Below are 55,894 nucleotides of genomic sequence, written 5' to 3'. Positions count from 1 at the left end.
CGGTCAGCGTCGCGGCGGACGGATGCGGTACGGGGACCAGCGCCAACTCCCCCGCGGGGTGGGCGCGCAGCGGCACCCCCAGACGCGCGGCGGCCGCCACGATCCCGGTCTCGCCCGCCTTGGAGTCGACGGTCGCCAGCGCCACGACCGCCTCCCGCGCCAGCCCGGCGTCCCGGAGCGTGTCCCCGATCAGCCCGAGGACGTCGGCGGCGGACACGCCCCGCCCGGCCCCCACCCCGACGACCAGGGCCGCCCGTTCCGTCATGGCGCGCAGGACTCCACGAACCGCCGGGCCGTCTGCGGCACCGCCGCCCAGTGCGTGTGCACATAGCTCGCGTGCACCCCGCCCTGGACGTAACCCTCGACGCGCCGCCGGGGCTGCCGCAGACCCCACGCGGGCGTGGCGCCCGCTCCCGGCTCCAGCACCGTGCGGTGGAACTCGTGTCCCCGCATCCGCGTCCCGGCCGCCGCCAGCGCGCTGTCGCTCAGCGCGACCGCGTCCCGGTAGCCCAGCGTCAGCCGCTCCGACATCCGTGCCTCGGCGTCCAGCACCCCGCACATCGGCCGCCCGTCCAGGGACCGCGCGAGATACAGCAGGCCCGCGCACTCGGCCGCCACCGGGGCGCCGCCCGCGGCCAGTTCCGCGACCGCCCCGCGCAGCGCCTCGTTGGCGGAGAGCTCCGGCCCGTACATCTCCGGGAACCCGCCGCCGATCACCAACCCCCTGGTTCCCTCGGGCAGTTCCTCGTCCCGCAGCGGGTCGAACGGCACCACATCGGCGCCCGCCGCCGTCAGCAGCTCGGCGTGTTCCGCGTACGAGAACGTGAACGCCGCCCCGCCCGCGACGGCGATCACCGGGCGCGGCCCTGGCACCGGTTCCAGCGCCGGCTCCCACGCCTGGGCCGTCAGCGGGGGAGCGGACCTGGCCAGCGCCAGCAGCGCGTCCAGGTCGCACCCGGCCCGGACCTGTCCGGCCTGCGCCCGCACCGCGTCGACCGCCTCGGCGTGCCGCTCGGCCACCGGTACCAGGCCCAGATGCCTGGACGGCGTGGCCACGGCGGGCGCCCGCCGCAGCACGCCCATCACCGGCACGCCCGAGGCGCCCAGCGCCTCGCGCAGCAGGTGCTCGTGCCGGTCGGTGGCGACCTTGTTGAGGATCACCCCGCCGATCCGCACCTCGGGGTCCCAGGACGCGAAGCCGTGGACCAGCGCGGCGACCGACCGCGACTGCGACGACGCGTCCACCACGAGCACCACCGGCGCCCTCAGCAACTTGGCGACCTGGGCCGTGGAGGCCAGCTCGCCCTGGTCGGCGGCGCCGTCGTACAGCCCCATCACACCCTCGATGACGGCCAGTTCGCAGCCGCGCGCGCCATGGGCGAAGAGCGGCGCGATCAGATCCGTCCCGCACATGTACGCGTCGAGGTTGCGGCCGGGGCGGGCCTTGGAGGAGGAGGACACCGCGAGCGCGTGATAGCCCGGGTCGATGTAGTCGGGACCGACCTTGTGCGGCGACACCGCGAGGCCACGCTCCGCGAACGCTGCCATCAGGCCGGTCGCGACGGTGGTCTTGCCGGCGCCGGAGGACGGCGCCGCGATGACGAGACGTGCTACCACTCGATGCCCCGCTGGCCCTTCTGACCCGCGTCCATCGGGTGCTTGACCTTGGACATGTCGGTGACGAGGTCGGCGAAGCCGACCAGCTCGGCCGGCGCGTTGCGGCCGGTGATCACCACGTGCTGGTGCCCCGGACGGTCCCGCAGCACCTGGACGACCTCGGCGGTGTCGATCCACCCCCAGTGGAGCAGATAGGCGAACTCGTCCAGCACGTAGAAGCGGTACTTCTCCGCCGCCAGGTCGCGCTTGACCTGCTCCCAGCCCTCCCGGGCCTTGTCCTCGTGGGACTGTTCGCCCTCGGCGGGGGCACGCTGGATCCACGACCAGCCCTCGCCCATCTTGTGCCAGTCGACGCTCCCGCCCTCACCGGACGCCCCGAGCACCTTCAGCGCGTTCTCCTCGCCGACCTTCCACTTCGCCGACTTGACGAACTGGAACACCCCGACCGGCCAGCCCTGGTTCCAGGCGCGCAGCGCCATCCCGAAGGCGGCCGTCGACTTCCCCTTGCCGACGCCGGTGTGGACCATCACCAGCGGCCGGTTGCGGCGCTGGCGGGTGGTGAGTCCGTCGTCCGGTACGACGTTCGGCTGTCCCTGTGGCATTAAGCGGCCCTCCTGATTGCTTGGACGTCCTTGACCAGCCCCGCGATGGAATCGGCGCGCAGCTCGTCGAGCGTGACGGCGGTGCCGCCGAGGTTCCGGGCCAACTCCCCGGCCAGCCCGAGCCGTACGGGCCCGGTCTCGCAGTCGATCACCACGGACGCGGTGCCCTCGGCCGCGTGCAGCCCGGCCGCGCGGGCGGCGAGCGCCAGCGGCTCGGGCCCGCCGGTCGCCCGGCCGTCCGTGACGACCACCAGCAGCGGCCGGCGCGAGGGGTCGCGCAGCCGCTCCACGCGCAGCACGTCGTGGGCCTTGAGGAGTCCGGCCGCCAGGGGGGTGCGCCCCCCGGTCGGCAGCAGCTCCAGGCGGGCGGCGGCCGCGTCGACCGACGACGTCGGCGGCAGCGCCACGTCGGCGGCGGAGCCCCGGAAGGTCACCAGACCCACCTTGTCGCGCCGCTGGTAGGCGTCCAGCAGCAGGGAGAGCACCGCGCCCTTGACGGCGCCCATCCGCTGCCGGGCGGCCATCGACCCGGAGGCGTCGACCGCGAACAGCACCAGGTTGCCCTCGCGCCCCTCGCGCGTCGCCTGCCGCAGGTCGTCCCGCCGCACCACCAGGCCGGGGCCGGAGCGGCCGCGCGCCCGCTGGTGCGGCGCGGCCGCCCGCACGGTCGCCGCCAGATGCAGCTTGGTCAGCGCTCCCCGGGGCCGGACCGCGCCGGTGGTCCTGCCGTGCTCGGTACGCGCCCGGGAGCGGCGCCCGGAGGCCCCCTCGCCGAGACCCGGCACGCTGAGCACCTTGGTACGGAACGGTTCGGCGGCCTTCACGGGAGCCCGCTCGCCGCGGCCGGCCCCGGGCGCGGGAGCCGGCTCGGGTTCACCGGAAGCCTCGGCGGGCGCCTGTTCGGGCGTCTCCCGCCCGGCCGGCCCCTCCGGTTCCCCGCCCTGCGGGGGCACACCGCCACCGCCACCGCCGCCACCGCCGCCGTCGGGGCCGTCGGGGCCGTCGGGGCCGTCGGGGCCGTCCGGCTCCGGCTCGGGGTCGTCGCCGGATCCGCCGCCGAACTCCTCCAGCGTCTCGTCCAGCTTGTCCTCGTCCAGGCCCGGGGCGTCGAACGGATTGCGCCGGCGCCGGTGCGGCAGCGCCAGCAGCGCCGCCTGCCGAACGTCGTCGGAGGTGACATCGGTCCGCCCCGCCCACGCGGCCAGCGCGGTCGCCGTCCGGGCCATCACGATGTCGGCGCGCATGCCGTCCACCTCGAACGCCGCGCAGATCGCCGCGATCTGCCGCAGCGCCGCGTCCCCCAGTGTCACGGCCGGCAGCAGCGTCCGCGCGGCCACGATCCGCTCCCGCAGCGCGGCCTCCTCGCCGGCCCAGCGGGCCGCGAAGGCGGCCGGGTCGTCGTCGTACGCCAGACGCCGCCGCACCACCTCCACCCGCTGTTCCGGCTCCCGGGAGGCGGCCACCTCCACGGTCAGTCCGAACCGGTCCAGCAGCTGCGGCCGCAGCTCGCCCTCCTCCGGGTTCATCGTCCCGACCAGCAGGAAGCGGGCGGCGTGCCGTACGGAGACGCCCTCGCGCTCCACGTACGAGGACCCCATGGCGGCCGCGTCCAGCAGGAGGTCGATCAAGTGGTCGTGCAGCAGGTTGACCTCGTCGACGTACAGGATCCCGCGATGGGCGGACGCGAGCAGTCCCGGCTCGAACGCCTTGACGCCCTCGGCGAGTGCCCGCTCGATGTCGAGGGCGCCGACGAGCCTGTCCTCCGACGCCCCCACCGGGAGTTCCACCATGCGCGCGGGCCGCGACGAAGCCGTCCCGGCCTCGTGCGGGCCGTCCGGGCACTGCGGGTCCGGCGCGGCCGGGTCGCAGCTGAAGCGGCAGCCGGCGACGACGGACACCTCGGGCAGCAGGGCCGCGAGCGCCCGTACCGCCGTGCTCTTGGCCGTGCCCTTCTCGCCACGGACGAGGACGCCGCCCACGGCCGGGCTGACGGCGTTGAGCAGCAGCGCCAGCCGCAGGTCGTCCATGCCGACGACGGCCGTGAACGGGTACCGGGTGCTCATGCAGTGATCACTCCTTCGCGTGGGTTCCATCCGGCCTGGGGGAATGTGTCCGTGACGTGCGGGACGCGGTGGACCGGGGCCCCGCCGAGGCGGGGACGGTCCGCTCCTCCACGAGCACCTCGCCGAGCTGCTCCTGCGCTCCCCGCCCGTGCGGAGAGGACGCGGTTCCCGGTCACGGTGCCCCCGGCGGAACGAACGGCAGCCCTGCCGGGGCGCCCTGCTCGATGAGTCTCCAGAGGGCGTCCGTGTCCGCGTGTTCCTCGATCAGGTCGCCCAGCCTGTCCAGCTGTTCCTCGCGCAGCGCGCCGAACGACGTGTCGGGCGCGGGGACGAACCGCCGGCCGGCCGCCCGCGCCACCTCCGTGAGGAACGCCCGCCGGAAACCGTCGCTCTCCAGGGAGCCGTGCCAGTGGGTGCCCCACACCGCCCCGACGCGGCAGCCGTCGAGGGCGCGTCCTGCGCCGTCGGACATGAACTGCTCGCCGCCGCGCACGTCGGCGACGCCATGGTGGATCTCGTATCCCTCGACCGGCTCGCCGAGGGCCTCGCCGGACGGCCGCGCGAGGGTCTTCTCCGGGGCGAACCGCACCCGTACCGGCAGCAGCCCGAGGCCCGCCACCGCACCGGCCCGGGACTCGACCTCGTCGTCGATGTGCTCGCCGAGGATCTGGTAGCCGCCGCAGACGCCCAGTACCGGGCGCCCCTCGGCGGCGCGCCGCACCAGGGCGTCCGCGAGGCCCCGCTCGCGCAGCCACGCCAGCGCCTTCACCGTCCCGCGCGTGCCCGGCACCACCACGAGGTCGGCGTCGGCCAGCTCCTCCGCCCGGTCGACGAACCGCACCACGACACCCGGCTCGGCGGCCAGCGCGTCGACGTCGGTGAAGTTGGACATCAGCGGCACGGCGCAGACGGCGACCCGAAGGACGTCCTCGCCCACCGGCGGCGCGACGACCGACTCGCGCACCGCGCCGCGCAGCGAGACCCGCAGTCCGTCCTCCTCGTCGATGCCGAGCCCGTGCGCGTACGGCAGGACACCGAACGTCCGGCGGCCGGTCAGGCCCAGCAGCATGTCGAGGCCCGGCTCCAGCAGCGTCACATCGCCCCGGAACTTGTTGACCAGGTAGCCGGCGATCAGTTCCTGGTCCTCGGGGGCGAGCAGAGCCGTCGTGCCGAAGAACTGCGCGAAGACCCCGCCCCGGTCGATGTCGCCGACCACGAGCACGGGGAAGCGGGCGGAGCGCGCGATGCCCATGTTGACGATGTCGTTGCGCCGCAGGTTGATCTCGGCGGGGCTGCCCGCGCCCTCGCAGATCACGGCGTCGTAGGTGTCGCGCAGCTCCTTCAGGCAGTCCGTGACCGTGCCGAGGAGCGCCTGCTGCCTGCCGCCGTGGTAGCCGCGCGCGCTCAGCTCGCCGACCGGCCTGCCCATCAGCACGACCTGGCTGGAGCGGTCACTGCCCGGCTTGAGCAGCACCGGGTTCATCAGCGCCGTCGGCTCCACGCGTGCCGCCTGCGCCTGCATGGCCTGCGCGCGCCCGATCTCGGCGCCCTCCCGGGTCACGAACGAGTTCAGGGACATGTTCTGCCCCTTGAACGGCGCGACCTTCACACCCTGCCGCACCAGCCAGCGGCAGATGCCTGCTGTGACGACGCTCTTGCCCGCGTCGGACGTGGTGCCCGCGACGAGCAGCCCTCCGCCTCTCATGTACGCCTCCGCTTGATCGCCCCGTACGCCAGCCGTCCGCCGGCGCACACCGCCAGCGCCAGCCCGCTCACCCGGCGCGACAGCCGCACCGCCCGTTCGATGTCCGCCACCTCGACGGCCCGGCCCTCCCCGTTGAGCACCGGCCGGTGCTCGACGCGTCCCCCGTACGAGAGGGTCCCCCCGAGTCGTACCCCCAGCGCTCCGGCGAACGACGCCTCCACCGGGCCCGCGTTGGGGCTCGGGTGCTTGGCGGCGTCCGCGCGCCAGGCGCGCACCGCCCCGCGCGCGTCGCCGCCCGCCACGGCCGCCAGCGCCGCCGTCAGCCGGGCCCCCGGCCAGCCCGCCACGTCGTCGAGCCGGGCCGAGGCCCAGCCGAAGCGGCGCAGGCGCGGCGACTTGTGCCCGACCATCGCGTCCAGGGTGTTGACCGCCCGGAACCCCACCAGGCCCGGCACGCCCCCCAGGGCGCCCCACACCAGGGCGCCGACCACCGCGTCCGAGGTGTTCTCGGCGACCGACTCCACGACCGCCCGCGCCATTCCCGGGCCGTCCAGCGCCTGGGGGTCCCGGCCGCACAGATGGGGCAGCCGCTCCCGGGCCACGTCCAGGTCCCCGGCGGCCAGGGCCCCGCCGATGGCCCGTGCCTCGCGGCCCAGGGACGTACCGCCGACGACGGCCCATACGGAGGCGGCCGTCAGCGCGACGGACGCGGCGTCCCGGCCCCGTACCGCGCGGGTGAGGAGCAGGGCGGCGCCGGCGGCGCCACCGGCGCACACCACGGTGTGCAGGGCGCCCCAGGCGCGGTGGTCCCGCCACAGCACGCCTTCCACGGCGGCCGCGACCCGGCCGAAGGCGGCGACGGGGTGCCCGCGCCGCGGGTCGGCGAGGAGCAGATCGGCGGCGAGGCCGGCGGCGGCGCCGTAGGCGAAGACTCGTTCGCTGCGCATCGGATCAGACCGCCGATACGCCTCGACGACTCCTGGTCCCGGGTGTGTCCGGCACGGCGGTGCCCGGCAGGCCGGTCATCGGCGGGCGCGCACGCAGGTGGTGGATCGGCCCGGACGCTCCCGGCGCGAAGGCGCTCGGTGCGACGGTTCTCGGTGCGACGGCGGAACGGCAGCCAGGCATGGGTGCGCTGTCCTCACTCAGGGTCCGCGCCCTGGCTCGACGTGACCGGCGGCGAGAGTTCCTGGCTCCCGGACCGCGCGGCACGCGAGCCGGTGACAGTGGCGGGACCGCGCCGGATTCTCACCGGCTTCCTCTCCATGCCGCCGCAAATGGCCCCGGCAGTCCACCACGGCCCGCGAAGGCCCGTCAACTCGCCCTTGACCTGCGACGAGGTGGTGTGCCGAGGCCCACATCGGGCGGGCGCCGCTCTTCCCCGCGGCAACCCGGCGTGGTTACCTGACCACCCGTCGGAACGGGAGGTGGCCGCATGCGGGACGCGGGGAGGGAACCGGGCCCGGGGCGCTCGGTCGCGCGGGCGTCGGCCGTGGGCGCCCTGGTGCTGTACGGGCTCGTCACCGGGACGGTCGCGGTCGGGGCGGGAGCCGCCTCGGCGCTGCTGGTGCCCGGGCCCGAGGCACGGCTGGTGGTGTGGCCCGCGGTGAGCGCGCTGGTCGCGGTGGCCGCCGGCCTGTGGTGGGGCCTCACCCCGGCCGGCCGCCGCTCCCGGGTCCTGGGCCGGCTTCTCGACCACGCCCCCGACGAGGAGCGGCGGTAGGCGCCGCGCCGGTTCCGCCGGTGGCGTCGGCCGTGCGGCGGCGTGCGCCGAGCGCCCGGCCGACGCCGGCCGCGACCACGCCGGCCAGCGACGACGCCACGATGCCCAGGACCACCGGCCACACCGGCCCGCCGCGCGGGCCATCGGCGCGGAGCGTCGAGGCCGTGTGGACGGCGATCGCCACGCAGAGGAAGAGCAGACTCCCGCACGCGGCCCCCAGCGACAGCCTCTCCCTGAGCATCGGCCCTCCCGTACCAGCGGCGCACGAACGGCGCTCGGCCACGCACTACGGCGTACGTCGGCGCGCGTACGGGCTCGCGATCAGGGTTTCCGGCTCCCGGCGTACGACAGCGCCCCCGGAACGGCGGATGCGTTCCGGGGGCGCCACTGTACGCGGGTGATCAGGCGACGATCAGATAGATCCCGTAGGTCACCGCGGCGGCGCAGAGCGCGAAGCAGGCGTACGCGCCGGTCGTCGCCAGGCCGGCGGAACCGCCCTGGGCGCCCGCCGACTCCTTCTTGGAGAGGCCGACGATGCCGAGGGTGAACAGGCCCACCAGTGCGACGGTGACCACGAGGCTCACGCCGAAGACGGTGCCGAGAGCTGCCCAGTCGATCTTCATGCTGTTCTGTCCTTACACCGTGGCGGTGGGCGCCGGGTCGGTCGTGGCGGAGGCCAGGGCCGGAGCCGGGATGGTGGTCTTGAGGTCCTGCGCGTCCGCGATGACGACACCGGCCGGCGGCGGGGTGACGGCCGCGATGGCGGTGGTCACGACGCCGGCGGGCTCCTCGGAGTCCTCGTCGGTGACGTTGGTGTGGTCGACCGGCTTGCGGCGCGAGAGCGCCCAGATGGTGCCGGAACCCGCGATCAGCAGGACGGCGACGGCGACGATGCCCCAGGTGCCCTGCTTGGTCAGGAACTCCGCGCCGGCGCCCACGAGCCCCGCGGCCGGCAGGGTCAGGCCCCAGGCGACGAACATGCGGGTCGCGGTCGACCAGCGCACCACACCGCCCTTGCGGCCCAGACCCGCGCCCATCACGGCGCCGGAGCAGGACTGGGTGGTGGAGAGCGAGAAGCCGAGGTGGGAGGAGGCCAGGATGACGGTGGCGGCGCTGGTCTGGGCGGCGAAGCCCTGCGGCGGCCGCAGGTCGGTCAGGCCCTTGCCCATGGTGCGGATGATGCGCCAGCCGCCCAGGTACGTACCGAGCGCGATCGCGACACCGGCGGAGACGATCACCCACAGGGGCGGGTTGGAGCCGGGAGCGAGGACGCCGCCGGTGACCAGGGCCAGGGTGATGACACCCATCGTCTTCTGGGCGTCGTTGGTGCCGTGGGCGAGCGAGACGAGACCGGCGGACGCGATCTGGCCCGCGCGGTAGCCCTTGGCGGTCGCCTTGTCGTCCGTACGGCTGCCGATCCGGTAGGTCAGCCGGGTGGCGAGCATCGCGGCCACACCGGCGACGAGGGGAGCGGCGACGGCCGGGAGGAGCACCTTGGTGACGATGGTGCCGCCGTTCACCGAGGACCAGCCGGCCGACATCACGGCGGCGCCGATCAGGCCGCCGAACAGTGCGTGGGAGGAGCTGGACGGCAGGCCGAGCAGCCAGGTCAGCAGGTTCCACAGGATGGCGCCGACGAGCGCCGCGAAGATGACCTCGGTTCTGAGGCCCTCTTCGTTGATGATCCCGCCGGAGATCGTCTTGGCGACCTCGACGGACAGGAAAGCGCCGACCAGGTTGAGCACGGCGGACATGGCCACCGCCGTCTTGGGCTTCAGGGCGCCGGTCGAGATGGTCGTCGCCATCGCGTTGGCGGTGTCATGGAAACCGTTCGTGAAATCGAACACGAGAGCTGTCACGACCACAATGGCGAGCAGCAGCGTGATGTGTTCCATTTACCCAGGCAATCGTTCGACGTCAGTGGCTCGGCGAACGTAGGCAACCTGAGTGAACGGAAGGTGAACTGGCAAGGGCGTCATGGTGTCCCCAACCGAGGGACTTGCCTTCCGCTTTGGTCGTCGAGGGGCGTCCGAGAGGGGGTCGACGGGCCGGAAAGGCCCGGGAAGGCCCGTAAACGGGCTCGCGGGGACGTTTTGCTCCTCTTCCTGCCTCGTCTCCGCGAAGATCCCCGAGCATGCCGCCGCTCTGCCGGAAGAGACATTCCTCACCTCCTCACCCCCTCGCCTGCCCACCTCCGCGCCTCCTTGCCTGCCGCACCCGTCTCGCCCGGCGCCCGGTACTCCCACGGCGCTCCCACGGCGCTCCCACGGCGCTCCGACGGCGCTGCGCGCCCGGCTCACGCTCCGCCCCGACTCCTCGCGCCCGTCGCCGTTCCGCGCACGGGCGGCCCGCGGGGGAGCGCCCGGGCCCGGCACGGGCGCTCCCCGGGGCCGACGGGATCGCGCACCGGCCGTCGGCGGCGGGAGCTGACAGGATCGGTACATGACACAGGATGCGATCGCACGGGCCTGGGACGCGCTGGTGGCCACCGCCCGCAGGACGGTCACGGACGGGCTGGTCGTCGGCACCTCGGGCAATGTCTCCGTCCGGGTCGGCGACCTGGTGCTGGTCACCCCCAGCGGCGTGCCCTACGACCGGCTCACGCCCGCCGACGCGGTCGTGGTGGACCTGGCGGGGCAGCGGGTCCTGGGCGAGCTCACCCCGACCAGCGAACTGCCCATGCATCTGGAGATCTACCGGCACACCCCGGCCGGCGCCGTCGTCCACACCCACGCCGTGCACGCCACCGCCGTCTCCACCCTCGTCGCCGAGCTCCCGCCGATCCACTACATGACCGCGGCCCTCGGCGGCCCTGTCCGGGTGGCCCCGTACGCCCTCTACGGAACCGCGGAATTGGCCGAAAACATGCTCGCTGCCCTCGATGGGCGGACCGGCTGTCTGCTGCGCAACCACGGAGCCGTCACGTACGGCGACTCGCTCGACCAGGCCTACGACCGCACCGCCCAGCTCGAATGGATGTGCCGGCTGTGGCTCACCGCCAGCACCGTGCCCGGCCTCGCCCCCACCCTGCTGTCGGCCGGTGAGCTGGACGAGGTGGCCGGAAAGCTTCGCGGCTACGGCCAGCGCCGCTGACCTGCCGGCCGCCGTCCACTGGCAGGACGGCGCGGCGGTACCGACACTGGAACGATGCGCCCCGCTACAGCGACGGCTGCGGCCGTCACCACTCTGATCGGCGTCGGCGCGGCCGCTGTCGCGGCCGGCCGGTACGCGAGCGACGCGGTGCTCAAGGCGCCGCCCGGCCGGTCCCTGCCCGGCGAGCCCCGGCTCACCGTCCACGCCACGGCCGCGGGCCAGGTCACGCTGACCCGCTGCCTGGCCTCCCTGCGCCCCGGCACCTACGGCCTGCAGGGGCCCGGCGTCCACGCGGTGGTGGGTCCCGTCCTCGCCGGCGTACAGCACTCCCCCGACACCGTCGTACGGCGCCTGGAACGGGTGGAGCGCGGCAGCCTGGAGGCCGGCGGCCGGGTCCGGCTCACCCCCCAGCTGCACGTCGGCACCCCGGCCGACGCGCTCGGCATCGAGTACCGGGACGTCGAGGTGTCCGGGGAGTTCGGGCCCCTGTCCGCCTGGTTCGTCCCGGCGGCCCGGCCCACCTGGATCATCACCGTGCACGGCTTCGGCACCACCCGGGAACACCCCATGAACGTGATGCCCTTCCTGCACAAGCAGAGGGTCCCGGTGCTCGACCCTGCCTACCGCGGTGACGAGGGGGCCCCGCCGCCCGTCGACGGCCTCGGCCACCTCGGCGACTCCGAGTGGCGCGACGTGGACGCCGCGATCCGGCACGCCGTGCGGCACGGCGCCGAACGCGTCATCCTGCACGGCTGGTCCACGGGCGCCGCGATGGCCCTGCACGCCGCCGCCACCAGCACCATGCGCGACCGCGTCAGCGGTCTCGTGCTCGACTCACCGGTCCTCGACTGGGAGGCCACCCTGCGCGCCGTGGCCGCCGCCCGCCGGATCCCCTCCCCGCTGCTGCCGCTCGCCGTACGCGCGGCCCAGGGCAGGACCGGGCTGCACGGCGACCGCCTGCGCGAAGCCGCCGACCCCCGTGGACTGCGTGTGCCGACCCTCCTCTTCCACGGCCCCGACGACCACCTCGCCCCCTGGGGGCCCTCCCGTGAACTCGCGGCGCGCCGCCCCGACCTGGTGACCCTTCACACCGTCCGGCACGCCCCGCACGCGGCCATGTGGAACGCCGACCCCCGGCGCTACGAGGAGACCCTGCGCCGCTTCCTCACCCCGCTCATGTGACACCCCGCCCGTACGGCACGGTGCTCGGGCACGGTGCTCCTTCGGCACCCCGGCGGCGCCGGAAGGGCCCGGCCCCCGAGGGCCGTGTTCAGGCCACCCGCGCGTCACCCGAACAGCTGTCGTCGACCGGTATCGGCCGGTATCGGACCGGTGCGTGGTCACGGCGTACCGCATTCCGTTTGGGCTTTCGGGCCGTCAGCGGGAAGACTGCCCTCGTGACGTCTCGAAAGCCTGATGAGCAACTGGCGCGCAACTCCAGACTCCGACTCGTCCGTCCGCGGCCCCTGACCACGGCCCGACGGGCTGTGACGACCCGGCGCACGCGGCCGGCGCCGCGGCCGCCGGAGGGTACGCCGCCCCCCGCGGAGCTGGCCCGCCAGGCGAGGTCCGTCCTGGCGGACGCCGTACGCATCGCCCGCTGGGCCGCCGTCGAGCGGGACCCCCGAGACCCCGCGGCCGCCCCCGCGCACGAACGGGCGGCGGCGGCGCTGGACCTGACGCCCGCCCAGGTGCGCGCGGGCTGGGACCGGGCGCGCCTCGCCGGTCTCGTCGAGCTGCACGGCGACACCGCCCGCCCCGGCTGGCGCCTGCGCGCCTGGGACCGGGACGACTCCGCCGTGCTGCGCGGCTGGGTGGCGCTGTTCGACGCCTGGTCGCTCGTCCACCCGGCGCCCGACGACGTCGCCCCCGCCTCGGTCGCCGAGGTCGTGGAAGCCGTCCCCCAGGTGCTCTCCCTCCTTCAGCTCTCCGCCGGCCCGGTGCTCGTGCCGGCCCTGCTCGACCTGCTCCAGCAGCGGGTCGCGGAGCTCCGCGAGGAGCGCTGCGAAGTGCCCGACGGCCCCCGGCCGGGACCCCTGCCGGGGCCCTACTCCCTCGCGCGGCTGCTCGACTGGGCCCTGGAGGGCCTGGCCGCCGTCGGCGCCCTCACCCTCGGCGAGGGCCAGGCCACGCTGACCCCCCTGGGCAACTGGGCGGTGTGGGTGAAGCTGGAGCAGATCTGTGTCGCCGCGCAGAGCCCCGCCGGACACATCGAGCAGTCCGCCGAGGACATGCTGCGCGGCTGCGCCCGGCTCACCCCCGGCCCGGCCCGCGCCGAGTACCGCGCCTGGCTCGCCGCCCGTCCCGTGCGCAGCGCCGTCACCGAGCTCCTCACCGTCGCCCGTGGCCAGGACGCCCTGCTGCGCGGGCTCGCCTTCGAGGCGCTGCGGGTGGTCGGCGCCCCCGCCGAGGCCGCCGTGCGCGCCGCCGCCGAAGAGGTCTTCCTGCGCCCCTACGCGCTGCTCTGGCTCGCCGAGCACGAGGGCGCGGACCCCGACGAGGCCACCGACGTGCTGACCCGCGAGGAGTCCACCTGGCTCTGGGTGGACACCGCCGCGGCCGTCGCCGACCACGGGGAGAGCACGCTGCTGGTCCGCCACCTCGAATCGGCCGTCCAGGGCACCGTGCCGGCGCTGCTCGACGAGGTACGGGCGGTCGGGCATCCCCGTACCGTCCAGGTCCTGGTCGCCCTGGCGGCGGCGCACCCCGACCCGGCCCTGGCCAAGGCGGTACGCCGCGCGGCCTTCCAGGTCCACACCGGCGGCGCCTGACCGCTACCCCGAGGCGCCGGGGGCGTACGTCCCGAAACTCCAGACGTTCCCCTCGGCGTCCCGCGCCATGTAGTCCCTGGAGCCGTAGTCCTGGTCCGTCGGCGGCATCAGGATCTCCACGCCGGCCTCCCGGGCCCTGGCGTGGTGGGCGTCCACGTCCGGCACCACCACGTACACCCCGGCCGGGCCCGCCCCCGCCATCGCCTCGGCGAAAATGCCGCTTCCGCGTCTGGAACCCAGCATCACCATGCCGTTCCCCAGGGCCAGCTCCGCGTGGAGAATGCCGCCGTCCTCGCCCTCGTACACGCTCACTTCGGTGAAACCGAATGCTTCCTTCAGCGTCCTGATGGCCGCCTTCGCGTCGTCGAACAGGATCGTCGGGTAAATGCTCGGTACGTCCGCCATGCCGATCGCCCCAATTCAATTCGGCTTGAATGTGACCTGGATCTCAATCGGCTCTCAGTCTGGCACCGGCCACTGACAACGGCCGCCCCGAAGCACCCGACGAGCACCGTGTTCGCCGCGTTCACCGCATCCGCCGCATCCGCCGCGTTCGCCGCGTTCGCCGCATCCGCGACACGCGCCCGATCGCCGCGCCGGGCTCGCACCCGTACCGGAGGGCCGGCGGCCGGCGCGGAACCTGCCGCCCACGGGAGCCGGCCGCGGCTCAGCGGAAGGTGTCGCACCGCGCCATGTCGCCCGTGCGGAAGCCGTGGGAGAACCACTGCCGGCGCTGGGCGGCCGAGCCGTGCGTCCAGGTCTCCGGCGTCACCCGCCCCTGGAACCGCTCCTGGATCCGGTCGTCGCCCACCGCGGCCGCCGCGTCCAGGCCGTCCCGGACGTCCTGGTCCGTCAGCCGCGTCAGCAGCGGGCGACCCGACTTCTCGTCCGGCGTCGTGGTGGCGTGCCGGGCCCACACCCCGGCGTAGCAGTCCGCCTGCAACTCCACCCGTACGGCGTTGCTCCCCGCCCCCTGACGCCCGTCCTGCGCCCGGCCCAGCGTCCCCATGAGGTCCTGCACATGGTGGCCGTACTCGTGCGCCACGACATACGCCCGCGCGAACGGCCCGCCGGTCGCGCCGAAGCGGGTGCGCAGGTCGTCGAAGAAGCCGAGGTCCAGGAAGACCTTCCCGTCGGCCGGGCAGTAGAAGGGCCCCACCGCCGAGGTCGCCGCCCCGCAGCCGGTCCCGACCTGCCCGGTGAACAGCACCGTCGGGGCGTCCGTGTACCGCCCGCCGCCCCGCCGGGCGTACTCCGCGCGCCAGTGGTCCTGGACGCTGTTGACCACCGCGACGATCCGGCAGTCCTCCCTGGTGTTCGCGTCGCCGCCCTTGCGGCAGGCCTGCTCCAGCCGCGCCGCCGACGAGGCGCCCACCGAGGGCCGCGGCTCGCCCTCCGACAGCCCGAGCTCCTCGGGGCCCACCCCGAAGAACAGGCCGAGGACCAGCGCGATGATCCCGACGACCCCGCCGCCGATGGTGGCCCTGCCGCCCGGGACGCGGCTGCCGCGCACGTCCTGGACCTCCGAGGTGTCCAGATCGGCGTCGTCGTCGAACTGCATGGGGCCACCACCCTCAGCGCCTCTGTCCGCGGCGGGCGGCGCACCGCTCCGCCGCTCTGCGCCGAGTATCGATCATTACGAGGTATTTCGCCCGGTGGGCCGTCACGGTCCGAAAAGCGATCGTGACCGGAAAAGCAGTTGCACACGCCCGTTAGAATGGCCCGTATGGCCATTCTCCCCGTGCAATAGACCGGCGTCGAAGCCACCGCACTCCTGCCGTCCTTCCGCCCGTCCATACCGCCCTGGAGTCTGTCCGTGATCACCGCTTCCGGCATCGAGCTGCGCGCCGGCGCCCGCGTCCTCATCGAATCCGCTTCCTTCCGCATCGCCAAGGGCGACCGCATCGGCCTGGTCGGCCGCAACGGAGCGGGCAAGACCACGCTCACCAAGTGCCTCGCGGGTGAGGGCATCCCCGCCGCCGGCACCATCGCCCGTTCCGGCGAGGTCGGCTACCTCCCGCAGGACCCCCGCACCGGCGACCTCGACGTCCTCGCCCGCGACCGCATCCTGTCGGCCCGCGGCCTCGACGCGCTGATCCGCAAGATGCGGATGAACGAGGAGCGCATCGCCACCGGCCAGGGCGCCACCCGCGAGAAGGCGATGCGGCAGTACGAGCGCCAGGAGACCGAGTTCCTCACCAAGGGCGGGTACGCCGCCGAGGCGGAGGCGGCCACCATCGCCGCCGCCCTCGGTCTGCCCGACCGTGTCCTCGGCCAGCCGCTCCACACGCTCTCCGGCGGTCAGCGCCGCCGCGTCGAACTGGCCCGCATCCTCTTCTCGGACGCGGACACCCTGCTCCTCGACGAGCCCACCAACCACCTCGACGCCGACTCGATCGTGTGGCTGCGCGACTACCTCAAGACCTACCGCGGCGGCTTCATCGTGATCTCCCACGACGTCGACCTGGTCGAGACGGTCGTCAACAAGGTGTTCTACCTGGACGCCAACCGTGCCCAGATCGACGTCTACAACATGGGCTGGAAGCTCTACCAGCAGCAGCGCGAAGCCGACGAGAAGCGCCGCAAGCGGGAGCGGCAGAACGCCGAGAAGAAGGCCGCCGCGCTCAACACGCAGGCCGACAAGATGCGCGCCAAGGCCACCAAGACCGTCGCCGCGCAGAACATGGCCAAGCGGGCCGAGCGGCTGCTGTCCGGTCTCGAAGAGGTCCGCGTCTCGGACAAGGTCGCCAAGCTGCGCTTCCCGGAGCCCGCGCCCTGCGGCAAGACCCCGCTGACCGCCGAGGGCCTGTCGAAGTCCTACGGCTCCCTGGAGATCTTCACCGACGTCGATCTCGCCATCGACAAGGGCTCGCGTGTCGTCATCCTCGGCCTCAACGGCGCGGGCAAGACGACGCTGCTGCGGCTGCTCGGCGGCGTCGAGAAGCCCGACACCGGTCAGGTCACCCCCGGTCACGGCCTCAAGCTCGGCTACTACGCCCAGGAGCACGAGACCCTCGACCCGGACCGCACCGTCCTGGAGAACATGCGGTCCTCCGCGCCCGACCTCGACCTCGTGGACGTGCGCAAGACCCTCGGCTCCTTCCTCTTCTCCGGCGACGACGTCGACAAGCCGGCGGGTGTGCTCTCCGGCGGTGAGAAGACCCGGCTGGCGCTCGCCACCCTGGTCGTCTCCTCGGCGAACGTCCTGCTCCTCGACGAACCGACCAACAACCTCGACCCGGCCAGCCGCGAGGAGATCCTCGGCGCGCTGCGCACGTACAAGGGCGCGGTCGTCCTCGTCACGCACGACGAGGGCGCGGTCGAGGCGCTCCAGCCGGAGCGGATCATCCTGCTGCCGGACGGTGTCGAGGACCTGTGGGGCGCCGACTACGCGGACCTGGTGGCGCTGGCCTGACCCCTCCGGTTCCGCTCCGCACCCCGCCCGAGCATCCGCGTATGGATCATTCGGCTTACGGGTGATCCATCATCTGAGTGAGTGCGTCTCATATCGCGGCGTGGCACCCGGCGGATTTCCGCGTTCCGGTGTCACGCCGCGTCGCCGTTCACGGCGCCGCGCTGACCTGCTGCTTCGTCGCCGCGGTCGGTCCGGGCCCGGGGGAACGCCCGGGACGACGGCCCCGCGGCGCCGAAACCTCGTGGCACGGACCTTGTCGAATGGGTGGCCAGGAAGCCCATGAGGGGTGATCATGAGAAGTCCAGAGCGCACTTCCCATGAGGAGGCACGGGTGGCCGAGACTCTGAAGAAGGGCAGCCGGGTGACCGGCGCCGCGCGCGACAAGCTCGCGGCAGACCTGAAGAAGAAGTACGACTCCGGTGCGAGCATCCGGGCGCTGGCCGAGGAGACCGGCCGGTCCTACGGATTCGTCCACCGGATGCTCAGCGAGTCCGGAGTCGTCCTGCGCGGACGTGGTGGAGCGACGCGAGGCAAGAAGGCAGTTTCGGACTGAAATCCGAGCGAGGCCCGTCCGGCCCGAAGGTTCCGGCAGGGGCCACCCGGTCGATCGTCAGGTCGACTGGGTGGTTACTGTGCAGTCACTTAAGTCATCCGACTAGCTGCACCGGACCCGGAGGAGCCCCATGACCTCGCTCGACTCTGTCCTCGAAGTGCTCGACAAGGACGGCGTACGGCTCACCGTCGAGGACGCCGTTGCCACGGTGACGCTGACCAACCCGGCAAAGCGCAACGCCCAGAATCCCGCGCTGTGGCGGGCGTTGGCGGAGGCCGGACGGTCGCTGCCGGGCAGCGTGCGGGTCGTGGTGCTGCGCGGTGAGGGCAAGTCCTTCTCCGCGGGGCTCGACCGGCAGGCGTTCACGCCCGAGGGCTTCGACGGGGAGCCGTCCTTCCTGGAGATGGCGCGCGGTTCCGACGCGGAACTCGACGCGATCATCGCCGGATACCAGGAGGCCTTCACCTGGTGGCGCCGGAACGACATCGTGTCGATCGCGGCCGTCCAGGGGCATGCCATCGGTGCCGGGTTCCAGTTGGCTCTCGCCTGTGACCTGCGGGTCGTCGCGCCGGACGTCCAGTTCGCCATGCGCGAGACCAGCCTGGGCCTCGTCCCCGACCTGACGGGCACCCATCCGCTCGTCGCGGCGGTCGGCTACGCCCGCGCGCTGGAGATCTGTGCCACCGGGCGGTTCGTCCACGCGGACGAGGCCGAGCGCATCGGTCTCGCCAACCTGGTCGTCCCGGCCGGTGAGCTCGACGGCGCGGTCCGCGACCTCGCCGCGGCGCTGCTCGCGGCTCCCCGGGACGCGGTGATCGAGACCAAGGCGCTGCTGCGCGGTGCCCAGGAGCGCACCTACGAGGACCAGCGCACGGCCGAGCGGGCCTCCCAGGCGCGCCGTCTGCGCGACCTCGCGGGCCTGGCCGACTGAGACCCGTGTGAGATCCGTACCGGAGCGGAAGCCCGCTCCAGGTACGCCGCACCGAACGCCGCACCGACCGGTTCGGGTACCGGCCCGGCGCCCGGCACCGGTGTGATGTCCGGCCCCGGCGTCCGGGGTGGTCGTGCGGAGCGGCCCCCGGGCCCTATGTCGCGTCCGTGAGGTCCCGCCCCGCGCCGGACGTCGGGCCGGCGCCCACATCGGTGACCAGGACCGTGACCGGCAGTTCTTCCCCGGTGGTGCGCACGGCGGCGCGTACCGCCCGCGCCGTATCGAGCGCGCGGTGGCCGGGACCGATCGCCACCTCGACCCGGAGGTGATCGGCGGCCCGGTGGACCGAAGGGCCCAGGACGGTCGTCAGACGGGCCACCCCCGGTACGGAGGCCGCCGCGACGCCCACCGGGTCGGCCGCCGCCGGGCCGGCGCCCGGGGGCCCCGCGGGGACGGAGACGTCTGGGGCGGCGTGCCCGGCCGGTCCGGTGTCCGTGGTCCGTGTGTCCGTGGTCCGCGCCCCGGTTCCGCCGGGCGCGGCACCCGCGTCCGGCGTGTCGGAGGCGTCCAGCAGCGCCGTCACTCGCAGGTCCACCTCGGTCACCGCCAGGCCGAGCCCCGTTCCGGCGGCCGCGAACAGCGCCGTGCGCAGCCGCTCCGCGAGGGCGGGCAGCGGGGGCCCGGCGGCCGCCGACGCGTCCGGGGAACCGCCCGGGGGGCCTGCCGCGAACTCGGCCTCGACCCGCAGCGGACCTGCCGGAAGCGCGCCCGGAGGCGGCGGAAGCGCGGGCTGCGCAGCCGACTCCGGGTTGGCGAGCCCGATCCGGAGCCGCCCCGGCGACACACCCGGCACCCGCCACGCCGCTTCGCGCAGCACCGCGATCGCCACCCGCTCCGCCAGCCACGCCCCGTCCTCCGCACCGCCCAGGGGGAGCAGCCGCCCCAGACCGAGCCGGCTCCTTACCGCCGTGGTCCATCCGTCAGTCGTCGTCATTGCTCCAGCCTGCCGCATCCCCGACGCAAAAACCGTCAAAACCGCATAATGTGGACTTTGCAGTCCTGACGATCCCAGAAGGGATGAACGGCGATGACCGATACCGCACACACCCCCACGGCCGGAGACGCCGGAGGGGCCGGGGGATCCGTACGGGCCAAGGGCCAGGCGGCCGAGGAGGCCCGGCGGACGTCGATGGGCAAGCGGAGCGGTGGCGGCGATCCGGCCTCCCGGGGCCGTACCACCATCGCCGACGGTGTGGTCGAGAAGATCGCCGGCCTCGCCGCCCGGGACGTTCTCGGCGTACACGCGCTGGGCAGCGGCCTCTCCCGTACCTTCGGCGCGGTGCGCGACCGGGTGCCGGGCAACCGGCCCAGCGTCACCCGCGGGGTGAAGGCGGAGGTCGGAGAAGTACAGACGGCTCTCGACATCGAGATCCTCGTCGACTACGGCGTCGCGATCGCCGATGTCGCCCGGGAGGTCCGGGAGAACGTCATCTCGGCGGTGGAGCGGATGACGGAGCTGGAGGTCGTCGAGGTCAACATCGCGGTGAGTGACGTGAAGCTGCCGGAGGAAGAGGACGACGAGCCGGAGACACGGCTCCAGTAACGGCTGGGTGAGGAGCGCACGATGAGCATGGCGATGGTCGGCCTGTTGGCCGGCATGGCGCTCGGCTTCGCCGGGTACTTCGGTGGATTCGGCGCGTTCTTGCTGGTCGCGGCATTGGGTGCGGTCGGCTTCGTGGTGGGGCGACTGGTCGACGGCGACCTGGAACCCGGCTATTTCTTCCGGAGCCGTGAGCACGAAGACCGGCGGCGGTGACCGGGCTTGGCCGAGGACCGTGCTGAGTCGGCCGGACGCGGCGCGACGGTGATCGCCGACCGGGTCGTGGCGAAGATCGCTGCCCAGGCGGCCCGGGAGGCGCTCGGCGACCTGCCCGAGGGCGTCCGGAAACCCCGCGCGACCGTCGTCGTGCACCGGGACAGCGCGCGCGTCAGGATCACTCTCGAACTGGGCTACCCCGCCGACATCGCCGGTTCGTGCGGCGAGGTCCGCCGCCAGGTCGGGCGGCAGGTCAAAGCGCTGGCAGGTATGGAGGTGCCGGAGGTGGCGGTCCAGGTGGAGCGGTTGCACGCGCCGTTCGCGCGCGGCGACGATCGCGGGAGGAGGGTCCGGTGAAGGATGAGCCGGCACCCGGGCCTTCCGGGGAACGGACCGGCCGCGAGGGCCGCTTCTGGTCGGTACGGCGCGTTCCGGCGGGACTGCTCGCCCTGGTCGTCCTCGCCGGTTCGGCGCTGCTGCTCTACGACGTGGCGGCCGTACGCGCCGACCGGCCCCCGATGCGCTGGCGCCGTGTCCTCACCGACGAACTGGCCACCCGCCGGCTCGACGACGTGTGGGTGCTGACCGGCGCGGGAATCGCGACGGCGGCCGGGCTGTGGTTGCTCGTGCTGGCCGTCACCCCCGGGCTGCGGGCCGTCCTGCCGATGCGGCGCGGCGACGCGCCCGTGCGTGCGGGGCTCGACCGCGAGGCGGTGGCGCTGGTGCTGCGGGACCGCGCGCTGGAGGTCGGGGGCGTGCAATCCGTCCGCGTACGGGCCAGGCGCTCCAAGGTCCTGGTGCGGGCGGTGTCCCACTTCCGCGAACTCGACGACGTGCGCCGCGATCTGGACACCGCCTTGGGCGAGGGCATCTCGGAGCTGGGCCTGGTGCACCCGCCCGCTCTGTCCCTGCACGTCGCCCGTCCACCGAGGAAGGGGTGAGCGGGATGCTGCGGGGTGTGAACCGGACGCTGCTCGGGCTGGCCGGGCTGGTCCTGATCTGCGGGGGCGGCGCGCTGCTCGCGGCCGGTCTGGGCGTCGGCGTGCCGTCGTGGTGGCCGTGGCGCGGCCCGGACGACGTGCTGCTCGCCGACTCCACCCGGGCCCGGTGGCACGACCAGGGCTGGTGGTGGCCCGCGGTCATCGCGGCACTGGCGGTCGTGGTGATCCTGGCACTGGTCTGGCTGCTGGCCCAGTTGCGCCGGCGCAGGCTGGGCGAGGTGCTGGTCGACACCGGGGACGGGGAGGGCGCCGCACTGCGCGGGAGGGCCCTGGAGGAAGTGGTGGCGGGCGAGGCCGGTTCGGTGGACGGCGTGGCGCGTGCCCGGGTCCGGCTGACCGGGCGCCGTACGGCCCCGGCCGCGCGCGTCCACCTGCTGCTGGAGCCCCACGCCTCCCCCGAGGAGGCCCTGTCCCGGCTCTCGGACGGTGCGCTGGCCCATGCCCGGCAGTCCGCCGGCCTGGACCGGCTCCCGGCGGAAGCCCGGCTGAGGGCCGTCCGCCACGGCCCTCGTCGTGTCGTCTGACCCTCCCCGTCCGTGCCGCCGCCCGTCCCCCCGGCAGGGGGGGGACGGGCGGCGGCCTGTCGGGGAACGGTCAGAAGCCGTGGCGGACGCCGCCGTCGACCGGGAGCATCAGACCGGTGAGGTAGGACGCCGCGGGCGAGAGCAGGAACGCCGCCGTCCTGCCGAACTCCTCGGGCGTGCCGTACCGGCGCAGCGGGATCTGCGCCTCGTTGGCCGCGCGGGCGGCGGCCGCGTCGCCGGAGAGGGCGTCGAGCTGGCGTACGCGGTCGGTGTCGATACGGGCCGGCAGCAGGCCGACGACCCGGATGCCGCGCGGTCCCAGTTCGTTGGCGAGGGACTTGGCGAAGCCGGCCAGGCCGGGGCGCAGGCCGTTGGAGATCGTCAGGCCCGTGATCGGCTCGTGGACCGAGCCGGACAGCACGAAGCCGATGACCCCGCCCTCCTCCAGTGCCGCGGCCGCCGTGCGGGCCGTCCGCACCGCGCCGAGGAACACCGTGTCGAAAGCCGCCTGCCACTGCTCGTCGGTGTTGTCCGCCGCCGACCCCGGCGGCGGGCCGCCCACGCTGATCAGGACGCCGTCGAAACGGCCGAAGTGCGACCGGGCGGTGGCGATCAGACGCTCGGCGGTGGCCGGATCCGCGTTGTCCGCCGCGACGCCCACCGCGTCCGGTCCGAGTCCCTCCGCGGCCTCGGCGATCGCCTTCGCGTCGCGCGAGGCGACGACGACCTTCGCGCCGTCCGCCACCAGCGCCCGCGCCGTCGCGTTGCCCAGCCCTCGTGACGCACCCGTCACGACGTACACACGGTCCTTCAGTCCAAGATCCATGGGCCTATCCTGCCGCGTCCGCCCGCGCGAACGCGAGGGCGGTTCCCACCAGCCCGATATGGCTGAAGGCCTGGGGGAAGTTGCCCAGCTGCCGCCGGATGGAGGGGTCGTACTCCTCCGCCAGCAGGCCCACGTCGTTGCGCAGGCCCAGCAGCCGCTCGAACAGCTCCCGCGCCTCCCGCTCGCGTCCCGTCATCCGCAGCGCGTCCGCCAGCCAGAACGAGCACACCAGAAACGTTCCTTCCCCGCCGGGCAGCCCGTCGACGGAAGACCCCTCGGTGCTGTAGCGGCGGATGAAGCCGTTGTGGCCCAGCTCGTCGCGCACCGCGTCCACGGTGCCGATCACCCGTGGGTCGTCCGGGGGCAGGAAGCCCACGCGGGGGATCAGCAGCGTCGCCGCGTCCAGTTCCTTCGAGCCGTAGGACTGCGTGAAGGTGTTGCGCACCGGGTCGTACCCCTTCTCGCACACCTCCCGGTGCACCTCGTCCCGCATCGCGCGCCACCGCGCCACATCACCGTGCAGCTCCGGCTCCTCCTCCAGCGTCCGCACGGCGCGGTCGGCCGCCACCCACGCCATCACCTTCGAGTGCACGAAGTGGCGGCGCGGCCCGCGCACTTCCCACAGGCCCTCGTCCGGCTGGCGCCAGATCGACTCCAGGAAGCCCAGCAGGCTCAGCTGGAGGTTCCACGCGTGCCTCTTCGCGGCGAGCCCCGCCTCGCGGGCCAGGTACAGCGAGTCGATGACCTCCCCGTACACATCGAGCTGGAGCTGCTGCACGGCGGCGTTGCCGGTGCGCACGGGCGCGGCGCCGCCGTACCCGCGCAGCCAGGGCAACTCCGTCTCGGGCAGCCGCCGCTCACCCGCCAGTCCGTACATGATCTGGAGGTCGGCGGGGTCGCCCGCCACGGCCCGCAACAGCCAGTCCCGCCAGGCGGCCGCCTCGTCCAGATAGCCCGCCGACAGCAGCGCGCCCAGCGTCAGTGTGGAGTCACGCAGCCAGCAGTAGCGGTAGTCCCAGTTCCGGACCCCGCCGGGTTCCTCGGGCAGCGAGGTGGTGGGCGCCGCCACGATCCCGCCCGTGGGCCGGTAGGTGAGGGCCTTCAGCGTGATCAGCGAGCGCAGCACCGCGTCCCGGTAGGGACCCTCGTACGTGCACTGGGAGGCCCAGGACTTCCAGTCCTCCAGCGTGTGCTCCAGTGCCTCGTACGGATCGACCAGCGCGGGCCGGGGCTCGTGGGAGGGATGCCAGGTGAGGACGAACGCCACCTTGTCGCCCGCGCCGACCGTGAACGACGAACACGTACTGAACTGCTGACCCCATGTCTTGACCTCGGGCTCGCTGCGCAGCCATACGGAGTCGGGGCCCGCGACCGCCACCCGGTGGCCGTTCGTGCGCCGTACCCATGGCACGACCGAGCCGAAGTCGAAGCGCAGCCGCAGGACACCCGACATCTCGACCGTGCCGCTGACGCCCTCCACGATGCGTATGACATCGGGCGCCTGGTCGCGCTGCGGCATGAAGTCCGTGACCCGTACCGTGCCGGTACGGGTCTCCCACACCGTTTCCAGGACCGCCGAGTCACCCACGTAGCCGCGACGGGTGCAGGTGGTGGCGTCCTTGGGCGCGAGCCGCCAGTGTCCGTTGTCCTCGTCGCCCAGGAGGGCGGCGAAACAGGCCGCCGAATCGAAGCGTGGCAGACACAGCCAGTCGATCGATCCGTCCTTGCCCACCAGGGCAGCGGTCTGCAGGTCGCCGATCAGGGCGTAGTCCTCGATGCGTTGCGTCACGCTCTGGCGTGTTCCCGCAGCGGGGGGCCGCTAAGCAGCGCGAGACCGCTGAGCAGCGGAGGAAGAGCGTCCGCCGGGGGAGAGGCGCGTCGGGGAGGCGTCCGTCCGGGAGGAGGCCGGGCGCTCCCTAGGCGGTGGCCGGCTCGGGCTCGGCCGCGGCCGGAGTCTCCGCGGCGGCCGCCCGGTCGCGCTTCTCGCGACGGACCAGTACCACCCACCCGACCGGGACACCGGCCGCGAAGAGCCACCACTGCACCGCGTACGCCATGTGCGGGCCGATGGAGTCGTGGTCGGGCTCGGGGATCAGCTCGGGCGTGTCGCCGGCGGGCCTGGGCGCGGTCTGCTCCAGGTAGCCGCCGAGCACCTCCCGCCCGAGGGCTTCGGCCTGCTGGTCGCTGTTGATGAGCATGACCTGGCGGGGCGGCAGACCGGCCAGGTCCTTGATCCCGCTGGCGCCGGTCGTCTCGTCCGCCTTGAGCCGGCCGGTGACGGTGACCTCGCCCTTCGGCACGGGCGGTACGTCGGGGAAGGACTTCTGGTCGGCGGCGGCGGGGACCCAGCCACGGTTGACCAGGACCGTGCGGCCGTCGGCGAGGTTCAGCGGGGTCAGGACGAGGACGCCGATGCGCTCGTCGGCCGAGGTCCGGCGGCGCACGACGACCTCGTGGGCCGGGTCGAAGGTTCCGGTGGCGGTGACCTGGCGCCAGTAGTCGGCGCGCGGAACGGTGTGGCCGGGCGAGGTGAGCTCCGTCATCGGCACGGGCTTCGCCTTGAGGTTGTCCTCGATCAGCGTGTTCTGGGCGACACGGTGCTCGTGCCGGTGGAACTGCCAGAAGCCCAGCTCGACCATCACGGGGATGAGCATCAGGGTGATGAGGGTGAGGATCACCCACTGCCGGGACAACAGGAAGCGGTACACGGCTTCGACCGTACCTGCTGGCATCGCGGCCCCCGACGGGGGGTCCCGTCCGGGGCCCGCGGAGCGGCTGGGACGGCGGCCGGCGACCCGGGGAGTGCCCGGGAGGGGCCGCCGGAAGGAGCGACGGGGCGAGAAGGGCCGGAGGAGGAACCGGCACGGACCGGGGCGCTCGGCCGCCGGTTCGGTCACACCTTGTCCACGATGCCCACCTTCCCTTCCGCGCGGGCGCAGTGCCCGCCGCAGAACCAGCGGCCCTCGACCTCGACGCCCTGGCCGATGATCTGGACCCGGCAGTGTTCGCAGATGGGCGCCATGCGGTGGATGGCGCAGGAGAAGCAGTCGAAGACGTGCACCGCGCCCTGCGCGTGCACCTCGAAGGACATGCCGTAGTCGTTTCCGCAGACCTCGCAACGTGCCATGCGCCACAGGGTGCGGTGCGCGCCCCCGCGAGAGGCGGCGGCACGCCCGGCCCTCGCACCGTGGTCACCCGTCCGGCCACCGGTCCGGTCACCCGTCCGGCCTGGACCCCTCGCCGGCCGGGTCGCGTCCCGGGCATCGCGCCCCGGCCGGCGAGGCCCGTCCCGGGCCCCCGCCCTGCGGTCAGCCGCCGTCCGCGGGTGCCACGTCCCGCAGCAGCTGGGTGAACGCGGCCTCGTCCACGATCGGGGTGCCGAACGACTTGGCCTTGACCGTCTTCGAGGTGTCCGCGTCCGGGTCGTTGGTGACCAGCAGGCTCGTCAGCCGGGAGACGCTGGTCGCCACATGGAGACCCGCCTCCACCGCCCGGTCCTCCAGAAGCTCGCGCTCGACGGACGTATCGCCCGAAAAGGCAACCCGCATGCCCTGTTTGAGTGGCTTGTCCACTTCGTAGCGCCCGGGGTTGGGGTACGGGCAGGCCGGCCGCTTCCGCGACGGGCGCCAGCTGTTCTGCCGGTACGAGGCCTGGTGGCCGACGCGCGGCGCGGCCGGCGCGGCGGACCACTCGGTGAGCGGACGGCACTCCAGCAGCGGGAGGCGCACGCCCCGCTCGGCCGCCGTGTGCAGACTCGGCCGGAACGCCTCGGCCAGGACGCGCGCGTCGTCCAGGGCGTTGTGCGCGCGCTGCTGCACGACGCCGAAGTGCGCGGCGAGCGACTCCAGCTTGAGGTTGGGCAGCGGCAGCGCCAGTTCCTTGGAGAGCGCGATCGTGCACAGCCGCTGCCGCACCGGGGCGGTGCGCTCGGCGCGGGCGTACTCCCGGGCGATCATCGACCAGTCGAAGGCGGCGTTGTGCGCGACGAGCACCCGGCCTTCGAGGCGCTCGGCGAACGCCGCGGCGATGTCCGCGAAGAGCGGCGCCCCTGCCAGGACGTCGCTCGTCAGGCCGTGGATCCAGACCGGGCCGGGATCGCGCTCCGGATTGACCAGCGTGTACCAGTGGTCCTCGACGTCGCCGTGGGTGTCGAGCCGGTAGACGGCAGCGGACACTATCCGGTCGTCGCGGGCGAGGCCGGTGGTCTCCACGTCGACGACCGCGTACCCCTGTGGGTAGGCGGCCGGCCACGCTGCTGCTGTCGTACGGTCGTCGAGCATGGTCACTGAGAATAGAGGCCGTCACTGACACCGTGTCCCCCGGGCGTCCCCTCCCCGGGCTGAGCGGGGGCGCGGCGAGTTGACGCGGTGCCCGCCCGACGGGCGCCGCCCCGGGGCGCGTTGAGGCCGTGACCGGCCGCCCGTCGCCGGCCGGGGCGCGGGTACGGGTACGGCGCGGCCGGGGCCGGGACGCTCCGGGAGTGACGGAACCGACACCCGACGAGACCCGGCCCGTCGGGGGAGCGGTGGCGGTGAGGTGCGCCGCCCGTGCGCTGCCGGGCGCGGTCCAGGGGTGAGCGCGCCCCGCACGGACCCTCCGAGCCCGTCCGGGCCGTTGCCTCAGTAACTGGAGCTGCGGTGCATGACCCGGCCGGCCGGGAGGTCCCCGACCACCGGCGGGTCGTCGTTGAGGATCACCGTCAGGTCGGTGAGGTCGCTCAGCGGGCTCAGATCGACGGGCCGGTCGGCCGAACCGCACCGCCACAGGTCCAGCGACGTCAGATAGGGCAGCTCGCGCAGGTGCTCCAGCCCCTCCACCACCCGGCAGTGCGAGATGTTCAGATGGTGCAGCTGCCGCAGCGGGGCGACCAGGGCGAGATCGAGGTGCTCCTGCCAGGTGATGTGCAGGTTCCGCAGATGGGGAAGTGCCGACAGCCGTGGCAGCCCCGCCCCCTGCCGCTCGCCCGACATCTGCAGATGGCGCAGGTTCTCCCAGTGTTCGATGCCGTCGAGCGGGGTGGCCCCGGTGTGCCGCTGCAGGATCAGCACGGTGAGCTCCGGGCCGACGGGCAGCTCCCCGGCGCTCGCGACGGGCAGCCGGTAGTCCAGGGACAGATGCCGCAGGCCGGGCATCGACGCCAGGGGCTCCAGCGGCAGCTCGGGAGCCATGTCGTGGAGGTAGAGCCGTTCCAGTTGCCCGGTCGGCAGCGGGGCCAGGTCCCACACGGCCCGGCACGCCGCGAAGCCCACCGTGTTCAGTCCGGTGAAGGCGCCGAGAGGCGTGAGGTCCGTCAGCCGCGGGTTGCTGTGGAAGAAGAGCCAGTCCGGCTCGTCGAGCGCCTGAAGCGGCGACAGGTCGGGGAAGGAGCCGGTGAGGTGCACCCGCCGCGCCCCGGTGGCGGGCAGCGCGGCCAGCTGTTCGGCCGTACGGACATGGAGGTACGACCAGGTCCAGGTGCGGTCGGCCAGCACGGAGCGGGCGTAGCGCTCGGTCTCGAAGGATCCCCACGCGTGCGACACCTGCACTGCCACGGGTGTCCGGGTGTCGTCGCGGAAGCGCGCGATGACCTCCATGCCCGCGTCGCCGCCGACCAGTGCCGCCGTGCGCACCACCGCGGCCGCCGTCTCGTCGCCCAGCCCGGCCGGCTCCGGGAGGAGTTCGAGCACCAGCTCGCCCACCTTGGCCAGCTCCTCGGCCTCCTCCAGCGAGCGGGGCGGAAGCAGATCGGCGGTCCTGCCCTGCACCTCGGCCCGGACGGCGGGGTCGAGTTCCGGCGCGTGCTCCAGACAGGCGGCCGCCAGCAGGACCAGCCGGTGGCTGTGTCGCTGGGTCCGGTCGGCGCGGTTCAGCAGCTTGCGCAGCAGCGACGCACGCTCGTCCACCCGCGCGTGCCCCACCGCCATGCGGACCACGTCGTCCCACTGGTCGTCGTGCGCGTGGCGCACGAGCACACCGAAGTCGCGCTGCTCGACGGCGGCCTTCGCGCCCAGGTAGTCGCGGAAGGTGCGGTGCACGAAGTCGACGGCGCCCGGCACCGCCTCGCGCAGCAGCCCGCTGCGGATCAGCAGATGGGAGAAGACCCGCGAGGCGTCGCCCTGCTCGCGCACCTGCGGCATCGCCGCCAGCCACTCCTCGATCATCGCGACCGCCTCCTCGCGGTCCGCCTCCACCTGGTCGTTGCGGATCAGCCAGTAGGCGAGCCGCTGGAGCAGCACGGTCTGCTCGTCGCGGGTGAGCCGGACCCCTTCGACTCCGGTGATCTCCCGCTCGGTGTCCCGGCGTACCAGCAGCATCTCCAGCGCCGCGTCGTACAACTCCTTCCGGGCCCGCGGCAGTTGCATCCTGCGGTCCCGGTTGAGGGCGCACAGCAGCGCGCACATCAGCGGATTGGTGGCCAGCCGCCCCAGATCGCGGCGGGTGGTCACGGCCAGGTTGAGGGAGCGCTCATAGGTGTCGAGCAGGGCTCGTTCCTCGTCGGTCGAGCACTCCCGCCGTGCCGAGTCGTGCCAGTGCGAGACGAAGGCGCGGATGTCGTCGCGCTCCATCGGCAGCAGCGAGTGGGTGACGAAGCCCTGGCCCGACAGCCAGTCCTCGGGGACGGCCGAGGGCCGGGTCGTCACCACGTAACGGGCCTGCGGGAACGCCAGGATGAGCGAGCGCAGCCAGTGCTCGGTACGGCGGCGCAGCCGCATCGGCACCTCGTCGACGCCGTCCACGAGCACCAGGGCGCGTCCGCTCGCCAGCAGCGACTCGACCCATCCGTCGGGCGCCGAGCCGTACAGCGGAACGCCGGCCGCCCGCAGGAAGTCGTCGGGCATGGGCAGCGTCCCCGAGGAGGTGAAGGAGCGCAGCCGCAGGACGAAGGGCACGCACCGGTTCCAGTCGGAGAGCTCCCAGCCGAAACTGCGCCGGGCCGCGTTGAGGGCGATCCACTGCACGAGGGTGCTCTTGCCGGACCCGGCGGGACCGCGCAGCAGCAGCCGCTCCGCCCCGGACAGCACCTGCTCGGCCCTGACCGACGTCCGGCCCGTCTGCGGCAACCGGGTGCCCTCCCGCCGGGACGGCGCGCGCTCGGAGCTCATGCCGAGGCTGATGTAGGCGGTGTCCAGCGGCCATTCGTTGTGGACGTGGCCCAGCGTCAGCCCGAACAGCTCCAGCCGGGAGTGGGCCTCCGCCACGTAGGCGGCGTACCGCCGCTCGAAGTCCAGGGCGGTCGCCCCGGGAGCCGGCGGCTGCCGCTCCGCGAGCCTCTCGACGGCGGTGCGCGTGCGCACGCCGGCCCTGGTGTTCTCCACCGCGGCCCGGGCCGCGAACGACGGGTGCGCCGTGAACTGCTCGATCACGTGGGTGCAGCACAGCCCGAGGAGCTCCTCGTAGAGGGCCAGGGCCGAGGGGCTCAGTCCGGCGGCGGGGGAGCGCAGCTGGTCCCGTAACCGGTCCGGGTCCAGTCCCGCCGCGAAGAGCCGTGCGGCGTCGAGGTCGCCCCCGCGCGCGAAGCTGTCCCGGACGGCGTCCACCGCCGCCAGCCGCTCGTGCTCGGGAAGGGCCGGGTACGCCGTCGACAGGCGTCCGCCCAGCACCTCGGCGAGCCGGGACGGAGAGGCGGGCCGGGGCAGCGGCCGCACCCGGTCCCGCACCAGCCCGGCACCGGGCGGTGGCTTGAGCAGCGACTTCGCGATCGCTCCCGCCACGGTGCCCGCGAGCCGGGCGAGGACGATGTCGATTCCCTGCACGTGCGACCTCCCGATGGGCCCGTGGGGCGGAGCATGAAGCGTAGATCCGGCCCGGGGCTTGGCGGAAGTCACCAAAGACCGCTGACAAGTCGTCTCGCATACTTGTGGGTAACAACCTCTAGCCGAGCCTCGGCACCCCGCTCTACGGTGCTCGCATGCCACCGAATCTGCCCGATGTCGTGCTGTGGTCCATACCGGCGTTCGTTCTGCTCACCGTTCTCGAAGTGGTGAGTTACCGGCTCCATCCCGACGAGGACGCCGCCGGGTACGAGACCAAGGACTCGGCCACCAGCATCGGCATGGGGCTCGGCAGCCTCGTCTTCGACCTTCTGTGGAAGATCCCGATCGTCGCCGTCTACACCGCGGTCTACGAACTGACCCCCGCGCGCGTCCCCGTCCTGTGGTGGACCGTCCCCCTGATGCTGCTCGCGCAGGACTTCTTCTACTACTGGTCCCACCGTGGCCATCACGTGATCAGGATCCTGTGGGCCTGCCACGTGGTCCACCACTCCAGCCGCAGGTTCAACCTCACCACCGCCCTGCGCCAGCCCTGGACGTCGCTCACCGTCTGGCCGTTCTATCTGCCCCTCATCGCGTGCGGTGTGCACCCGGCGGCGCTCGCCTTCTGCTCGTCCGCCAACCTGGTGTACCAGTTCTGGGTGCACACCGAGCGGATCGGGAAGCTCCCCCGGCCCTTCGAGTACGTCCTGAACACCCCCTCGCACCACCGGGTGCACCACGCCTCCCAGGGCGGCTACCTGGACCGCAACTTCGGCGGGATCCTGATCATCTGGGACCGGCTCTTCGGCTCGTTCACGGTGGAGACCGAGCGGCCCGTGTACGGGCTGACGAAGAACATCGACACGTACAACCCGCTGCGGGTGGCCACCCACGAGTACGCGGCCATCGTCCGCGACCTCCGCACCGCCGACAGCTGGGGCGAGCGCGCGGGGAGGGTCTTCGGCGGCCCGGGCTGGCAGCCCAGGTCCGTGCGGGCGGCGGCCGCTGCCGCCGCCTCCGGAACCGTACCCGCCGACGGTCCCGGCCCGGCCCCCGCTGTGCACCCCGGGCCGGCGCCGGCCGCCCGGCCCGCGCCCGAGCGGGCCCTGTGAGCGCGACGAGCGTGCCGCGCGCCCCGGCGCCGGGGCGGGCGGCACCCCACGAGGGTCCCGCCCGCGCCCTGCTCATCGCCTTCGGGGTGGCCGTCGCCGTCGACCTCGGCTCCCTCCTGGCCGGAGCGGAGGGCGGACACCTCGTCGCCAAGCCCCTGCTCATGCCGCTCCTCGCGGCGTACGCGCTCGTGCGGCGCGCCCCCCGGACGCTCGTCGCGGCCCTTCTGTTCGGCTGGGGCGGCGACGTCTTCCTGCTCCTCGACGCGGACTGGGCCTTCCTCGTCGGCATGGCTTCCTTCGCCGCCGGACACGTCTGCTACCTGGCCCTCTTCGGGCGCGCCCGCACCTCCCCGGTACTGGCTGCCGGGTACGCCGTCGCCCTCGTCACCACCGTCGCCCTGCTCTGGCCCGACCTGCCGGCCGACCTGCGCGTCCCGGTCGCCGGGTACTCCCTGCTGCTCACCGCCATGGCGTACCGGTCGAGCGGCCTCGGGCTCCTCGCGGGCTCGGGCGGCGCGCTCTTCCTCCTCTCCGACACGCTCATCGCCACCGGGGTCGCCGACTGGCCGCAGGCGCCCGCCCCCGACTTCTGGATCATGCTCACCTACACGGCCGCCCAGTCCCTGCTCACCGCGGGAGCCCTCGCCCGCGGGGCCGCCGGGGCGACATCGCCCGCGCCTCCGGCGCCACCGGCGCGGTAGCCGAGCGCGGGGACGCCGCCGTCGCCGTACGCGACCGACCGGCGGCCGGGGCGGGCACGCCGTCATCGAGGCCGTCGCCGGCCCTCGGCCTCGGCCCTCGACCCGGCTCTCGATCCGGCCGTCGGGCCGGACGGCGTGCCGTCCGGCTGCCGGGCGAGGGACGAGCGCGCCGCCCCAGGGTTCCCGTCAGGCCCTGAGCCATCCGGGGGCGTCCGTGCCCCACAGGCCGGGCGGGCGTGCCCAGTCCGCCGGGCCGCCCTCGTAGCCCACCGGGGACAGCGCGTACCGCAGCCGTCCCATCGGGCTGTCCCGCACGGCCGTCCGGCGCTCGGCGTCGAACGCCGCCCCGCCCGGCGCGGTACCGCCGCCCGGCGCCGTCACCAGGCCGTGCACCAGCCAGTGCGCGGTCTGCGCCAGCGCCAGCCGGGCCACCGTCGACCCGCCGGCGCGGTGCTGTTCGGTCAGCGCCCTCAGCACGGCGGCGGCCAGCAGATAGCCGGTGCCGTGGTCCAGGGCCTGGGCGGGCAGCGCGCCGAGCGGACCGGGACCGTCCGGGTCACCGGGGGCCCCGCCCTCCAGGGCGGCGATGCCGGTGGCCACCTGGACCAGGCTGTCGAAGCCGCGCCGCTCGCCCCAGGGGCCGTACCGGCCCCACGCCGACAACTGGGCGACGACCAGACCGGGACGGCGCGCGACCAGCTCCTCGGGGGTGAGGCCGAACCGGTCCAGTCCGCCCGGCCGGTAGCCCAGGACGACCACGTCGGCGCCGCTCAGCAGTTCCTCGAACACCTGCCGGTCCCCGTGCCGGTCGCCCAGGTCGAGGGTGGCCGACCGCTTGCCCATCCCCGTGTCGTTGTGCGCCTCCTGACTCTCCGGCAGCTGCGGCGCGTCGATCCGCAGGACGTCCGCGCCCAGCAGCGCGAGCGTCCGGGTGGCCACCGGCCCGGCGAGCACGCGCGTCAGGTCCAGCACCCGCAGCCCGGCGCACGGCAGCGGCCGCCCGCCGCTCCCGGGGCCGCCGCCCGGGCGCCGGGGCGGGGCGTCGCCGATCCGCTCCAGGGTCAGCAGCGGGTGCTTCGCGACCAGGGCGCCCTGCTCGTGCTCCGCCCACTGCCGGGCGTCGCGCGCGGCGACGGCGAGCCCGCCGGCCGCGTACACGGTGTCCTCGACGTCCGTCGCCCGCCGCCCCGCGATCACCTCGGCGACCGCGTCCGCGCCGGCGTCCGGAGGCAGCGCGAGGGCGTCGAGCAGACGTCCGCGGTGGTGCGGGTAGTTGGCGTGGGTACGGACCCAGCCGTCGGCCGCCCGCCAGAACCGGGACAGCGGCGCGAACGTCGACCACGCCTGTCCGTCCAGCCGTACCAGCCGGTCGCTGAGGAACGCCGCGGTGACCGCCCCGTCGTCGACCCGCACCCTCGGCACCGGGCCCCCGGTGCGCGCGGCGGCGAGTTCGGCCGCCGCCAGCGAGCAGACCGCCACGCTCGACCGCGCCAGGTCCATGACGGGTGTCCGGGCGGGCAGACCGCCCGGGGCACCGCCGTACGTGACACGGTCGAGAAGGGCGGGGTCGGCACCGAGTGCCGCCCAAGCGGTGCCCGTACCGGGGTGAAGCGCCTGGTTCATGGCGTCACTATGGCACTGAGTGCCATGACAGGGAAGGGCCCGGCACGGCGGACCGTGCCGGGCCCCTCCAGTCGTCGGGGGAGGCGGGGCTACCGCCGTACCGCGTCCAGGGCGTCGGCCATACCGGCCCCGTAGAAGCCGTTGTCGCGCGCGCTGCCCGCGCACACCGCGTCGACCTTGCCGTCACCGTTGATGTCGTACGGATCGGGGCAGGCCAGGTCGTCGGCCTGGGCGTACAGCCGGGCCTTCACCTGCGCCGGCGAGGCCTTGGGGTGGGTCGACCTGATGAGCGCCGCCACCCCCGCGACGTGCGGGGTCGCCATGGAGGTGCCGGCCTTGAAGGCGAACCCGTTGTTGAACGTCGTCGAGAGGATCAGACCGTTCGTCGCCGGCGCCTGCGGCGGCTGGTACGCCGTCGAGTCGCCGCCCGGAGCCGTGATGTCGACGACCCCCAGACCGTAGTTGGAGTACGACGCCTTCAGGCCCTTCGCGCCCGTCGCGGAGACGGTGACCACACCGGGCAGCTGGCTCGGGATGTCCAGGCAGTCCCGGGTCTCGATGACCCGCTCGACCGGATGGGTGTCGTTCGGGCTCGTCCGGTCCACGATCGTTTCGGCGGCCAGGTCCGTCCGCGCGTTGCCGGCCGCGGCCACGTTCACCGCGCCCTTGCTCTCCGCGTACCGGGAGGCCCGGGTGACGGCGTCGACCAGCGCCTTCTGGTCCGCGTCGGACTTGCAGTTGAACAGCCACGGGTCCGTGTAGTAGCTGTTGTTGGTCACGTCGACGCCGTGCTCGGCCGCCCACACGAAGCCGCAGACGACCGCCTCCGTGTAGTAGAGGCTGGTGTCCGGGTCGGCCACCTTCAGGCTGGCGACCTTCACGCCCGGGGCGACGCCCGTGACGCCGAAGCCGTTCTTCGCGGCCGCGATCGTACCGGCCACGTGCATGCCGTGGTCGCTCTCGCCCGGCACCGGACGCCAGGCGGCGTCCTTCTGGACCGGGACGCCGTTCAGGCAGCTGGCCGACGCCGTGCGGTCGAAGTTGGGCGCGATGTCCGGATGGGTGTCGTCGACACCCGAGTCCAGGACCGCGACGGTGACGTCGCGACTGCCCAGGCTCTTGCGGTGGGCCTGGTCCGCCTTCATGGCGGGCAGGTCCCACTGCAACGGCTCGAACGGGTCCTCGTCGACGGACGACTTCGCCGCCCTCGCCGCCGCGGCCTGCGCCTCCGCGGCGGTCAGCGGCTGCTCCGCGTCCAGGTCGTCGCTGGTCTGGGCGGCCAGGGGCGCGGTCCTCGTCGCACCGGCCGACTCCACCCCCCGCACCGTGCGGATCGTCTTCGCGAAGTCCGGGTTCCGCGAGTGGACGACGACGACGCCTATCTGGTCGTAGGCGATCACCACGGACCCGCCGGCCTCGGCTATCGCCTTCTTCACCGTCCTGGCGGCGGAGTGTCCCCCCGTGACGTTGACGACGTACGACATCCTCGGGCCGTCCGTGACGACGGCGGCGGGGGCGCCGTCCGCCGGAGCCGCCGTGGCCGCCCCCGGGGGGAGGAAACCGAGCGAGGCCGTGAGCGCCAGACCGACGGGGAGGGCGAGTGCGCGCCCGCGTCCGGATCCCAGATGAGCCATGGGTTCTCCACATCATCCGTGACATCCGCCCGCACACCCGGTGTGCACGGACGGGTACATGACGAGTGAAGCTATCGCCGATCAACGCGGCCCATCAATGACTTGGGGAAAGAAAAGCCCGGTGGTGAACCGCTTCGCCGCGCACTCCGTGACGTTGTCAGGGGGAGGAGCACCATCCCCCCACACCGTGAGGTTTCCCTTGTCCCTGCCCAGCGCACCCGCGTCGCGAGGAGTATCCGTGGCTACCGATGCACCCCCGCCCCCCGGCGGGACGGACACCCGACCCGTCCAGCCCACGACAGCGTCGTTCGTCGAGGTGCAGGAGAGTGCGGAATTCGGCGAACTGCGCCGCACATACCGCTCCTTCGCCTTCCCCCTCACCATCGCCTTCATCGCCTGGTACCTCGTGTACGTCCTGCTGTCCAACTACGCGGGCGGCTTCATGGGCACCAAGCTCTTCGGCAACATCAACGTCGCCCTGGTCCTCGGCCTCGGCCAGTTCCTCACCACGTTCCTGATCGCCTGGCTGTACTCGCGGCACGCCGCCGTCAAGCTCGACCCGAAGGCCGAAGCCATCAAGTCCCGTATGGAGGCCGACGCATGAGCGCCGCGTACCCCCTTGTCCAGCTCGCCGCAGCCTCGGACGCCTCGGAGCACCGGCCGCTGATCATCACCCTGTTCGGGTGCTTCGTCGTGGCGACGCTCTTCATCACCGTCTGGGCCGGGCGCCAGACCAAGAGCGCCTCGGACTTCTACGCGGGCGGCCGGCAGTTCACCGGCTTCCAGAACGGCCTGGCCATCTCCGGCGACTACATGTCCGCCGCCTCGTTCCTCGGCATCGCCGGCGCCATCGCCCTGTTCGGGTACGACGGCTTCCTCTACTCCATCGGCTTCCTGGTGGCCTGGCTGGTCGCCCTGCTCCTGGTCGCGGAGCCGCTGCGCAACTCGGGCCGCTACACCATGGGCGACGTCCTGGCGTACCGCATGCGCCAGCGCCCCGTCCGCACCGCCGCGGGCACCTCCACCATCGTCGTGTCGATCTTCTACCTGCTGGCCCAGATGGCCGGCGCCGGTGTGCTCGTCTCCCTGCTGCTCGGCATCACCACGGACGCCGGGAAGATCGCCATCGTCGCCCTCGTCGGCCTGCTGATGATCGTCTACGTGACCATCGGAGGCATGAAGGGCACCACCTGGGTCCAGATGGTCAAGGCGGTCCTGCTCATCGCGGGCACCCTGCTCATCACCTTCCTGATCCTGCTGAAGTTCGACTTCAACCTCTCCGACCTGCTCGGCTCGGCCGCCTCCAACAGCGGCAAGGGCTCGGCCTTCCTGGAGCCGGGGCTCAAGTACGGTGCCACCGGCACCTCGAAGCTGGACTTCATCTCGCTGGGCATCGCCCTGGTCCTCGGCACGGCCGGTCTGCCGCACATCCTGATCCGCTTCTACACCGTGCCCACGGCCAAGGCCGCCCGTAAGTCCGTGAACTGGGCCATCGGCATCATCGGCGCCTTCTACCTGATGACCATCGTGCTCGGCTTCGGCGCCGCCGCGCTGCTCAAGCCCGGCGACATCATCGCCTCCAACAAGGCGGGCAACACGGCCGCCCCGCTGGCCGCCCTGGAGGTCGGCGGCGGCGGTGGCTCCACCGGCGGCGCGATCCTGCTGGCCGTGATCTCGGCGGTCGCCTTCGCCACCATCCTCGCCGTCGTCGCCGGCCTCACCCTCGCCTCCTCGTCGTCCTTCGCGCACGACATCTACGCCAACGTGATCCGCAAGGGCCAGGCCACCGAGAAGGAGGAGGTCCGGGCCGCCCGCTGGGCGACGGTCCTCATCGGCATCGTCTCCATCGCGCTCGGCGCGCTGGCCCGGGACATGAACGTCGCCGGCCTGGTCGCGCTCGCCTTCGCCGTCGCGGCCTCCGCCAACCTGCCGACGATCCTGTACAGCCTGTTCTGGAGGAAATTCACCACCCAGGGCGCGCTGTGGTCCATCTACGGCGGTCTGGCCGCCTCCGTGACGCTCGTCCTCTTCTCCCCGGTCGTCTCCGGCAAGGCCAGCTCGATGTTCCCGGGCGTGGACTTCGCGTGGTTCCCGCTGGAGAACCCGGGCCTGGTCTCCATCCCGCTGGGCTTCCTGCTCGGCTGGGTTGGGTCCCTGCTCTCCAAGGAGGAGCCGGACAAGGGCAAGTACGCGGAGCTGGAGGTCAAGTCCCTCACCGGTGTCGGAGCGCACTGACACGCACACGCTGCGGAGCCGGGGGGCGGCCGCGTCGTAGGGATCTACGACGCGGCCGTCACGCTCCTGGTCACATCGGCCCCTGGTGTTGTCGGCCCTCTCGCGTAGGCTCCTGGTAGAGACGGAGAACCGCACCCGGGGAGGGGGCCCACCGTGCTTGTCGACACCTATGGCCGAACAGCCACCGATCTGCGTGTCTCGCTCACCGACCGGTGCAACCTGCGCTGCACCTACTGCATGCCGGAGGAGGGCCTCCAGTGGCTCGCCAAGCCCGATCTGCTCACCGACGACGAGATCGTCCGGCTGATCCGGATCGCCGTCACACAGCTCGGCGTCACCGAGGTCCGCTTCACCGGCGGTGAGCCGCTTCTGCGCCCCGGTCTGGTCTCCATCGTCGAGCGGTGCGCCGCGCTCGCCCCGCGCCCCAGGATGTCCCTCACCACCAACGGCATCGGCCTCAAGCGCACCGCCACCGCGCTCAAGGCGGTCGGCCTCGACCGCGTCAACGTCTCCCTCGACACCCTGCGCCCCGATGTCTTCAAGACCCTGACCCGCCGCGACCGCCACCAGGACGTGCTCGACGGACTGGCCGCCGCCCGGGACGCCGGGCTCACCCCGGTCAAGGTCAATTCGGTGCTGATGCCCGGGCTCAACGACGACGAGGCCCCCGACCTGCTGGCCTGGGCCGTGGCCAACGACTACGAACTGCGCTTCATCGAGCAGATGCCGCTCGACGCCCAGCACGGCTGGAAGCGCGACGGCATGATCACCGCCGGGGATATCCTGGAGTCGTTGCGGACGCGGTTCACCCTCACCCCCGAGGGCGACGAGCAGCGCGGCTCGGCGCCCGCCGAGCGCTGGCTGGTGGACGGCGGCCCGCACCGGGTGGGCGTCATCGCCTCCGTCACCCGCCCGTTCTGCCGGGCCTGCGACCGTACCCGTCTCACGGCCGACGGCCAGGTACGGACGTGCCTGTTCGCCCGTGAGGAGACCGACCTGCGGGGCGCGCTGCGTTCCGAGGCACCGGACGAGGAGATCGCCCGGATCTGGAAGGTCGCGATGTGGGGCAAGAAGGCGGGTTCGGGCCTGGACGACCCGAGCTTCCTGCAGCCGGACCGGCCGATGTCAGCGATCGGCGGCTGAGCCGGGCTCCCGGGACTCCCACTCGGCGAGCGTCACGACGTCCTTCAGGAACCCCCGCACATCCAGGAACCCGGAGAGGTGCTCCCGGTGCTCGTCACAGGCGAGCCACGTCTTGCGGCGCTCCGGGGTGTGCAGCTTCGGGTTGTTCCACGCCAATACCCATACGGCAGCCGTACGGCAACCCTTGGCGGAACAGATCGGATGGGATTCGTCGCTCACGACACGTCCAAACAAAGGCCGAAGACCGAAAAATACCCCCGAACAAAGGCGACGCCGAGCAGCCACGGGGGGAGCTGCCCGGCGTCGGTCCGTCGCTCCGACGGGGGATGCGGAGCGCCTACGCAGTATGTCACGCGGAACGGGCTGCGGTGCACTGGAACTTCATGATTGATCTGAGGTTTTCTTGAGCTTTGAGGGCCGCTCTGGATCACCTCTGTTCGTGCCGCTGTTCCGTGCCGTCCTGTGCAGCCGATTCCGCCGCGGTGAGCTCCGGGCGGTCCCCCGGAGGCCCGGGGACGAACGTCGAGGGGAGCGAAGGAGCGCTCTCCCGGCCCGCGTTGGCGATCACCACGGAGATGTAGGGCAGTACCGCCCCCAGGACGAGCGCCACGACCGCGACATGCCGTTCCACGTTCCACAGACACGCGGCCGCGATCACCGCGAGGGTCCGCACCGACATCGAGATCACATAGCGGCGCTGCCGCCCGCGCACATCGTCCGCGAGCCCCTTACGGGCCCCGGTGATCCGGAAGACTTCGCCCTCACCGTGCTTCCGCATCGCGCTCCACCACCCGACCTCCGCGCCGGACACTCCCCGGACCGGACCTGTCTCCACGGTACGCCCGCACTGCGTCGCGTACGCGACCGGGGCCGCCTTTCACCAGGGCGTACACCCACCGGTGTCCCCCGTACGGACCTGTCCGACATGCGACGTACGGCGAGCGGACCGAGACTGTTCGGGACTGCTCACGTCGATCCGTACCGAGGAGGCAGCCATGGGCTGGTTGTGGGCGATTATCGTGGGGTTCGTGCTGGGCCTGATCGCCAAGGCGATCCTGCCGGGAAAACAGCACAGTCCCCTCTGGCTGGCGACCATCTTCGGCATCATCGGCGGCATCGTGGGCAACGCTCTCGCCGGGGCGTTCGGCATCCGGGAGACCCCGGGCATCGACTGGGGCAGGCACGCCCTGCAGATCGTGGCGGCGGTCGTCATCGTCGGCCTCGGCGACATGCTCTACATGTCGCTGCGCGGCAACAAACAGCGAGCCTGACGTGACGGGGCGGCGGCCCGGGTACCGAGTAGGTACCCGGGCCGCCGCCCCGTGCCCCGGCCGTCGGGAGCCATCGCCCTGCTCGGGCGGCCCCCGGGGTGCGAACGGCGCCCCCGGCCGTGCGGCCCGCGCCCTCGCGGGACGCGCGCCCGGACGGGACGCCGGCAGGGGGCGGCCGGTCAGCCGGCCACCTTGACCTCGATCGCCGCGAGGTTCTTCTTGCCCCGGCGCAGCACCAGCCATCGCCCGTGCAGCAGCTCGTCCGCCGACACCTCGGCGTCCTCGGCGGTGACCTTCACGTTGTTCACGTAGGCCCCGCCCTCCTTCACCGTGCGGCGCGCGGCCGACCTGCTCGGCGCCAGGCCGACCTCGGTGAACAGGTCCACGACCTGGCCGAGCCCGCCCACCTCGGCGCGCGGCAGCTCCGAGAGCGCGGCGCTCAGCGTCGCCGCGTCCAGCTCCGTCAGCTCGCCCTGGCCGAACAGCGCCTTCGACGCGGCGATCACGGCGGCGCACTGGTCCGCGCCGTGCACCAGCGTCGTCAGCTCCTCCGCCAGCGCGCGCTGGGCCGTACGGGCCTGCGGGCGCTCCGCGGTGAGCTGCTCCAGTTCCTCCAGCTCCTCGCGGCTCTTGAAGCTGAGGATGCGCAGGTAGGTCGAGATGTCCCGGTCGTCCACGTTCAGCCAGAACTGGTAGAACGCGTACGGCGTGGTCATCTCCGGGTCCAGCCAGACGGCCCCGCCCTCGGTCTTGCCGAACTTGGTGCCGTCCGCCTTGGTCATCAGCGGGGTGGCCAGCGCGTGCACGACCGCGTCCGGCTCCAGGCGGTGGATCAGGTCCAGGCCCGCCGTGAGGTTGCCCCACTGGTCGCTGCCGCCCTGCTGCAGGACGCAGCCATGGCGGCGGTACAGCTCCAGGAAGTCCATGCCCTGGAGCAGCTGGTAGCTGAACTCGGTGTAACTGATGCCCTGCTCGGACTCCAGCCGCCGGGCCACCGAGTCCTTGGTGAGCATCTTGTTGACCCGGAAGTGCTTGCCGATGTCCCGCAGGAACTCGATCGCGGACAGGCCCGCGGTCCAGTCCAGGTTGTTGACCATGAGAGCGGCGTTCTCGCCCTCGAAGGACAGGAACGGCTCGATCTGCGTGCGCAGCCGCGTCACCCAGTTCGCGACGGTCTCCGGATCGTTGAGGGTGCGTTCCGCGGTCGGGCGCGGGTCGCCGATCTGACCCGTCGCCCCGCCCACCAGCGCCAGCGGCCGGTGGCCGGCCTGCTGGAGCCGGCGGACGGTGAGCACCTGCACCAGATGGCCGACGTGCAGACTCGCCGCGGTCGGGTCGAAGCCGCAATAGAACGTGACGGGACCGTCCGCGAGCGCCTTGCGCAATGCGTCCTCGTCGGTGGACTGGGCGAACAGCCCGCGCCACTTCAGCTCGTCGACGATGTCCGTCACGGTCTCGTGTCTCCTCGAACGGTGTCTGGGACGTCCTTGTGAACGTCTTCTTGAACGTGTCGTCGTTCCCGGTCAGTCTATGGGCGTCACACGCCCTGGCTGACCGAGCTCATGTTGAAGTCGGGCACCCGCAGCGACGGCATCGCGGCCCGGGTGAAGTAGTCGCTCCACTCGCGCGGCAGGGTCTTCTCCGTACGACCGGCCTCGGTGGCCCTCGACAGGAGGTCGACCGGCGACTCGTTGAAGCGGAAGTTGTTCACCTCGCCCACCACCTCGCCGTTCTCGACGCGGTACACCCCGTCCCGGGTCAGGCCGGTCAGCAGCAGCGTCGCCGGGTCCACCTCGCGGATGTACCACAGACAGGTCAGCAGCAGGCCGCTCCCGGTCGCCGCCACCATCTCCTCCAGCGAGCGCTCGCCACCGCCGTCCAGGACCAGGTTCCCGATCCCGGGCGCCACGGGGAGCCCGGTCAGCCCGGCGCTGTGCCGGGTGGTGACCAGGTGCTCCAGCCGGCCCTCCCGCACCCAGTCGGTCGGCGCCAGCGGCAGCCCGTTGTCGAAGACGGAGGCGTCGTCGCCCGAGGAGTGGGCGATCACGAACGGCGCCGACTCCAGGCCCGGCTCGTCCGGGTCGCTGCGCAGCGTCAGCGGCAGTGGGGACAGCGTCTCGCCGATCCGGGTGCCGCCGCCCGGCTTGGAGAACACGGTGCGGCCCTCCACGGCGTCCCGGGCCGCCGACGACCAGAGCTGGTAGATCAGCAGGTCGGCCACGGCGGTCGGCGGCAGCAGGGTCTCGTACCGCCCCGCGGGCAGCTCGATCCGGCGCTCGGCCCAGCCCAGGCGCTTGGCCAGCTCGGCGTCGAGCGCCGTCGGGTCCACGTCCTTGAAGTCCCGCGTCGAGCGGCCGGCCCACGCCGAGCGCGAGCGGTCCGGCGACTTCGCGTTCAGCTCCAGGGTGCCGGTGGGCTGGTCGTGGCGCAGTCGCAGCCCCGTCGACGTACCGACGTACGACGAGGTCAGCTCATGGTTCGCGAACCCGTACAGCTCCCGGCCGCCGGCGCGGGCCCGGCCGAACGCCTCGCCCAGCGCCGGCGCGAAGTCCGCGAAGACCGCCGACGACGTCTCGGCGGGCGCGTCGGTGAAGTCGGGCGAGGCGGGCACCCCCTCCACCAGCGGCCGGGCGTCCTCGGCGGGCCCGGCCGCCCGCGCGGCGGCCTCGGCCGCCCGCACCAGCGGCTCCAGGTCGTCGGCGGTCACGGCGGACCGGGACACCACACCGGAGGCCGTGCCCTGCGCCCCGTCGACGGTGGCGATGACGGTCAGGCTGCGCCCCCGGGTGACACCGTTGGTGGTCAGCGCGCTGCCGGCCCAGCGGAGATTGGCGGAGGAGTGCTCGTCCGCGATCACCACACAGCCGTCCGCGCGGGACAGCCCCAGGGCACGCTCGACGATCTCGTACGGCTTGCTGACGCGGCTCATCGACCGGCCTCCTGCGTGGTGTTCAGAATGTTCACGCCCCGGAAGAGGGCGGAGGGGCAGCCGTGCGAGACCGACGCGACCTGGCCGGGCTGGGCCTTGCCGCAGTTGAAGGCGCCGCCCAGGACGTAGGTCTGCGGTCCGCCCACCTTCTCCATCGAGCCCCAGAAGTCCGTCGTCGTGGCCTGGTAGGCGACGTCGCGCAGCTGGCCGGCCAGCCGCCCGTTCTCGATCCGGAAGAACCGCTGCCCGGTGAACTGGAAGTTGTACCGCTGCATGTCGATCGACCACGAACGGTCGCCGACCACGTAGATGCCCCGCTCCACGCCGCCGATCAGGTCCTCCGTCGACAGCCCGCCCGGATCCGGCCGGAGCGACACGTTGGCCATCCGCTGCACCGGCACATGGCCCGGCGAATCGGCGTAGGCGCAGCCGTTCGAACGGCCCAGCCCCGTGAGCTTCGCGATCCGGCGGTCCAGCTGGTAGCCGACCAGCGTGCCGTCCTTCACCAGGTCCCACGACTGCGCCTCGACGCCCTCGTCGTCGTACCCGATCGTCGCCAGGCCGTGCTCGGCGGTCCGGTCACCGGTCACGTTCATCACCGACGAGCCGTACGTCAGCTTCCCCAGCTGGTCGAAGGTGGCGAACGAGGTCCCCGCGTACGCCGCCTCGTAGCCCAGCGCCCGGTCGAGCTCGGTGGCGTGGCCGATCGACTCGTGGATGGTGAGCCACAGGTTGGACGGGTCGACCACCAGGTCGTACGTTCCCGCCTCGACGCTCGGCGCCCGCATCTTCTCGGCGAGCAGCCCCGGGATCCGCTCCAGCTCGGAGTCCCAGTCCCAGCCGGTGCCGGTCAGGTACTCCCAGCCGCGTCCGACCGGCGGGGCGATGGTGCGCATCGAGTCGAACCCGCCCGTCGTCGCGTCCACCGCGACCGCCGTGAACTGCGGGTGGATCCGTACCCGCTGCTGCGTGGTGACGGTCCCCGCGGTGTCCGCGTAGAACTTGTTCTCGTGGACGGTCAGCAGGGAGGCGTCCACGTGCGCCACGCCGTCCGCGCGCAGCAGCCGCGCGCTCCATTCGGCCAGCAGCCCGCTCTTCTCGGAGTCCGGCACGTCGAAGGGGTCGATCGCGTACGAGGAGACCCAGGTCTTCTCCGAGTGGACCGGCTCGTCGGCCAGCTCGACCCGTGCGTCCGACCCGGCCGCCGCGATCACCTTGGCCGACAGCTTCGCCATGGCCACGGCCTGCGAGGCGACCTTCGCCGCGGCGTCCATGGACAGGTCGACACCGGAGGCGAATCCCCAGGCCCCGCCGTGCACCACCCGCACCGCGTAGCCGAGGTCGGTGGTGTCCGAAGAACCGGCGGGTTTGGCGTCGCGCATCCGCCAGGCGGCGCTGCGCACCCGCTCGAAGCGGAAATCGGCATGGTCGGCGCCGAGTGCCCTGGCACGGGCGAGCGCCGCGTCGGCGAGCGCCCGCAGCGGCAGAGCCGTGAAGGCTTCGTCGATGGAATGAGGCACGGATGTCTCCTGTCGTATGAGACTGTCGCCCCTGATCATGTCGCGGGGCGAGGACGAATGCCCACCCCCTTTCTGTAGGGACCCGACAGTGACTCTCCTACGCCCCTTGTCAGGGGTCGATTCCCCGCAGGACGTATGAGACAGATAGGTTTCGGGGTACCACACCGCTATGGAAAGGGTGATCCGTTGAGCCGCTCGGTTCTCGTCACCGGAGGAAACCGGGGCATCGGCCTCGCCATCGCCCGCGCTTTCGCCGACGCCGGCGACAAGGTCGCCGTCACGTACCGGTCGGGCGAGCCGCCCGAGGGTTTCCTGGGCGTCAAGTGCGACATCACCGACGCCGAGCAGGTGGAGCAGGCGTACAAGGAGATCGAGGAGAAGCACGGTCCGGTGGAGGTGCTGGTGGCCAACGCCGGCGTCACCCGTGACCAGCTGCTGATGCGGATGTCGGAGGAGGACTTCACGTCCGTGCTCGACACCAACCTCACCGGCACCTTCCGGGTCGTCAAGCGTGCCAACCGCGGCATGCTGCGCGCCAAGAAGGGCCGCGTCGTCCTGATCTCCTCCGTCGTCGGGCTGCTCGGCTCGGCGGGCCAGGCCAACTACGCCGCCTCCAAGGCCGGCCTGGTGGGCTTCGCCCGCTCGCTCGCCCGTGAGCTCGGCTCGCGCAACATCACGTTCAATGTCGTCGCGCCCGGTTTTGTCGACACCGACATGACCAAGGTGCTGACCGAGGAGCAGCGCGCGGGCATCGTCGCCCAGGTGCCGCTGGGCCGCTACGCGCAGCCCCAGGAGATCGCTGCCGCGGTCCGCTTCCTCGCGTCCGACGACGCCTCGTACATCACTGGAGCCGTCATCCCGGTTGACGGCGGATTGGGCATGGGTCACTGATCACATGAGTGGAATCCTGGCCGGCAAGCGCATTCTCGTCACGGGCGTCCTCACCGAGGGGTCCATCGCCTTCCACGCCGCCAAGGTGGCGCAGGAGGAGGGCGCCGACGTCGTTCTCACCGGCTTCGGTCGTCTGACCCTCGTCGAGCGGATCGCCAAGCGGCTGCCCAAGCCCGTCCCCGTCATCGAGCTGGACGTCACCAACCAGGAGCACCTGGACGGCCTGGCGGACAAGATCGTCGAGCACTACGGCGACGACAGCGGCATCGACGGCATCGTGCACTCGATCGCCTTCGGCCCGCAGGGCGCCTTCAACTTCCTGGAGGCCTCCTGGGAGGACGTCCAGACGGCCGTCCAGGTCTCGGCGTACTCGTACAAGTCGCTGACGACGGCGCTCCTGCCGCTGCTGGAGAAGCGCGGCGGCTCGGTCGTCGGCCTCACCTTCGACGCCCAGCTCGCCTGGCCGAAGTACGACTGGATGGGTGTCGCCAAGGCCGCCCTGGAGTCGACCAACCGGTACCTCGCCCGGGACCTGGGCCCCCGCAACATCCGCTGCAACCTGATCTCGGCCGGCCCGATCCGGTCGATGGCCGCGAAGTCCATCCCGGGCTTCGAGGAGCTCGCGGACGTGTGGAACCACCGCGCCCCGATCGGGTGGGAGCTGTCCGACCCGGAGCCGGCCGGCCGCGGTGTCGTGGCTCTGCTGTCGGACTTCTTCCCGAAGACGACGGGCGAGATCGTCCACGTCGACGGCGGCGTGCACATGATGGGCGCCTGACGCCCGTACGCCTCCCAGGCGCCACGACGCCCCGTTCCCCCCGCAGTGCGCGGGGAACGGGGCGTCGCCCGTTCGGGTGTGTCGAACGGGCGGTCGTGCGCCGTCCGGGGCACTCTGAAGGGGCGTTACCCCCTTGTGGTGCAGCCGCGGCGACCGCCGCAGTACGGCCGAGGAGGTCCTGCCGGTGCCTGTGCGTATGTGCCTGCGTTCCGCCGCCCTGGTGACCGTCTCGACGGTCATGCTCTGGCCCGCGACCTGCGCGCCCTCCCATGCGCGGCCACCGGGGCAATCCCCGCCGCGCAAGCCGCCGGCCGAGGTGCCGCGCCCGGCGGCGACGCCCTTCGGCGCCTCGTGCCGCACCTCGGTCCAGGGCTCGCACGTCACCGCGTACTGCCACAACCCCTTCCCCGCCACGGACCGGGTACAGCTGCACGTCGAGTGCGAGCGCTGGTGGGACATCGACGCCGACAGCGCGCCCGTCGACATCGGGCCCACCGCCTACGCCGAGCTCACCCAGCGGTGCTGGAAGGAGGTCGACTCCGCCTGGATCAGCCACCGGCCGGTGCCGGGGCCCGCGGGGGCCTGAGGGAGGTCCGTCGGCCGGCCCGGATCAGCCACCGGCCGGTGCCGAGCTCCGCAGGCACACGAAGGGGTAGCCGGCCGCCTCCGAGGCCGCCGCTTCCGTGTCCCCGGCCCGGATCGCCGCGACCAGCCGCGCGTGGTCCATGTGGTTCTCGGGGCGCAGCTCCCGGCCCACGTCGTCGCGCAGCCAGTCCCGCAGCAGATGGCCCAGGTCGGCGTAGAGCTCGGACATGACGTCGTTGTGCGAGGCGGCGACCACGGCCAGGTGGAACGTGGCGTCGGCCGCCACGAACCGCTCGGCGTCGCCCGCCTCCCACGCCTCCTCGCGCCGGGCGAGCAGCGTCTCCAGCTGCCTCAGGTCCCGCTCGGTGCGCCGCTCGGCCGCCAGTCGTGCCGCCGACGACTCCAGGGTGGAGCGGAGCTCGGCGATATGGCGCGGGTCGGCGTCGGCGAACCGCCGCTGCATCACCCCGGCCAGCTCGCTGGTCGCGATCACATAGGTGCCCGAGCCCTGCCGGATGTCCAGCAGCCCGTTGTGCGCGAGTGCGCGGACCGCCTCACGGATCGTGTTGCGGGCCACGCCCAGCTGCTCGACCAGCTCCGGCTCGGTGGGGATGCGCGAGCCGACCGGCCATTCGCCCGAGGTGATCTGGTTGCGCAGCTCGGCGATCACCTGATCGGAGAGGGCGGACCGACGGGGAGAGCTGAGCGCCATGGTGCTCCTTGTTCTGCAGCGGGCCGGGGGGGCATGGGGATTGGACAACCAATCATCCCATGATTCTATGATGGCTCCATGTCCGACGAGCCACAGACCCAGACTCTCAGCAGCCCGCCCCCGCCACCCTCCGCCGCGGAGCCGGCGAACGCCGTGCCCGAGGTCCCGGACAGCGCGTCCCGGGCCGCCCGCTGGCTGCCCCGGCTGCTGGTCGCCGGACTCGTCCTCGCCGCGCTCAACCTCCGCCCCGCCATCACCAGCCTCGGCGCCCTCCTCGAAGAGGTACGGGACGGTCTGCACATGAGCGGCAGCGTCGCCGGCGTCCTCACCTCGGTGCCCCCCCTGTGCTTCGCGGTCTTCGGCATCACGGCGCCCCGCCTCGCCCGGCGCTTCGGGCCCGGCGCCATCGTCTGCGCCGGAATGGTCGCGATCGCCACCGGCCTGCTCGTCCGGCCGTTCGCCGGCGGCACGGCAGGCTTCCTGGCCGCCAGCGCCCTCGCCCTGATGGGCATCGCCGTCAGCAACGTACTGATGCCGGTGATCGTCAAGCGGTACTTCCCCGAGCGCGTCGGCTCCATGACCGGCCTCTACTCGATGGCCCTGGCCCTCGGCACGTCCCTCGCGGCCGCCGCGACCGTTCCCATGACGCAGGCGCTGGGAGGCAGTTGGCGCACCGGCCTGGCCGTGTGGGCGGCCCTCGCCGCCCTCGCCGTCCTGCCCTGGGCGGCGCTGGTGCGCGACCGCTCGGCCGGCGCCGAAGCCGGCACCGAAGCCGCACCCGGCCGGGAGGGGAGCGGACCGCGGATCATCCGCAGCCGTACCGCCTGGGCCCTCGCCTGCTTCTTCGGCCTCCAGGCCACCGGCGCGTACATCACCATGGGCTGGATGCCGCAGATCTTCCGCGACGCCGGGGTCCCGGCCGGTACCGCCGGTGTGCTGCTCGCCGTGACCATGGTCATGGGCGTGCCGCTCGCGTTCGTCATCCCCCGGCTGGCCACCCGCATGAAGAACCAGGGCCCGATAGCCGTGGCCCTCGCCGCGTGCGGGCTCACCGGTTACGCCGGCCTCTACCTCGCCCCGGCCGGCGGTGCCTGGCTCTGGGCCGTCCTGCTCGGCATCTCCAACTGCGCCTTCCCGCTCGCCCTCACCATGATCGGCATGCGGTCCCGGACGGGCTCCGGCGTGGTGCGCCTCTCCGCCTTCGCGCAGAGCGTCGGCTACCTCATCTCCATCCCCGGGCCGCTGCTGGTCGGTGTCCTCTACCAGCACAGCGGCGGCTGGGACATACCGCTCGCCCTCATGGCGGGGCTCATGGTGCCGCAGACGGTGGCCGGAATCCTGGCCGGACGGGACCGGACGATCGAGGACGAGACCTGAGGTGCGACACTGACGTCATGCCTGTGCTCGACCCGAATCCCCAGAACGGCCAGAAGAAGCTCCTCATGGTGCTCGGCGCGATGCTCGCCATCACGGTGGTCATCGGCGTCATCGCGTCGATCGCGTCGCCGTGACGGTCATCGCGGTCGTGAGGGTCGTGGCGGTGGGGTGATCGCGCCGCCGTGAGGGCCGGTGCCTTGACCACCGACGCCTTGACCACCGACGCCTTGACCATCAGGGCCTTGACGGTCGGCGCGCGTCGATGAGTCTCGGCCGCGGCGTCGCCATGATCGAGGGGCGTCACCCCGGCGGACGCGAAGCGATGCCACGGACACGACGGGTGCGGGGCGTGGGCCGAGGAGGGGTGGGGGTGGCACCACCATCCCCTAGGGGGTCAGGCTCAGGGTGAAGTGGGTGGATCACCGGATGGGAACGCCATCGGGTGATCCGTAGCTTTGAGGTGTTCCCGGAGAACCCCACCCATGGAGGCGGCCATGCCGGCCCGTACGCACACCAGGTCCCGCACCGCGGCCACCGGCGGCGTGGACGTCCGGCTGCCGTGGTGGGCCGTGGCCCTGCCCGTGCTCGGCTTCGTCACCCTGTTCCTGCTGATCACAGGGCCGGGGGAGGCCCACGCGGCGGGAGCGGACCCCTCCGTCGGGCGGTTCCTCGAACAGATCCAGCGGACGCTGTCCCGGTAGGGGGACCAGCGGTGCCGGAGCCCTCACCCGTGCAGGGGCAGCTGCCCAACACCCTGCGCCCCGTGGCCTGTTTCATGCGAAGCTGGGAAGCATGAGCGCCGATACACCCCGCAGGATCGTGCTACTCCGGCATGCGAAGGCAGACTGGCCCCAGGTGTCCGATCATGAGAGGCCGCTCGCCGAGCGAGGCCGCAAGGACGCCCCGGTGGCCGGCCGACGGCTCGCCGAGACCGGGATCGACTTCGATCTGGCCCTGTGCTCGACGGCGGCGAGGACCCGCGAGACATGGAAGCTGGCCGTGCACGAGCTGCCCCAGCGCCCCAGGACCGTGTATGAGGAGCGGCTCTACGACGCCTCCCTCGGTGATCTCATCGCGCTGCTCAACGAGACATCCGACGAGGTGGGCGACCTCCTCCTGATCGGCCACAACCCCGGTATGCACGCTCTGGCCGACGCCCTCGCGGGCAGCGCCGAGGGCGACGCGCTGGTACGGATGAACCGTGGAGGCTTCCCGACGGCCGCGTTCGCCGTGGTCGGTTTCAGCGGGTCCTGGAAGTCCGTGGAGCACGGTGTCGGCACCCTCGTCGGCTACTGGGCGCCGCACGAGTAGTCCGGAGCCGCCCGCCCTCCGCCCGTGCGACGAGGCCCGGCCACCGCGGGGTGCCCGGGCCTTCGTCCTGTCCGCCTGTTCCGGGGACGTCACCGCGGGTGAGGAGGCCGGGAGCGCACGGCGGGCGCCGGAGGGCCCCCGGGCCTGCCGGAGGGTCGGAGGGCCGTGCGGCCGGGGCCGGGGAGCCCGGTGTCGCGGGGATCAGAACGCGTCGGTGTCCGACGCCACGTCCGCCGCCTCGACCTCTTCGCGGGTGATGCCCAGCAGGTAGAGCACGGTGTCCAGGAACGGGACGTTGACGGCGGTGTCGGCCGCCCGCCGTACCACGGGCTTGGCGTTGAAGGCCACGCCCAGACCGGCGGTATTGAGCATGTCGAGGTCGTTGGCGCCGTCACCGATGGCGACGGTCTGCGCGAGCGGAACGCCCGCCTCGGCGGCGAACCGGCGCAGCAGCCGCGCCTTGCCGGCCCGGTCCACGATCTCACCGGTCACCCGCCCGGTCAGCCTGCCGTCCACTATCTCCAGCGTGTTGGCGGAGGCGAAGTCGAGTCCCAGCCTGACCTGGAGGTCATCGGTGACCTGGGTGAAGCCGCCCGACACCACGCCGACCTGGTAGCCCAGCCGCTTCAGCGTACGGATCAGGGTGCGGGCCCCCGGAGTGAGCCGGACCTCGGCCCGCACCTTGTCCACCACGGAGGCGTCCAGCCCGGCGAGGAGGGCCACCCGCGCGTGCAGGGACTGCTCGAAGTCCAGCTCTCCGCGCATGGCCGCGGCCGTGACCTCGGCGACCTTGTCCTCGCAGCCCGCGTGCGCCGCGAAGAGCTCGATCACCTCGTCCTGGATGAGGGTCGAGTCGACGTCCATGACGATCAGCCGCTGCGCCCTGCGGCTCAGCCCGGCGGACACCACGGCCACGTCGACGCCGATCTCGGCGGCCGCGGTCGCGAGCGCGGTGCGCAGGGGCTCCGTCTCGGTGCCCGACACCGCGATCTCCACGGCCGTCACCGGGTACTTCGCCAGCCGGAAGATACGGTCGATGTTTCCACCGGTCGAGGTGATCGTGGCCGCTATGGCCGCCGTGTCCTCGGCCGTCAGAGGGTGTCCGAGCACGGTCACGTGTGAACGGCCGACCCCTCGGGGCCGGTTGTCACCCGTACCCGAGATGATCTCCGCCTGGAGCTTCAGCGACTCGGCCCAGCTGTGCACGGTGGACCGCAGCTCGCCCTCGGTGCTCACCGTCGGCTCGGTGACGAGCGCGCACAGAACGATGCGGCCCCGGGTGACGACCTGCTCGATGTCGACGACGTCGACGGAGAAGGCGGCAAGGGTGTCGAAGAGTCCGGCGGTGATCCCGGGACGGTCCTTCCCGAAGATCTTGACGAGAAGAGTGGGAACGTCAGAGGTCTGAGGGGGCTGAGATGCGCTCATGGTTCCCCCACCGTATCGGCACCGCCGCGCGCGGGCTTCCCCCGTCCCGCGTACCGGACACCTGTGCGCCTGAAACGCGCCCTGGTCGCCCGTGCCCGCGCCCGTCCGCGTGAGGCGCGGTGCCTCACGCTCCCGGCCGCCGGCCCCTCGGGCCCCCGGACCCCTGGTGACGGCGGACCCTCCGGACGGCGGCCCTCCGGGGCGGTGGCCTCCGCCTTCCGGGTGCGGCCCGGGCCGGTGCGCGGCGCAGGCGCCGACGGCGGAGCGGCGGCACAGACCCCGCCATCGGCGGCGGCCCGCCCCCGGCACCCGGCGTCCTTGGGCGCGGATACGTGTCCGGATCCGGCGGTCGGCACGGCGGTGACGGGGCGTACGGCCAGGCCCCCGCGAGACACCCCGCCCCGCCGGACCCGGTCCGCACCCGGTCCGCACCCGGCCCGCACCGAGGACGCGCCGGGAACGCCGCCCCGCCGGACCCGGTCCGCGCCGGGAACGCCGCCCCGCCGGACCCGGTCCGCGCCGGGAGCGCCACCACACCGGACCCGGTCCGCGGCGTCCGGACGGCGGTGGGGACACCCGCGTACCGCCTCCCCACCGCGCGTGCCGCGCGTACCGCGGCCGCCGGCGGCCGGACCGCACCGTGGGATTCGGCCAAGCGGGCGAAGGATCGGACTCGTTCCCCGGTCACCCCGCGGCGGGACGCCGAAGAGGGCGGAGGATCACCCCGACCCGCGGGGCGGGTCGGCGCCCGCGCCCGGTGCGACCTCGGGAAGAGGTACGACAGGAGCGACACCCGAATCAGGCTCACACCCAGTGGCGTGATGTCGACGGCCGTCTCGGCGGCCACACCTTCCCGTCCGAACACGGACACATCACCCGATGGTGTCACCGGCCCGCCCGCGCCCAGGACCGGCCCCGCCCCCGTCACCGGCCCGAGCGCGCCGGACGCATCGGTGCCCAGCGGACGCGGGCCGAGGGCCGCGACGCCCGTCATTCCGGCCGGCGCCCAGCTCACGGCGGCGATCGAGGCGGCATCACATCGTCCCACCGGATGCCCTCGGCGGTGCGGCTCCCGTACATGACGTCATCCACCCCTCCTGTACGTACTGGATTGGCCATTTTGCGGATGGTTGACACGTGTTCGTTGGTTTTTTATGCGCTAAAGGGCATTTATCCGCGCGTCAACAGACCCGTGGGGCACGCTCCTTGCGGCAGCGCGCGCCGTCTTCGCACCGCCCGACTTTCGGATCGAGGACCCGGCCTGAAATAGTTCCCCCGATGTTCGCCTTCCCTAGGCTCCTCGCGACGGGGGGAACTCGGGGGACAACTAGTGGGGCATGGAGTGCCGGAACTCGTACTGGAATTGAACGGAAGGACCTGGACGCTCGATCCGTCCAGGTCGTACACCCTCGGACGCGATCCGCAGGGCGACCTGGTGATCGACGACGCCAGGGTCTCGTGGCGGCATGCCACGATCAGCTGGGGCGGCCGCAGTTGGGTCATCGAGGACCACGGCTCCACCAACGGCACGTACGTGCAGGGACAGCGGATCCACCAGATGGAAATCGGCCCGGGCTCGGCCGTGAACCTCGGCAACGCCACGGACGGCCCGCGGCTGAACCTGACGGGTGGCGCGACCGGCGCGGGAGCGTACAGCGCCCAGGCCGCGCCTCAGGCGCAGCCGGCCCAGCAGGCGCAGCAGATGAACGCGCAGCCCGCGCACGCCCAGCCGGAGAACGCGCAGCCCCCGCACCACCAGGGGTGGCAGCCGCACACGCCGCAGCAGCACCACGTGCCGCAGCCGGCCCAGCACCAGCAGCAGCCCCCGCACGCCCAGCCGCATGTCCCGCACCAGCAGTCCGGCCCGGCGGCGCAGTACGCGCAGAATCCCCCGGGGCAGGGCGGTGGCACTCCGCCGGTCCACGGGGACCGCAGCCCCACCACGTTCCACCAGCTGGCCCTCGGCCATGTCATGCGCATCGGCCGTGCGCTCGAGAACGAACTGGTCGTCTCCGACCTCCAGGTCTCGCGCCACCACGCCGAGTTCCACGCGACGCCCGACGGCCGCTTCGAGATCCGCGATCTCGGCTCCCACAACGGCACGTACGTCAACGGTCAGCCGATCAGCAAGGGCGGCTCCGCCCTCATCGGCCCCAACGACATCGTCGGCGTCGGCCACTCGACCTTCCGTATGGTCGGCGGCCAGCTCGAGGAGTTCGTCGACACCGGCGAGGTCTCCTTCTCGGCCCGCCACCTCACGGTCACGGTCGACGGCGGCAAGCAGATCCTCAAGGACGTCTCGTTCGGTGTTCCCGAGAAGTCGCTGATCGGCGTCATCGGCCCCTCCGGTTCCGGCAAGTCGACCCTCCTCAAGGCGCTCACCGGATACCGCCCGGCCAACGAGGGCGACGTCCTCTACGACAACCGGAGCCTCTACAAGCAGTTCGCCGAGCTGCGCCAGCGCATCGGCCTGGTCCCGCAGGACGACATCCTCCACAAGGAGCTGACCGTCCAGAAGGCGCTCCGGTACGCGGCCAAGCTCCGCTTCCCCGGCGACACCGCCGAGGCCGAGCGCGAGGCCCGCATCGACGAGGTGCTGCGCGAGCTCAAGCTCGACATCCACAAGGAGAAGAAGGTCACCTCCCTCTCCGGTGGCCAGCGCAAGCGCGTCTCCGTGGCCCTGGAGCTCCTCACCAAGCCGTCGCTGATCTTCCTGGACGAGCCGACCTCCGGTCTCGACCCGGGCATGGACCGCGATGTCATGCAGTTGCTGCGCGGGCTGGCCGACGACGGCCGCACGGTGCTCGTCGTCACCCACTCGGTGGCCGAGCTGGGGCTGTGCGACAAGCTGCTCGTCATGGCGCCCGGTGGCTCGGTGGCCTACTTCGGTCCGCCGGAGGAGGCGCTGAACTTCTTCGGCTACAGCACCTGGGCCGACGTCTTCTCGGCCTTCGAGAACTACCGCGACTACGACTGGGCGGGCCGCTGGAAGGGCTCGCAGCACTACCAGATGTACGCCGCGGACATCGACTCCGTCGCCGCTCAGCCGGTCCAGATGCCGCAGCAGGCGATGGCCCGCCAGCCCAAGCCGCAGGGCTGGGGCTCCCAGCTCTGGACGCTGATCCGCCGCTACACCTCGGTGATCGCGTCCGACAAGGGCTTCCTCGGTCTGATGGTGATCCTGCCGGCGGTGCTCGGCGTGGTCTCGGTGGTCATCCCCGCCGACTTCGGCCTCGCGCCGCCCACACCGCCGTCCCGGTTCAACGGCGACGCCGGCACGATCATGCTGATCCTCGCGGTCGGCATGTGCTTCTCGGGCGCGGCCAACTCCGTACGAGAACTGATCAAGGAACGCGTCATCTACGAACGGGAGCGGGCCACCGGCCTGTCCCGCTCGGCGTACCTGATGTCCAAGGTGATCGTCCTCGGAGTGATCACTGCCTTCCAGGGCGTCATCATCTGCGCCATCGGCTTCGCCACGCGTGAGCTGCCCGAAGAGGGCCTGATCATGCCGCCGGCCGTCGAGCTCTGCCTGACGATCATCGCGCTGGGCTTCACCTCGATGATGTTCGGCCTGGTCATCTCCTCGCTGGTGAAGACCGCGGAGAAGACCATGCCGCTGCTGGTCATGTTCGCCATCGTGCAGGTCGTCTTCACCGGCATCCTCTTCCAGGTGTACGACAGCCCCGGCCTGGAGCAGTTCGCCTGGCTGATGCCGTCCCGCTGGGCCATCGCCGGCGCGGGCGCGACGCTCGACCTCGGCCACCTCATGCCGCCGTGGGACCCGAAGGACCCGGCCAACCTGGACCCGCTGTGGGACCACACGGCCGGCCAGTGGGGCATGAACCTGACCATCCTGCTGCTCATCGGGATCGCCTGCGGCTTCGCGGTGGCGCGTCTGCTGCGCCGCCACGAGCCCGAGGTCATGCGCAAGTGACGGCGCGCGGCGCATAGCGCCGACCGCTCGTACGACGCCGAAGGGCGGCACCCGCACGGGGGTGCCGCCCTTCGGCGTTCGTCGTGTGCCGCCCGACGGGGGTCCCGCACGCGTCCCGCTCACGCGTGGTCGTTCACGCGCGTCGTCCGCGGGGACCGCCCCGGAGTCGCTCGGCCGGCGCTCAGTAGGCGCTGTTGACGTTGTCCATGGAGCCGTAGCGGTCGGCCGCGTAGTTGCAGGCGGCGACGATGTTGGCGACCGGGTCGTACTGGCTCTTCTTCGTGCCCGGGACGTGGTAGGCGTCGAAGGTCGGCTTGATGACCTGCAGCAGACC

General features: G+C 72.8%; 53 protein-coding genes, 1 pseudogene and 1 riboswitch (1 of these 55 cut by a window edge). Of the genes and pseudogenes, 26 read left to right on the top strand and 28 right to left on the bottom strand.

The window, feature by feature from the left end; translation table 11 throughout:
• The 6 genes from cobC to PUR26_RS20605 all read right to left on the bottom strand — a co-directional run.
• On the bottom strand, window positions 1-265 hold the 5' end (the start) of the coding sequence (cobC, locus tag PUR26_RS20630) for an Rv2231c family pyridoxal phosphate-dependent protein CobC (protein WP_329873916.1). It extends 1,349 nt beyond the left edge of the window; only the first 265 of its 1,614 coding nucleotides appear in the window; its start codon is at window positions 263-265; its stop codon lies off the left edge, out of view.
• A complete protein-coding gene (locus tag PUR26_RS20625; RefSeq protein ID WP_329873915.1) occupies window positions 262-1,617 on the bottom strand; it encodes a cobyrinate a,c-diamide synthase in 1,356 nt (451 codons plus the stop codon). Before PUR26_RS20625 ends, cobC begins: the two co-directional genes overlap by 4 nt.
• Complete coding sequence (cobO, locus tag PUR26_RS20620) at window positions 1,611-2,219, bottom strand: cob(I)yrinic acid a,c-diamide adenosyltransferase (protein ID WP_329873914.1); 609 nt, start codon at window positions 2,217-2,219, stop codon at window positions 1,611-1,613. Before cobO ends, PUR26_RS20625 begins: the two co-directional genes overlap by 7 nt.
• Window positions 2,219-4,282: a putative cobaltochelatase gene (locus PUR26_RS20615; protein WP_329873913.1), complete on the bottom strand. Its 2,064-nt coding sequence runs from the start codon at window positions 4,280-4,282 to the stop codon at window positions 2,219-2,221. The genes cobO and PUR26_RS20615 overlap by 1 nt, the downstream gene beginning before the upstream one ends.
• 172 nt (window positions 4,283-4,454) lie before the next feature.
• A complete protein-coding gene (locus PUR26_RS20610) occupies window positions 4,455-5,987 on the bottom strand; it encodes a cobyric acid synthase (protein WP_329873912.1) in 1,533 nt (510 codons plus the stop codon).
• Window positions 5,984-6,934 (bottom strand): cobalamin biosynthesis protein, encoded by a 951-nt coding sequence (locus PUR26_RS20605; RefSeq protein ID WP_329873911.1) that lies wholly within the window; start codon window positions 6,932-6,934, stop codon window positions 5,984-5,986. The genes PUR26_RS20610 and PUR26_RS20605 overlap by 4 nt, the downstream gene beginning before the upstream one ends.
• 236 nt (window positions 6,935-7,170) lie before the next feature.
• A riboswitch (cobalamin riboswitch) is annotated at window positions 7,171-7,249 on the bottom strand.
• Window positions 7,250-7,422: 173 nt separating this feature from the next.
• Here PUR26_RS20605 and PUR26_RS20600 point away from each other — a divergent pair.
• A complete protein-coding gene (locus PUR26_RS20600) occupies window positions 7,423-7,710 on the top strand; it encodes a hypothetical protein (RefSeq protein ID WP_329873910.1) in 288 nt (95 codons plus the stop codon).
• Between the two features lie 401 nt (window positions 7,711-8,111).
• On the opposite strand, the gene PUR26_RS20595 is transcribed toward PUR26_RS20600, so the two are convergent.
• Complete coding sequence (locus PUR26_RS20595; RefSeq protein ID WP_329873909.1) at window positions 8,112-8,333, bottom strand: hypothetical protein; 222 nt, start codon at window positions 8,331-8,333, stop codon at window positions 8,112-8,114.
• Window positions 8,334-8,345: 12 nt separating this feature from the next.
• Window positions 8,346-9,605, bottom strand: a complete 1,260-nt coding sequence (locus tag PUR26_RS20590) for an inorganic phosphate transporter (protein WP_329873908.1) — start codon at window positions 9,603-9,605, stop codon at window positions 8,346-8,348.
• Window positions 9,606-10,152: 547 nt separating this feature from the next.
• On the opposite strand from PUR26_RS20590, the gene PUR26_RS20585 reads away from it, so the two are divergent.
• The 3 genes from PUR26_RS20585 (at window position 10,153) to PUR26_RS20575 (ending at window position 13,574) form a co-directional block, all read left to right on the top strand.
• Window positions 10,153-10,803 carry a class II aldolase/adducin family protein gene (locus tag PUR26_RS20585; protein WP_329873907.1) on the top strand — a complete coding sequence of 217 codons (651 nt, stop codon included), beginning with the start codon at window positions 10,153-10,155 and terminating at the stop codon, window positions 10,801-10,803.
• Window positions 10,804-10,857: 54 nt separating this feature from the next.
• The gene (locus PUR26_RS20580) at window positions 10,858-11,985 is read left to right on the top strand and encodes an alpha/beta hydrolase (protein ID WP_329873906.1); all 1,128 of its coding nucleotides are present in this window, start codon (window positions 10,858-10,860) and stop codon (window positions 11,983-11,985) included.
• 305 nt (window positions 11,986-12,290) lie between these two features.
• Window positions 12,291-13,574 (top strand): hypothetical protein, encoded by a 1,284-nt coding sequence (locus tag PUR26_RS20575; RefSeq protein ID WP_329873905.1) that lies wholly within the window; start codon window positions 12,291-12,293, stop codon window positions 13,572-13,574.
• Between the two features lie 3 nt (window positions 13,575-13,577).
• Here the strand turns inward: PUR26_RS20575 and PUR26_RS20570 are convergent, their stop codons facing one another.
• Window positions 13,578-13,979, bottom strand: a complete 402-nt coding sequence (locus PUR26_RS20570; RefSeq protein ID WP_329873904.1) for a VOC family protein — start codon at window positions 13,977-13,979, stop codon at window positions 13,578-13,580.
• A 262-nt stretch (window positions 13,980-14,241) separates the two neighbouring features.
• A complete protein-coding gene (gene ypfJ / locus PUR26_RS20565; RefSeq protein ID WP_329873903.1) occupies window positions 14,242-15,135 on the bottom strand; it encodes a KPN_02809 family neutral zinc metallopeptidase in 894 nt (297 codons plus the stop codon).
• A gap of 255 nt (window positions 15,136-15,390) precedes the next feature.
• Here ypfJ and PUR26_RS20560 point away from each other — a divergent pair, with 255 nt between their 5' ends.
• The 3 genes from PUR26_RS20560 to PUR26_RS20550 all read left to right on the top strand — a co-directional run bounded on the left by PUR26_RS20560 (window position 15,391) and on the right by PUR26_RS20550 (window position 18,473).
• Entirely contained in the window at window positions 15,391-16,989 is a 1,599-nt protein-coding gene (locus tag PUR26_RS20560; RefSeq protein WP_329873902.1) for an ABC-F family ATP-binding cassette domain-containing protein, read from the top strand.
• A 331-nt stretch (window positions 16,990-17,320) separates the two neighbouring features.
• The gene (locus PUR26_RS20555) at window positions 17,321-17,542 is read left to right on the top strand and encodes a helix-turn-helix domain-containing protein (protein WP_329873901.1); all 222 of its coding nucleotides are present in this window, start codon (window positions 17,321-17,323) and stop codon (window positions 17,540-17,542) included.
• Window positions 17,543-17,672: 130 nt separating this feature from the next.
• Window positions 17,673-18,473, top strand: a complete 801-nt coding sequence (locus PUR26_RS20550; RefSeq protein ID WP_329873900.1) for an enoyl-CoA hydratase/isomerase family protein — start codon at window positions 17,673-17,675, stop codon at window positions 18,471-18,473.
• A 154-nt stretch (window positions 18,474-18,627) separates the two neighbouring features.
• Here the strand turns inward: PUR26_RS20550 and PUR26_RS20545 are convergent, their stop codons facing one another.
• Window positions 18,628-19,467 carry a hypothetical protein gene (locus PUR26_RS20545; protein WP_329873899.1) on the bottom strand — a complete coding sequence of 280 codons (840 nt, stop codon included), beginning with the start codon at window positions 19,465-19,467 and terminating at the stop codon, window positions 18,628-18,630.
• 195 nt (window positions 19,468-19,662) lie between these two features.
• On the opposite strand from PUR26_RS20545, the gene PUR26_RS20540 reads away from it, so the two are divergent.
• Genes PUR26_RS20540 through amaP form a run of 5 tightly spaced genes read left to right on the top strand, consistent with a single transcriptional unit; the run spans window position 19,663 to window position 21,814 of the window.
• The gene (locus tag PUR26_RS20540) at window positions 19,663-20,076 is read left to right on the top strand and encodes an Asp23/Gls24 family envelope stress response protein (protein ID WP_329874275.1); all 414 of its coding nucleotides are present in this window, start codon (window positions 19,663-19,665) and stop codon (window positions 20,074-20,076) included.
• 21 nt (window positions 20,077-20,097) lie between these two features.
• Window positions 20,098-20,289, top strand: coding sequence for a hypothetical protein (locus PUR26_RS20535; RefSeq protein WP_329873898.1), 192 nt, complete (start codon window positions 20,098-20,100; stop codon window positions 20,287-20,289).
• Window positions 20,290-20,295: 6 nt separating this feature from the next.
• A complete protein-coding gene (locus tag PUR26_RS20530) occupies window positions 20,296-20,646 on the top strand; it encodes a hypothetical protein (protein WP_329873897.1) in 351 nt (116 codons plus the stop codon).
• Window positions 20,643-21,230 carry a DUF6286 domain-containing protein gene (locus PUR26_RS20525; RefSeq protein WP_329873896.1) on the top strand — a complete coding sequence of 196 codons (588 nt, stop codon included), beginning with the start codon at window positions 20,643-20,645 and terminating at the stop codon, window positions 21,228-21,230. The genes PUR26_RS20530 and PUR26_RS20525 overlap by 4 nt, the downstream gene beginning before the upstream one ends.
• A 5-nt stretch (window positions 21,231-21,235) precedes the next feature.
• Window positions 21,236-21,814, top strand: a complete 579-nt coding sequence (gene amaP / locus PUR26_RS20520; RefSeq protein WP_329873895.1) for an alkaline shock response membrane anchor protein AmaP — start codon at window positions 21,236-21,238, stop codon at window positions 21,812-21,814.
• Between the two features lie 70 nt (window positions 21,815-21,884).
• Here amaP and PUR26_RS20515 read toward each other — a convergent pair whose 3' ends face one another.
• The 6 genes from PUR26_RS20515 to PUR26_RS20490 form a co-directional block, all read right to left on the bottom strand.
• Window positions 21,885-22,640 carry an SDR family oxidoreductase gene (locus tag PUR26_RS20515; RefSeq protein ID WP_329873894.1) on the bottom strand — a complete coding sequence of 252 codons (756 nt, stop codon included), beginning with the start codon at window positions 22,638-22,640 and terminating at the stop codon, window positions 21,885-21,887.
• 4 nt (window positions 22,641-22,644) lie between these two features.
• A complete protein-coding gene (locus PUR26_RS20510; protein WP_329873893.1) occupies window positions 22,645-24,429 on the bottom strand; it encodes a glycoside hydrolase family 15 protein in 1,785 nt (594 codons plus the stop codon).
• A 127-nt stretch (window positions 24,430-24,556) separates the two neighbouring features.
• A complete protein-coding gene (locus PUR26_RS20505; RefSeq protein ID WP_329874274.1) occupies window positions 24,557-25,348 on the bottom strand; it encodes an SURF1 family cytochrome oxidase biogenesis protein in 792 nt (263 codons plus the stop codon).
• Window positions 25,349-25,533: 185 nt separating this feature from the next.
• On the bottom strand, window positions 25,534-25,767 hold the full coding sequence (locus PUR26_RS20500) for a hypothetical protein (RefSeq protein ID WP_266767315.1): 234 nt from the start codon (window positions 25,765-25,767) through the stop codon (window positions 25,534-25,536).
• 181 nt (window positions 25,768-25,948) lie between these two features.
• The gene (locus tag PUR26_RS20495; protein WP_329873892.1) at window positions 25,949-26,926 is read right to left on the bottom strand and encodes a DEDDh family exonuclease; all 978 of its coding nucleotides are present in this window, start codon (window positions 26,924-26,926) and stop codon (window positions 25,949-25,951) included.
• A 333-nt stretch (window positions 26,927-27,259) separates the two neighbouring features.
• Complete coding sequence (locus tag PUR26_RS20490; RefSeq protein WP_329873891.1) at window positions 27,260-30,373, bottom strand: NACHT domain-containing protein; 3,114 nt, start codon at window positions 30,371-30,373, stop codon at window positions 27,260-27,262.
• A 155-nt stretch (window positions 30,374-30,528) separates the two neighbouring features.
• Here PUR26_RS20490 and PUR26_RS20485 point away from each other — a divergent pair, with 155 nt between their 5' ends.
• The gene (locus tag PUR26_RS20485; protein WP_329873890.1) at window positions 30,529-31,485 is read left to right on the top strand and encodes a sterol desaturase family protein; all 957 of its coding nucleotides are present in this window, start codon (window positions 30,529-30,531) and stop codon (window positions 31,483-31,485) included.
• Window positions 31,482-32,186: a lysoplasmalogenase gene (locus PUR26_RS20480; RefSeq protein WP_443077124.1), complete on the top strand. Its 705-nt coding sequence runs from the start codon at window positions 31,482-31,484 to the stop codon at window positions 32,184-32,186. The genes PUR26_RS20485 and PUR26_RS20480 overlap by 4 nt, the downstream gene beginning before the upstream one ends.
• A 186-nt stretch (window positions 32,187-32,372) precedes the next feature.
• Here the strand turns inward: PUR26_RS20480 and PUR26_RS20475 are convergent, their stop codons facing one another.
• Together PUR26_RS20475 and PUR26_RS20470 are read right to left on the bottom strand one after the other, a co-directional pair.
• On the bottom strand, window positions 32,373-33,809 hold the full coding sequence (locus tag PUR26_RS20475; RefSeq protein ID WP_329873889.1) for a CoA transferase: 1,437 nt from the start codon (window positions 33,807-33,809) through the stop codon (window positions 32,373-32,375).
• Between the two features lie 89 nt (window positions 33,810-33,898).
• Window positions 33,899-35,443 carry a S8 family serine peptidase gene (locus PUR26_RS20470; RefSeq protein WP_329873888.1) on the bottom strand — a complete coding sequence of 515 codons (1,545 nt, stop codon included), beginning with the start codon at window positions 35,441-35,443 and terminating at the stop codon, window positions 33,899-33,901.
• A 238-nt stretch (window positions 35,444-35,681) separates the two neighbouring features.
• Between PUR26_RS20470 and PUR26_RS20465 the strand changes: the two genes are divergently transcribed.
• From PUR26_RS20465 to moaA, 3 genes are all read left to right on the top strand, one after another.
• Window positions 35,682-36,047: a DUF485 domain-containing protein gene (locus PUR26_RS20465; RefSeq protein ID WP_329873887.1), complete on the top strand. Its 366-nt coding sequence runs from the start codon at window positions 35,682-35,684 to the stop codon at window positions 36,045-36,047.
• Window positions 36,044-37,678 (top strand): solute symporter family protein, encoded by a 1,635-nt coding sequence (locus tag PUR26_RS20460; RefSeq protein WP_329873886.1) that lies wholly within the window; start codon window positions 36,044-36,046, stop codon window positions 37,676-37,678. The genes PUR26_RS20465 and PUR26_RS20460 overlap by 4 nt, the downstream gene beginning before the upstream one ends.
• A gap of 153 nt (window positions 37,679-37,831) precedes the next feature.
• Window positions 37,832-38,821, top strand: coding sequence for a GTP 3',8-cyclase MoaA (moaA, locus tag PUR26_RS20455; RefSeq protein WP_329873885.1), 990 nt, complete (start codon window positions 37,832-37,834; stop codon window positions 38,819-38,821).
• Here the strand turns inward: moaA and PUR26_RS20450 are convergent.
• Window positions 38,804-39,040 carry a hypothetical protein gene (locus PUR26_RS20450; protein WP_329873884.1) on the bottom strand — a complete coding sequence of 79 codons (237 nt, stop codon included), beginning with the start codon at window positions 39,038-39,040 and terminating at the stop codon, window positions 38,804-38,806. The genes moaA and PUR26_RS20450 overlap by 18 nt on opposite strands.
• Window positions 39,041-39,248: 208 nt before the next feature.
• Complete coding sequence (locus PUR26_RS20445) at window positions 39,249-39,599, bottom strand: DUF3099 domain-containing protein (RefSeq protein ID WP_329873883.1); 351 nt, start codon at window positions 39,597-39,599, stop codon at window positions 39,249-39,251.
• Window positions 39,600-39,816: 217 nt separating this feature from the next.
• Here PUR26_RS20445 and PUR26_RS20440 point away from each other — a divergent pair, with 217 nt between their 5' ends.
• A complete protein-coding gene (locus PUR26_RS20440; protein WP_329873882.1) occupies window positions 39,817-40,092 on the top strand; it encodes a GlsB/YeaQ/YmgE family stress response membrane protein in 276 nt (91 codons plus the stop codon).
• Between the two features lie 179 nt (window positions 40,093-40,271).
• Here PUR26_RS20440 and tyrS read toward each other — a convergent pair whose 3' ends face one another.
• From tyrS to PUR26_RS20425, 3 genes are all read right to left on the bottom strand, one after another.
• Window positions 40,272-41,543, bottom strand: coding sequence for a tyrosine--tRNA ligase (gene tyrS / locus PUR26_RS20435; RefSeq protein ID WP_329873881.1), 1,272 nt, complete (start codon window positions 41,541-41,543; stop codon window positions 40,272-40,274).
• Between the two features lie 86 nt (window positions 41,544-41,629).
• Window positions 41,630-43,021 (bottom strand): metallopeptidase TldD-related protein, encoded by a 1,392-nt coding sequence (locus PUR26_RS20430; protein ID WP_329873880.1) that lies wholly within the window; start codon window positions 43,019-43,021, stop codon window positions 41,630-41,632.
• A complete protein-coding gene (locus PUR26_RS20425; protein ID WP_443077123.1) occupies window positions 43,018-44,580 on the bottom strand; it encodes a TldD/PmbA family protein in 1,563 nt (520 codons plus the stop codon). The genes PUR26_RS20430 and PUR26_RS20425 overlap by 4 nt, the downstream gene beginning before the upstream one ends.
• Window positions 44,581-44,727: 147 nt before the next feature.
• On the opposite strand from PUR26_RS20425, the gene fabG reads away from it, so the two are divergent.
• From fabG to PUR26_RS20410, 3 genes are all read left to right on the top strand, one after another.
• Window positions 44,728-45,432 carry a 3-oxoacyl-[acyl-carrier-protein] reductase gene (gene fabG / locus PUR26_RS20420; RefSeq protein WP_329873878.1) on the top strand — a complete coding sequence of 235 codons (705 nt, stop codon included), beginning with the start codon at window positions 44,728-44,730 and terminating at the stop codon, window positions 45,430-45,432.
• Window positions 45,433-45,436: 4 nt separating this feature from the next.
• On the top strand, window positions 45,437-46,210 hold the full coding sequence (fabI, locus tag PUR26_RS20415) for an enoyl-ACP reductase FabI (RefSeq protein WP_329873877.1): 774 nt from the start codon (window positions 45,437-45,439) through the stop codon (window positions 46,208-46,210).
• Between the two features lie 196 nt (window positions 46,211-46,406).
• Complete coding sequence (locus PUR26_RS20410) at window positions 46,407-46,796, top strand: hypothetical protein (RefSeq protein WP_443077135.1); 390 nt, start codon at window positions 46,407-46,409, stop codon at window positions 46,794-46,796.
• 24 nt (window positions 46,797-46,820) lie between these two features.
• Here PUR26_RS20410 and PUR26_RS20405 read toward each other — a convergent pair whose 3' ends face one another.
• A complete protein-coding gene (locus tag PUR26_RS20405) occupies window positions 46,821-47,507 on the bottom strand; it encodes a FadR/GntR family transcriptional regulator (protein WP_329873876.1) in 687 nt (228 codons plus the stop codon).
• Between the two features lie 78 nt (window positions 47,508-47,585).
• Between PUR26_RS20405 and PUR26_RS20400 the strand changes: the two genes are divergently transcribed.
• The 4 genes from PUR26_RS20400 to PUR26_RS20385 all read left to right on the top strand — a co-directional run bounded on the left by PUR26_RS20400 (window position 47,586) and on the right by PUR26_RS20385 (window position 50,195).
• Window positions 47,586-48,884 carry a CynX/NimT family MFS transporter gene (locus PUR26_RS20400; RefSeq protein ID WP_329873875.1) on the top strand — a complete coding sequence of 433 codons (1,299 nt, stop codon included), beginning with the start codon at window positions 47,586-47,588 and terminating at the stop codon, window positions 48,882-48,884.
• 17 nt (window positions 48,885-48,901) lie between these two features.
• Entirely contained in the window at window positions 48,902-49,018 is a 117-nt protein-coding gene (locus tag PUR26_RS20395) for an SGM_5486 family transporter-associated protein (RefSeq protein WP_329873874.1), read from the top strand.
• 360 nt (window positions 49,019-49,378) lie between these two features.
• Window positions 49,379-49,585: a hypothetical protein gene (locus tag PUR26_RS20390; RefSeq protein ID WP_329873873.1), complete on the top strand. Its 207-nt coding sequence runs from the start codon at window positions 49,379-49,381 to the stop codon at window positions 49,583-49,585.
• Window positions 49,586-49,676: 91 nt separating this feature from the next.
• A complete protein-coding gene (locus tag PUR26_RS20385; protein ID WP_329873872.1) occupies window positions 49,677-50,195 on the top strand; it encodes a SixA phosphatase family protein in 519 nt (172 codons plus the stop codon).
• A 201-nt stretch (window positions 50,196-50,396) separates the two neighbouring features.
• Here the strand turns inward: PUR26_RS20385 and serB are convergent, their stop codons facing one another.
• Complete coding sequence (gene serB, locus PUR26_RS20380; protein ID WP_329873871.1) at window positions 50,397-51,623, bottom strand: phosphoserine phosphatase SerB; 1,227 nt, start codon at window positions 51,621-51,623, stop codon at window positions 50,397-50,399.
• 124 nt (window positions 51,624-51,747) lie between these two features.
• Window positions 51,748-52,617: a streptophobe family protein gene (locus PUR26_RS20375; RefSeq protein ID WP_329874271.1), complete on the bottom strand. Its 870-nt coding sequence runs from the start codon at window positions 52,615-52,617 to the stop codon at window positions 51,748-51,750.
• A 336-nt stretch (window positions 52,618-52,953) separates the two neighbouring features.
• Between PUR26_RS20375 and PUR26_RS20370 the strand changes: the two genes are divergently transcribed.
• Window positions 52,954-55,560 (top strand): ABC transporter ATP-binding protein/permease, encoded by a 2,607-nt coding sequence (locus PUR26_RS20370; protein ID WP_329873870.1) that lies wholly within the window; start codon window positions 52,954-52,956, stop codon window positions 55,558-55,560.
• Between the two features lie 181 nt (window positions 55,561-55,741).
• Here PUR26_RS20370 and PUR26_RS20365 read toward each other — a convergent pair.
• Window positions 55,742-55,894 (bottom strand): annotated as a pseudogene (locus PUR26_RS20365) (transglycosylase SLT domain-containing protein); the annotation flags it as partial.

It is taken from the genome of Streptomyces sp. SP18CS02, assembly GCF_036322365.1.
GTDB lineage: Bacteria > Actinomycetota > Actinomycetes > Streptomycetales > Streptomycetaceae > Streptomyces.
This window is presented reverse-complemented; position numbering and strand designations above follow the sequence as displayed.

Bases quoted from the DNA above. Each gene is read 5' to 3' on its own strand.
- cobO (WP_329873914.1), bottom strand. From the start codon at position 2,219: ATGCCACAGGGACAGCCGAACGTCGTACCGGACGACGGACTCACCACC.
- PUR26_RS20615 (WP_329873913.1), bottom strand. From the start codon at position 4,282: ATGAGCACCCGGTACCCGTTCACGGCCGTCGTCGGCATGGACGACCTG.
- PUR26_RS20610 (WP_329873912.1), bottom strand. From the start codon at position 5,987: ATGAGAGGCGGAGGGCTGCTCGTCGCGGGCACCACGTCCGACGCGGGC.
- PUR26_RS20605 (WP_329873911.1), bottom strand. From the start codon at position 6,934: ATGCGCAGCGAACGAGTCTTCGCCTACGGCGCCGCCGCCGGCCTCGCC.
- PUR26_RS20600 (WP_329873910.1), top strand. From the start codon at position 7,423: ATGCGGGACGCGGGGAGGGAACCGGGCCCGGGGCGCTCGGTCGCGCGG.
- PUR26_RS20595 (WP_329873909.1), bottom strand. From the start codon at position 8,333: ATGAAGATCGACTGGGCAGCTCTCGGCACCGTCTTCGGCGTGAGCCTC.
- PUR26_RS20590 (WP_329873908.1), bottom strand. From the start codon at position 9,605: ATGGAACACATCACGCTGCTGCTCGCCATTGTGGTCGTGACAGCTCTC.
- PUR26_RS20585 (WP_329873907.1), top strand. From the start codon at position 10,153: ATGACACAGGATGCGATCGCACGGGCCTGGGACGCGCTGGTGGCCACC.
- PUR26_RS20580 (WP_329873906.1), top strand. From the start codon at position 10,858: ATGCGCCCCGCTACAGCGACGGCTGCGGCCGTCACCACTCTGATCGGC.
- PUR26_RS20570 (WP_329873904.1), bottom strand. From the start codon at position 13,979: ATGGCGGACGTACCGAGCATTTACCCGACGATCCTGTTCGACGACGCG.
- ypfJ (WP_329873903.1), bottom strand. From the start codon at position 15,135: ATGCAGTTCGACGACGACGCCGATCTGGACACCTCGGAGGTCCAGGAC.
- PUR26_RS20550 (WP_329873900.1), top strand. From the start codon at position 17,673: ATGACCTCGCTCGACTCTGTCCTCGAAGTGCTCGACAAGGACGGCGTA.
- PUR26_RS20545 (WP_329873899.1), bottom strand. From the start codon at position 19,467: ATGACGACGACTGACGGATGGACCACGGCGGTAAGGAGCCGGCTCGGT.
- PUR26_RS20540 (WP_329874275.1), top strand. From the start codon at position 19,663: ATGGGCAAGCGGAGCGGTGGCGGCGATCCGGCCTCCCGGGGCCGTACC.
- PUR26_RS20535 (WP_329873898.1), top strand. From the start codon at position 20,098: ATGAGCATGGCGATGGTCGGCCTGTTGGCCGGCATGGCGCTCGGCTTC.
- amaP (WP_329873895.1), top strand. From the start codon at position 21,236: ATGCTGCGGGGTGTGAACCGGACGCTGCTCGGGCTGGCCGGGCTGGTC.
- PUR26_RS20515 (WP_329873894.1), bottom strand. From the start codon at position 22,640: ATGGATCTTGGACTGAAGGACCGTGTGTACGTCGTGACGGGTGCGTCA.
- PUR26_RS20500 (WP_266767315.1), bottom strand. From the start codon at position 25,767: ATGGCACGTTGCGAGGTCTGCGGAAACGACTACGGCATGTCCTTCGAG.
- PUR26_RS20485 (WP_329873890.1), top strand. From the start codon at position 30,529: ATGCCACCGAATCTGCCCGATGTCGTGCTGTGGTCCATACCGGCGTTC.
- PUR26_RS20475 (WP_329873889.1), bottom strand. From the start codon at position 33,809: ATGAACCAGGCGCTTCACCCCGGTACGGGCACCGCTTGGGCGGCACTC.
- PUR26_RS20470 (WP_329873888.1), bottom strand. From the start codon at position 35,443: ATGGCTCATCTGGGATCCGGACGCGGGCGCGCACTCGCCCTCCCCGTC.
- PUR26_RS20460 (WP_329873886.1), top strand. From the start codon at position 36,044: ATGAGCGCCGCGTACCCCCTTGTCCAGCTCGCCGCAGCCTCGGACGCC.
- PUR26_RS20445 (WP_329873883.1), bottom strand. From the start codon at position 39,599: ATGCGGAAGCACGGTGAGGGCGAAGTCTTCCGGATCACCGGGGCCCGT.
- PUR26_RS20440 (WP_329873882.1), top strand. From the start codon at position 39,817: ATGGGCTGGTTGTGGGCGATTATCGTGGGGTTCGTGCTGGGCCTGATC.
- PUR26_RS20430 (WP_329873880.1), bottom strand. From the start codon at position 43,021: ATGAGCCGCGTCAGCAAGCCGTACGAGATCGTCGAGCGTGCCCTGGGG.
- PUR26_RS20425 (WP_443077123.1), bottom strand. From the start codon at position 44,580: ATGATCAGGGGCGACAGTCTCATACGACAGGAGACATCCGTGCCTCAT.
- fabI (WP_329873877.1), top strand. From the start codon at position 45,437: ATGAGTGGAATCCTGGCCGGCAAGCGCATTCTCGTCACGGGCGTCCTC.
- PUR26_RS20410 (WP_443077135.1), top strand. From the start codon at position 46,407: ATGTGCCTGCGTTCCGCCGCCCTGGTGACCGTCTCGACGGTCATGCTC.
- PUR26_RS20405 (WP_329873876.1), bottom strand. From the start codon at position 47,507: ATGGCGCTCAGCTCTCCCCGTCGGTCCGCCCTCTCCGATCAGGTGATC.
- PUR26_RS20400 (WP_329873875.1), top strand. From the start codon at position 47,586: ATGTCCGACGAGCCACAGACCCAGACTCTCAGCAGCCCGCCCCCGCCA.
- PUR26_RS20395 (WP_329873874.1), top strand. From the start codon at position 48,902: ATGCCTGTGCTCGACCCGAATCCCCAGAACGGCCAGAAGAAGCTCCTC.
- PUR26_RS20390 (WP_329873873.1), top strand. From the start codon at position 49,379: ATGCCGGCCCGTACGCACACCAGGTCCCGCACCGCGGCCACCGGCGGC.
- PUR26_RS20385 (WP_329873872.1), top strand. From the start codon at position 49,677: ATGAGCGCCGATACACCCCGCAGGATCGTGCTACTCCGGCATGCGAAG.
- serB (WP_329873871.1), bottom strand. From the start codon at position 51,623: ATGAGCGCATCTCAGCCCCCTCAGACCTCTGACGTTCCCACTCTTCTC.
- PUR26_RS20375 (WP_329874271.1), bottom strand. From the start codon at position 52,617: ATGACGGGCGTCGCGGCCCTCGGCCCGCGTCCGCTGGGCACCGATGCG.